Below are 57671 nucleotides of genomic sequence, written 5' to 3'. Positions count from 1 at the left end.
GCGACACCGGTCGCCGCATCGATTTGCCCCAGCAGATCTTGCCGGGACCGCATCATGTCGGCGAGTGGGGTACCGACGACGGAGGCGAGCCCAAGGCCCACGCTGACTACAGCGCCCGCGCCCGTCGCGGCTCCCCTGCCGGAGGCGAATTTAGGCGGACTTTGTGGACTTTGTGGCGTCCCCGCCTCCACATCATTGTCGGTCTTGTCGTCAACGAACTCTAAGCTACTCGTCTTTTCTGAAGTCATCGGCAGCGAGTGTAGGGGCAGAATTTAAGACGAAGATAAGCGACCGGAGTCGGCATTGCCTCACCGGTCGTGCAGAGAAACGGTTGCCGTCACGCGGAGTGTCTGGTGCATTTCTCAGGACGAGTGCGCGCATCGGCGCCGAAGCCTCGTCGTAGGCTGACCCCCACACGCGTCGGACGGAGGTTGAGGTGGCTCAGGTGATGGTGGCCGAGGTGATGGCGGAGTTGGCTGCGCTTGAGGACCCGAAGGTCCGCGCGGTGAACGAAAGGCACGGTGACGATCACGGCGTGAACCTCACCAAACTGCGCGCGCTCGCCAAGCGGCTCAAGACCCAGCAGGAACTTGCACAAGGACTTTGGGGAACCAGCGACACCGCGGCAAGACTGCTGGCGATCCTGATCTGCCGCCCCAAAGCATTCGACCGGGACGCGTTAGACACAATGCTTCGCCAAGCGCGGTCACCCAAGGTTCAGGACTGGCTCGTGAACTACGTCGTGAAGAAGAGCCCTCATGTCGAAGCCCTTCGCCAGACCTGGTGCGCTGACCCTGATCCGATCGTCGCAAGTGCGGGATGGGCGCTGACCACTGATCGTGTGGCGAAGAAACCCGAAGGCCTCGACCTTCCGGGGTTGCTCGACACCATCGAAGCCGAGATGAAAGACGCTCCGGATCGCTTGCAGTGGGCAATGAATCACTGCCTGGCCCAGATCGGCATCGACCACGCCGAGCACCGCGCCCGCGCAATCGGCATCGGGGAGCGCCTCGAAGTACTCAAGGACTATCCGACTCCCCCGAACTGCACGTCACCGTACGCGCCGATCTGGATCACTGAAATCGTGCGCCGCCAGCATGGCGAGCGACGAACCTAAGTGGGGCGGGCGGGGCTCGAACCCGCGACCAGCGGATTATGAGTCCGCGGCTCTAACCGACTGAGCTACCGCCCCTGGGCAGAACTACCATACACAGCTTTAAGGCCCTCCGCCGCAGGGTGGAGGGCCTATTTCTGGCTCCTCCGGCTGGACTCGAACCAGCAACCGTCCGATTAACAGTCGGATGCTCTGCCAATTGAGCTACGGAGGAATGCCCTGGCCCGCGAACGGGCCTTGCCGACTTTAGCGCATCCTCCCCCACTTTTGCCAAATCGAGAGGAAGCACCAAGTGCTGTGTCACTAGCGCGCTGCGCGGCGACCTGAGGCAAGATGGAACATGCATCAACCGTTGATCCCGAGGATTCGAGCCGGGGAGGCTTTCGCTCATGATTGGTCTGTTAGTCGGCGTCGCTGCCGGGTACGTCCTGGGTACCCGCGCGGGACGCGAGCGTTTCGAACAGATCAGCCGGACGGCCCGTACCGTAGCGACCAGTCCGGCCACGAAGAAAGCGATCGAAGTCGGTCGCCAGAAGCTCTCCGACGCGCTAAGCACCACACCGAAGCTGGAGCGGATCGCTGATATCGACGACAGTACGTCGGTTTATGCGCCGCAGGAGGCGGCACGTGGCCAGGCGAACCTCAACGGGTCGCGGCGCTGAGGTCGACTAGACGAGTCCACTCTCTGCCCCGTCGCCAACTGCCTTATGCAGCAGACTTCGCCTGTACTCTTCCAGCGCAACTAGATCTCCGAATAGTGCATGGTACTCACCGGGGTCCTCGCTCGGGGACATTCGCTGCAGCCTGGACTTGAGGTCTGCGACCTGGCGCCCCACCCAGACCTCCTGCAAACGCGCGAGCACACCACCGATATACCGCGGCACGCTGGCTTCCTCCACCGGCATGGATTCCACCGCGAGTTCTGACACGAGCGATCTCAGCGGATCGTCATCGTCGAGTTCCCTCATTACCAGCTCAAGCCAGGTGGCGCCGGCATGTCCACTGCCAGCACCTCCGGCGTCGGCCATGGCTCGACGGATGCGGAGATACGCCGGGTGCCGGAACGATTCGTCTGGCAGCGAATCGAACACCGTACCGGCGACGCCGGGGTACTGGAGCCCTGCCTTGAGCGCCTCGCGTTCCGGCCAGACCGAGGGGTCACGTGGATCTGGCCGGGATGCCGCGCCGCTCTTGCCGTTGCGCTTTGATTGCGTCGGCCCCTGCGCCGCACCACCGCTGTGTTGCTGCGCGTACTCCCGGACGCGCTGCCGTACCTGCGCTTCCTTCTCCCAGCCGACCCAATCGGCGAGCTGCTTTGCATAGTCATCCCGCAGGGCAGTGTCCTTGATCTTGGCAACGACAGGCACGGCCCGCCGCAGCGCCTCAACCCTTCCCTCCGAGGTCTCGAGGTCATGCTCCCCGAGTATCGAGCGCACCACGAAGGCGAAGAGCGGACTCCTGCGTGCAACCAGGTCTCGCACCGCCGCATCTCCGCGCTCCACCCGTAGATCGCACGGATCCATGCCTGCGGGCGCTACCGCTACGAACGTCTTTCCTGCGACTTTCTGATCACCCTCGAACGCTTTGAGAGCTGCCTTTTGCCCTGCCTCGTCCCCATCGAAAGTGAAGATCACTTCCCCGCGGAAGTAACTATCGTCCATCAGTAGCCGACGCAGCAGCCCGACGTGCTCGTCACCAAAGGCCGTACCGCACGCGGCCACCGCGGTCGTGACACCTGCGAGATGCATGGCCATGACGTCGGTGTAGCCCTCGACGATCACCACCTGATGCGACTTCGCTATTTCACGCTTGGCAAGATCGAGGCCGAACAGCACCTGCGATTTCTTGTAGAGCACGGTCTCGGGTGTGTTCAGGTACTTGGCCTGCTGTACGTCGTCGTCGAACAAACGCCTCGCACCGAAACCAATCACATCGCCAGACAGGTTCCGGATCGGCCATAGCAACCGCCGATGAAAGCGATCGATCGGGCCACGTTTGCCCTGCTTCGACAGCCCCGCTGCTTCGAGTTCTTTAAATTCGAAGCCCTGCGTCAAAAGGTGCTTGGTCAGGCTGTCCCATCCACTAGGTGCGTAGCCGCAACCGAACTGGACTGCGGCCGCACCATCGAAGTGACGTTCCTTGAGGTACTGGCGCGCCACCTCCGCTTCCGGGGTGGACAGCTGGCGCGCGTAGAACTGCTGGGCGGCCGCGTTGGCAGCCACAAGCCGTGTTCGAGTTCCGCGATCCCGCTGTACCGACGTCCCGCCACCTTCATAGGTGATGCGGTAGCCCGAGCGGTCGGCGAGCTGTTCCACCGCTTCGGCGAAACTGATGTGCTCGATTTTCTGCAGAAAACTGTAGATATCGCCACCCTCGCCACAGCCGAAACAGTGGAAGTGCCCGTGGCTCGGTCGCACGTGGAAGGAGGGAGTCTTCTCGTCGTGGAAGGGACATAACCCCTTCAACGACGTTCCGGCACGGCGGAGCGAAACATACTCACCGACGAGTTCATCGATGGGTACGCGATCGCGGATTGCCGCGATGTCTCGTTCAGGAATACGGCCAGCCACGCGACGAGTCTACGGCGTCATTGGAGCCTTCAGCCCCACGCTGCCTGCGCTCCCCTGCTTGCGCGGTCAAGTCGCTCGAGGCGACTCTCGGTGTATGACGCAATCTGATCGACCACGACGCGGGTGCGCTGGGCGTCTGACTGTGCCCGCTCCCAGAAAGGCACGAAGATCGGATCGAGCTCGCCAGGTGATGTGTGCAGCAGATATTGCGCCATTCGGTGGATTCGGTCCCGCTCCCGTTCCTGCTTCGCACGGTGCGCCGGATCCGAGAAGACAAATCTCAGCGCGATTGTTTTGAGGATCGCAACCTCGGATTCGACAACCTGCGGGATGTGCAGATCGCAGTCGTAACGCGCGACCCGCACCGCGCCGCATGAAGCGCGCGTAGCAGCGATCGCGGCGGAGGCGAATCGGCCCACCAGCTCACTGGTCAGTCGCTTGAGTGCGACAGAACTATCCAGCGTCCCGTCGTAAGTCCGCACCGCCTTGACCACCGGCAGCGCGGACAGACGCTGGGCCGCTTCGATCAGGATCGCGTCATCAATCTCTTTGAACTCCCGGTGCCCCACCGCAGCGAGTTCGCGCTGCTCCGCCGGGTCAGCGAGCGCTCTCAAGTCAAGTCGGCCTTCGATCACACCGTCCTCCACGTCATGGACCGAGTACGCGACATCGTCGGCCCAATCCATGATTTGCGCTTCAAGGCACTTCTGTTTGCCGGGCGCACCGCGCCGCAGCCACGCCAGAACGTGGTCATCATCGTCGTAGGCGCCGAACTTCGCGCCCGGAGCCGGGCGTGTCCAGGGATATTTGGTGGCCGCGTCAAGCGCCGCGCGCGTGAGATTGAGACCCACGCTCTCACCGGCCGGGTCGAGAAGCTTGGGCTCCAGCCTGGTTAGGATCCGCAGGTTCTGAGCGTTTCCCTCGAAACCGCCGCACTCGGCCGCAACCTCATTGAGGGCCCGTTCACCGTTGTGGCCGTAAGGTGGGTGCCCAATATCGTGTGCAAGTCCGGCGAGGTCCACCAGGTCGGGATCGCAGCCCAGCCCGTCGGCAATTCCGCGGCCGATCTGCGCGACCTCGAGCGAATGGGTGAGCCGGGTGCGCGGCGTATCACCTTCCTGCGGCCCGACAACCTGTGTTTTGTCGGCGAGACGGCGTAAGGCAGCAGAATGCAAGACGCGCGCACGGTCCCGGCTGTATGGCGTCCGGTGCTGCGAAGACGTCCCTTCCAACAGGGAGTTCTTACCCCCTTCGGGCACACGCCGCTCCGCGTCGTGGTCGGTGTAAAGAGAGCCGCGCTCAATCATGTGCGTTCGCTTCTATGAGTCAGAGGCCAGGTACGTTACGCAGTTCGTTAGATGAGTGGGTGAATTGGTAGTAAAGCAGAGCGGCGGTCTCGCGCGCGATTCCACGGAATTGTGATTCTCTCGTCAGCACCGCGGGCCCGGACCGCGAAGGGGCCGTAGTCGTCTCCAATCCCGCGTCGTTAGCCATTACGCGGGTACGCAGTGAATGCCACGGATCCGTGGTGATCACGACAGACGAAAGCCCAAGACCGCTGAGCTCGCGCGAAATGGCACGCACGCTCTCCAGCGTGTCCGCACCCTCTTCGACAGCAAGCACGTCAGCGGCGGGAATACCCGTGGACTCCAGATACGACTTGCCGGCGGCTGCCTCAGTGAACACGTCGCCCACCTGCTTGCCGCCGACAGTAACTATGAGTGGAGCGACGCCCTGCTCGTAGAGCGCAGCCGCCTGGTCTAACCGAGATCTGAACACATCGGACGGGACGCCGTTATATTGCGCCGCCCCGAGAACCGCGATTGCGTCAACGGGTGAGTAGTCGTTTACTCGCGCGACCTGCCACACCCGCGCGGCGGTACCAGCAACGAGCACGATAGCTATCAGGACCACACCGATGAGCAAACGGCTCACCCAGCGCCCGACCACCGCCACCACACATCCCCCATCTACCGGCTTTGCTCAGGCGCAATGCCTCGCGCCCCGGTACCAGTGTGCCAGCAGTTCGATCACTGCCCGTAATGCCGGGTCTCCATGACTCCGCTAGATTCAGAGCATGCACCTTGGGCGATCAGATGTGCGAGCAATAGGCAGGCGACCGGGTCGCAGCGCCTTCGCGGCAATCATGTTCATGCTTGCCACGCTGCTCTTGGGAGCTCCTGCTGCCTCAGTCGCAGAGCCACCTCTGCGCCTTGATGATCGCATCGTTGACAACGTCGGTGCGCTTTCAGCTGGCGACATCGAACGGATTCGCCCTGAGTTTGATGAGCTTTACGACGAGCAGCGGATCCGCCTCTGGGTGGTCTACACAGATACCTTCATGGATTTTGATGGCCAAACGTGGACCGACGCCACGTCCGCCATCAGCGGTTTCGGTGACAACGACGTACTTCTCGCTGTCGCAGTCACCGACCGGCAGTACTTTCTCAATCTGCCGAATTCGATGACTGCTGTTTCCAGCTCGGAGGAACGCGCCATCCTGCGCGACGATATTGAGCCCGCGCTTTCGGAGGACCTCTGGGCTGACGCGGCGATCGGTGCCGCCAATGGACTGGCACGCGCTGCCGCACCGTCCACGTCGAGCCCAGTGCCAGTGTTGATTGTTCTGGGCGGAATCGCGGGGTTTATCGCGTTCCTCGTGGTGCGTTCTAAGCGCCGCGCGGCACGTACTCATGCTCGCAATGTCGCATCGCTGGACAACATCGATCTCACGGACCGCACCGCCCTCGCGCAGGTCCCTGCATCAGCGCTGGACACAAAATCGAAGGCGATGCTGGTTGAGACTGATGATGCGATCCGTACCAGCGGAGAAGAACTCGCGCGCGCCCGGGATGAATTCGGAGACAGCTCGGTTTCCCAGTTCACACAGGCTCTGACCAATGCAAAACGAGCGCTTGGCCGTGCGTTCGAGATTCGTCAGCGTCTCGACGACGCGATCCCCGAGACGCCGCCGCAGCGCCATCAAATGCTTGTCGATCTCGTAGCGACCTGCGCTACGGCAGACAGGGAGTTGGATGCACAAGTTGAGGCATTCGACGCGAAGCGTGACCTGCTAATCTCCGCTCCCGAGCGCCTCGATTCACTCACTCAGGACGTCGTCGCCGTGACGGTCCGCATTCCGGAAGCGGAGGGCGCACTCGAGTCACTTCGCGCCCAGTTCGCACCGTCGGTGCTTGGCGCAATCGAAAAGAACCCCGCACTCGCTAAAGATCACGTCACTCTGGCTGAGGAATCGATATCCGAGGCGCGTCGCGCGCTCAACCGCGGTGACTCGGCGAATGTGATCGCCTCCCTTCGCGCTGCGGAGGCTGCGGTCAGCCAGGCGCGCGAGCTAGTCGAAGGTGTTGCACACGCAGAAATCGACATTCGGTCAGCTATCACGCGTCTCCCTGAGGCGATGACTGACCTTGAAAAGGACATTGAACGTGCCCGCCAACTCGCGAATGCGGGCGGTCCCGAACTTAACGCTGTGCGCGCTGCGGCCGAGGAGGCATTGATGAAGGCGCGTGACGCCCGGGAATCTAATCCTCTCGGGAGCCTCCATCACATTGTCGAAGCGGACGCCGCACTCGATGAACTACTGGCCAGAGCGCAGGAAGCGTCCGAGCGCGAACAGCACGCTCGGCGAACTCTGGCGAATGACCTTTCCGCCGCTGACGCGCACATCACGGCGGCACGCGACTTCATCTCGACTCGGCGCGGCGCCATCGGCGCGGAGCCGCGCACGAGGTTGTCGGAAGCGGAACGCCACGCTGGGTATGCGCGCCACATCGCTCACTCTGACCCGGTTACCGCACTCGAGCACGCTCGCGCGGCAGTGAAACTCGCGCAGCAAGCGCTCTCCTATGCGCGCAGTGAGGTGTCGTCCTGGGAATCGCAGCAGCGCACCAACTTTGCCAATGTGGGGCAGACGGGCGGTGGCCCTGGGTCGATGACCAACGTCGTGGTGGGCGGGATGCTCGGCGGAATTCTGATGGACGCAATGCGCAGCGGCAGTGGTTCGCGCCATCGAAGCAGCGGTTTTGGCACAACACGCAGCGGATCGACAGGCGGCTTCAGCACTGGCCGGTCGTCCAGCGCCCGCAGGTCATCGAACGTGCGGTCGCGTTCGTTTGGCGGCCCCCGGAGTTCGGGCCGGCGAGGCGGCGGCGGGCGTTTCTAAGGCGCCAAAACGGCCACACACCGCGAGTCCCGGCCACACACCCACTGCTGGCGGTGTGTGGTCCCTACTCGCGGTGCGCGGTGCGCCAGCGCTCCCGCTAAACGCCGATCAGGTGCTTTGCGAGGTATCCCTCGACCTGGTCGATGGCGATGCGTTCCTGGCTCATCGAATCACGTTCGCGGACCGTCACGGCGTGGTCATCGAGAGTGTCGAAGTCGACGGTAATGCAGAACGGGGTACCAATTTCGTCCTGGCGCCGATAGCGGCGGCCGATAGCGCCTGCGTCGTCGAACTCGACGTTCCAATGCTGCCGCAGACGCGCCGCGAGGTCTTTCGCCTTCGGTGTGAGGTCGGCATTCCGGCTCAGTGGCAGTACCGCCGCCTTGACGGGTGCGAGCCGCCGGTCGAGGCGCAGGACGACGCGCGTGTCGACACCGCCCTTCGCGTTCGGCGCCTCATCCTCTGAGTACGCGTCCACAAGGAACGCCATCAGTGATCTCGTGAGGCCAGCTGCGGGCTCAATAACGTACGGCGTATAGCGGCTGCCGGTCGTCTGGTCGTAGTAGGACAGCTCGACACCGGAGTGCTTGGCATGCGTAGAGAGGTCAAAGTCGGTCCGGTTCGCAACACCCTCGAGTTCACCCCAGCCGCTGCCGTGGAAGCCGAACATGTACTCGATGTCGACGGTGCGCTTCGAGTAGTGCGACAGCTTGTCCTTCGGGTGCTCGAACAACCGCAGGTTATCGGGGTTAATACCGAGTTCGGTGTACCAGGAGAAGCGGTAGTCAATCCAGTACTGGTGCCAATCTTCGTCGGTGCCCGGCTCGACGAAGAACTCCATTTCCATCTGCTCGAACTCGCGAGTCCGGAAGATGAAGTTGCCGGGAGTGATCTCGTTGCGGAAGCTCTTGCCGATCTGGCCGATGCCGAAGGGTGGCTTCTTGCGCGCGGTGGTCATGACGTTCGCGAAGTTCACGAAGATGCCCTGGGCCGTCTCAGGCCGCAGGTAGTGCAGACCCTCTTCGTCGTCGACCGGCCCAAGGAAGGTCTTCATCAGTCCGGAGAACGCGCGCGGTTCCGTCCAGTTGCCCGGCTGCCCGGTGTCGGGATCGGAGATGTCCGCGAGACCATTGGCGGGCGGCTTGCCGTGTTTCGCCTCGTACGCTTCGAGAAGGTGGTCGGCGCGATACCGCTTGTGGGTGTAGAGGGACTCAACGAGAGGGTCTGTGAACACTTCGACGTGGCCGGAGGCTTCCCAGACCTGACGTGGGAGGATGACTGACGAGTCCAGTCCTACGACGTCGTCGCGGCTGGTGACCATGTTGCGCCACCACTGCTTCTTGATGTTGTCTTTCAGCTCGACACCCAGCGGACCATAGTCCCAGGCGGAGCGCGTGCCACCGTAGATTTCACCGCACGGGAAAACTAGCCCGCGGCGCTTGCAGAGGTTGACGACCGTGTCGATGCGGTTGGACTTGCCTGCCACTGAAGGAGCACTCCATCTCGTCGATTAGGTAATTCTGGGTTCCCAGCCGAAGTCAGTGTAGGCGGACTATCGCGCGTACGGTAAACCGGCGCCCGGCCACCCCGGCTGAGCAACACGCCATCCTCGTCGTTGACATGCGCATCAATGCATACAACAATGGATGTTGTTTCCATTTTCGACAAGGTCCGACAAGGAGAGCGCCGTTCTGAACACCCCTGGCGTAACATCCGGTGACCCCACCGCTGAGCCGCTGCATGTGCAGTCAGCACGCCCCGACCACAGAGACCGGGCAATTCCGCCCGCACCGATGCCACCGCAGCGGTCCCTGATCGCGGCGGGCGAGTTGCTGCGCGCCCTCGCCGCACCAGTCCGGATCGCGATCGTGCTGCAACTGCGTGAGTCCGAGCGTTGCGTACATGAGCTCGTCGATGCCCTGGGGGTCACGCAGCCGCTGATTAGCCAGCACCTTCGCGTGCTGAAGTCCGCTGGTGTCGTCCACGGGGAAAGGTCGGGGCGCGAGGTGCTCTATAGCCTCGTGGACGATCATCTTGCCCACATCGTTGCCGACGCTGTCGCACACGCCGAGGAGGAATAGGTATGTCCGCGCCCGCAGGATCCCAACGCAAGCGCCCCTCACCAGCGATCGGAGTCCGCTCAACCCGCCAGCGCGCTGCCGTGACAGCGCTGCTCAACGATGTCGAGGAGTTCCGTTCCGCTCAAGATATTCACGATGAGCTGCGCCGCCGCGGCGAAGGCATCGGGCTGACAACGGTGTATCGCACGCTGCAGTCGCTGGCAGAGACCGGCGCTGTCGATGTGCTTCGCACTGATAACGGCGAAGCCGTATACCGCAGATGCTCGTCGGGCCACCACCACCACTTGGTGTGCCGGGACTGCGGATTCACCGTCGAGATCAAGGGCGACGAGGTTGAGCGCTGGTCGCATTCGATCGCTTCGGAGAACGGTTTCACTGACATCAGTCATATCGTCGAAGTCTTCGGCATCTGCCGGGAGTGTCAGCACTCAGGGAGCGTCTAGAGGCCGCACACCTCCGTACCGGCGGTCCCGCTTCGCGTACTCCACACACGCGTTCCACAGATCGCGCCGGTCGAAGTCAGGGAAAAGTTTCTCCTGAAAGACGAACTCCGCGTAGGCCGATTGCCATAGCAGGAAGTTCGACGTGCGCAGTTCGCCTGAGGGCCGGAGGAACAGATCGACATCAGGCATATCCGGCTCGTCGAGATGCCGCGCGAACGTCGCTTCGGTAATTCGCTCGGGGTTGATCTCCCCTGCCGCTGCCTTGCGTGCGATCTCCCGCGTGGCGTCGACGATCTCAGCGCGCCCCCCGTAATTCACGCACATCGTGAGGGTCATGACCGTGTTGTGTTTTGTCAATTCCTCGGCAACCTCGAGTTCGCGTATGACGCTGCGCCACAGCCTCGGACGCCGGCCTGCCCAGCGGACGCGTACGCCCATCTCGTTCATTTCGTCGCGGCGCCGACGGATCACATCGCGGTTGAATCCCATGAGGAAGCGGACTTCCTCTGGGCTGCGGCGCCAGTTCTCTGTGGAGAAGGCGTAGGCAGACAGCCAGGAAACCCCCATTTCGATGCACCCGCACACAGCGTCCATGAGGACTGCTTCACCTCGCTTATGGCCCTCGGTGCGCGGCAAGCCCCGCTCCTCGGCCCAGCGGCCGTTGCCGTCCATGACAAGGGCGACATGCTTCGGCACGAATTCTCGCGGCAGAGAGGGCGGCTTGGCGCCGGACGGGTGCGGGTCAGGCGGACGCACCGAATGCGCCGCTGCATCTGCGCTGCTAGATCCCGCTCGCCAGGGGCCCCGTCGGTAATGTCGCTGTGTCACACCCTTCATCTTGCACGACCCCGGCCTGGGCATGAGGGCGGGATCGCTCAATCAGCGGGAGTGTGCGAAGTTGCCGTTCCAGGTGCCATTGAAGGTGTGCAGCAGTGAGACCACTTGCCTGGCTACGAACCTGCGTGGCTGTCTGCTCGGCGTAACCCCACTCCCCTGTCACCAAGGCATCCATGAGGTCGAGAACCCCAGCTGAGGGTGTCGCCGCACCCGGCGGACGACAATGAACACACACGGACCCGCCCGCTGCCACGTGAAAAGCACGGTGCGGCCCGTGTACGCCACATCGTGCACAGTCCCGCAGCGCGGGAGCCCAGCCAGCAAGCCCCATCGCACGCAGCAGAAACGCATCCAGCACCAAGCCCGTCTCCCGCTGCCCCTGCCCTACGGCGCGCAGCGCACCGACCGTCAGCTGGTACAAACGCGGAACCGGTGCGTGTTCCTCCCCCGCGAGACGTTCTGCGGTCTCGAGAATCGCGCAGCCCGTGGTATAGCGCCCATAGTCGCAGGCGATATCGGACGCGAACGTATTCACTGCATGGACCTGAGTGACAATGTCGAGGTTACGGCCAGGATGAAGCAGCACGTCAACATGATTGAAAGGCTCGAGTCGCGCACCAAACTTCGACCTGGTGCGCCTGATTCCCTTCGCGACAGCACGGACGATGCCATGCTCTCGGGTCAAGAGCGTAAGGATACGGTCAGCCTCGCCCAGCTTGTGCTGGCGCAGCACCACCGCGCAATCCCGGTACAACCTCACCCGTACAGTCTCTCACTGAACTCTGACAGTTTGCGGACTCCGCGCGGGTGTTCCGTCACGCGCTGGGCGCGCGGAACTGGTACCCGAACCCGCGTATCGCTCGTATCCACTGAGGGTTGGCCTCGTCGTCCCCGAGCCGACGCCGCAACCTTGCGATATGAACCGTCAGGGTATTGCTGTGTGTGGCTGAGCCATGCCAGGCCGCGTCGATCAGCTCCTGCCTGCTGACAACCGCGCCTTCATGCTCGGCGAAATATCGGAGCAGTGCGAACTCCCGCGGTGGCAGGCGCGTGCATTCACCATCTAGCCACATCTGCGGGGTGACCGCATCGACCCGCAGCCGGCCGAGGCTCAGGGCTTGCGGCCGTGACTGCCATGGACTCCCCGCCCGGACGTAAGACTGCAACAGCGCAGGCAGCTCGCGCAGCCGGTACGGCCGCGGAATGACGATGTTTGCCTTCGCGGCCGCACGCGCCGCGAAAGCGCCCGAGTCCGCATCCGCTCCCGCGAACAGTGGCAGCTCAGGTTCAGAGGCGCGGACGATCGACAGAAACTCGATCGTGCCGATCCGTCCGCCCACGTTCGCGGCGATCACTACATCCGGCTGGAGGCGCCCGACCAGTAAGAGCGCCTCAGCAGGGTCAGGGCAGACGTGAACATCAAACCCGTAACTGCTGAGCCCAACGACGAGTTCGTCGACGAGTTGCCGGTCATCATCCACGACAAGGATGAAGGGGCGCGCACGGGCCGCCCCGCGGCTGTCCGCTGATCCCGCGTTCGCCACGTGCATGTCCATGTTCGCTACCACTGCCTGCCCACCGCCGATACCCCGATTTCCTGACTCTGCACGGAACTGTCTGCTCAGCCGAAGCGGCCGGAGATGTACGCTTCAGTACGCTCGTCGCCCGGGTTGCTGAACATCTTGGCGGTATCGTCGAACTCGACAAGTCTCCCGGTGCGATCGCCGTGCTCGTCGGCCTCCGCGGTGAAGAACGCGGTGCGCTGCGAAACACGCGCAGCTTGCTGCATGTTGTGTGTGACGATGATGATCGTGAATTCCTGCGCAAGGGAATCCATCAGATCTTCGATCTTGAGCGTCGCGATCGGGTCGAGCGCGGAACACGGCTCATCCATCAGAATCACTTCAGGCTTGGTCGCAATCGCGCGCGCGATGCAGAGCCGCTGCTGCTGACCGCCCGAAAGGGCGAGAGCACTGCCCTTCAGGTTGCTTTTCACCTCATCCCAGATTGCGGCTTTGCGCAGCGCCTCTTCGACGAGGTCATCCATGCTGTCGACCTGCATCTTGGTGACGCGCGGGCCGTATGCGACGTTGTCGTAGATCGACTTCGGGAACGGATTCGGCTTCTGGAAGACCATGCCGATCCGGCGACGCACTTCGTTGACGTCCACTCCGGCGCCGTAGATGTCTGTGCCTTCGAAACGAATCATGCCTTCGACCCGCGCACCGGGAACGAGATCGTTCATCCGGTTAAGGCAACGCAGGACGGTCGACTTACCGCAGCCCGACGGTCCGATCAGAGCGGACACCTCATTCCGGTTGAACGTCATGTTGACGTCCCGGACAGCGAGGAACTTCTTGTAGAACACCTTGACGTCATCGCAGGTGATTGCGGGTCCGCTGCGACTAACGGATCGCGCTGCCTTCGCGTGCTGCAAGTCGATCTGCACGCCAGGTGTCCGCGCCTGGGATACAGCACCGGCGTTGGTCATGCTGCCTGTCGGGACCGTGTGTGCCATTGGCGTTCCTCCTTGAGTGTCGGTAGGCAACTCGCCGGAGCGCGACGGGGACCCCGTCGCGCCCGGTGGCCTACGGTCAGCCGAATCGACCACTGATGTAGTCCTCGGTCCGCTTGTTCGTTGTTTTCGTGAAGATGTATTCGGTGTCCGCGAATTCGACGAGCTCACCGGGGCGACGGTCTGCGTCACCGTCTTCGACACTGAAGAAGGCGGTCTTGTCCGACACGCGCCCTGCTTGCTGCATGTTGTGGGTGACGATGACGATCGTCAGCGTGCCAGCGAGCTCACGGATGAGATCCTCGATCTTGAGCGTCGCAATGGGGTCGAGTGCAGAGCACGGCTCATCCATGAGCAGCACCTCGGGCTCGACCGCGATCGCGCGCGCGATGCACAAGCGTTGCTGCTGGCCGCCCGAGATCGCGGTGCCGCTGTCTTTCAGCTTCTTGTAGACCTCATCCCACAGTCCCGCTCGCTGCAGCGACCGCTCGACCAGATCGTCCATGTTGCCCTTGTAACCATTGAGCCGCGGGCCGAATGCAACGTTGTCGTAGATCGACATCTGGAACGGGTTTGGACGCTGGAAGACCATGCCGATCCGGCGGCGCACTTCGGCGGCATCGATATCGTCGTCGTACATGTTCTCGCCGTTGAAATTGATGGTTCCGCCGACCGTCGTGCCCGGGATCAGATCATTCATCCGGTTCAGGCAGCGCAGCAGCGTCGACTTGCCGCAGCCCGACGGACCGATCAGGGCGGTTACCCGGTTGCGCGGGATGTCGAAGCTGACGTTCCGCAGCGCCACGAAGCTCCCATATGTCACCGAGGCGTCGGCAATCTCGAACACGGGATCGTCAACAGCGCTCCGGTCTGCCGTGGTTTCAGTGAGGTGTGCAGTCACTTCGTCATCCCTTCCGCTTGTTGGCTCGAGCACCGATGAGGCGCGCGCCGACGACCATGATGAGGACGAGGCCGAAGAGGCTCAGCGCACCGCCGAATGCACGCTCGATTCCCGCCTCGAATGCTTGTCGTGCGCCGTCATAGATCTGCAGCGGCACAGCGCCCTGAGGGTCGCCCTGCAGCGACGTCACAATCCACGAGGCGCCGAGCGCCGTCAGGATCAGTGGGGCCGTTTCACCTATGCCGCGTGCAATGGCGAGCATGACTCCCGTGGTGATGCCTGGAGCGGCAGCCGGCAGCACCGTGCGCAGAATCGTTTGAGCTTTGCCAGCGCCGAGGCCGAAACTGGCGTTTCGCCACTCGTCGGGGACGAGCTTGAGCATCTCCTCGGCTGCTCGGGTAACGATCGGCAGCATGATGATCGCGATGGCAACCGCAGCGACGAATGTTCCGAAGCCCCAGGTCACCCAGCCAGATACCAGCAGACCGTAGACGAAAAGACCAACAAAGATCGATGGGATGCCGGTCATGACATCTGTGAAGAATCGAATGACGAGCGCGAAACGTCCCGTGCCGTATTCCACGAGATAGATTGCTGTGGCAATGCCGAGCGGCACGGCCATCGCGATGGAGAGCAGCATGATGTAGAGGGTGCCGAAGAAGCCGGCCGCGTAGCCACCGCCCTCGCGGCGATATGGGGGCTCGTTCTGGGTGAAGAAGTCCCACCCGATCACACCATAGCCGCGGTAGGCGACGTACCCGATGATCAGGAAGAGCGGCACCATCGCGATCGCCATCGCGATAGTAAGAACCCCAGTGCTGAACGTGTTGAAGCGGGTCCGGCGCGGGGCGTTGCCTTGGCGGTCGCGGAGACTGCGGTGCCCCGTCGGCGTGGAGCGAGTAGCTAACTGGGTGCTCATACTGCGGAATCTCCCGTCATACGGCCGAGGCGCCACACCAGCAGCCGCGCCAGAACATTGATGGTCATGGTCACGATGAAGAGCGCGACGCCGATCGCCATCAGGCCCTTCACTGTTTCCGGCGATGCGTCCTGGAAAGTGTTGGCGATGTGGGCGGCCATGGTGTTACCGGGCTGGGCAAGGCTGGTACTGAGCGTCTGTGCTCCGCCCACCAGGAAAAGAACAGCTACGGTTTCACCGAGAGCGCGGCCAAGGCCCAGCATTGTGCCACCCACGATGCCGGAGAAACTCGACGGCAGGATGACTTTACGCATCACCTCGAAACGCGTAGCCCCGAGACCGTACGCGGCGTACTGCTGGTCGATCGAGTTGACCGCGAAAACCTCGCGGAAAATCGCGGTCATGATCGGCAGGATCATGATGGCCAGGATGATGCCGGCGCTGAGGTAGCTGGTCCCGTACACGGGTCCCTCAAACAGGAAGAACCAGCCGAAGGCACGTTCGAGGGGCTCAAGTACGTAGGGCCGCAGAACGTTCGGCATCAGCCAGAAGAACCCCCACATGCCGAAGATGATGCTTGGCACAGCTGCGAGCATTTCCACGGTGTAGGAAAGCGGGTTGCGCAGCCTGGATGGCGCAAGCTGCGTCAAGTACAGGGCGACTGCGAGGGCAAGCGGAAGCGCGATGATGATGCCGACAACTGCGGTGACGATCGTGCCGTAGATAAACGGCCAAGCGCCGTACGTGCCGGTGATTTCGTTGCGCGAGTAGCCCGCTTGCCACTCGGTGCCAAAGAGGAAACCGAAGAATCCCTCGTGCTGCAGGATCGGCCAGGCCTCTTGCACTGTCCGCACGACCATGAGCGCAAGAACGATGAGGACGGTCGTTCCCGCGATCGTGACAAGCCAGCGGAACATGGGGTCAGCGAAACGCGACGAACTCCGGTTCTTCAGGTCAGGACCACTTTGTGGTGAAAGAACTGACATGTGATGTTGCTCCAGTTGATGTCGGGTTGTGGAGTGCTTTGGAGCGCGTCTGGCGCGGCCGGATAGGAACCCGGCCGCGCCGTTGCTAACTCCGCGTGCTCGTCACGTCAATCAGTTCTGCGAGTTGATGCGCTCGACCTGAGCTTGAACGCGTTCCTTCAGCTCGGCTCCCATGGGCGCGTAGCCCAGTTCAAGCGCGAGCTCGTCTGCCTCGTCAGAGGTAAGAACCCAGTTCCAGTAGGCCTTCAGCATCTCAGCGGTGTTGTCGTCGTAACCGCACTCGTAGACGAAGATCCAGTTGGTACCCGTGATCGGGTAGCCCTCGCCACCGATGTTGTCGATGTCGAACTGGAAGCTGTCCGGGATTTCGGCGAGCTCAGATGCCTCGGTCGTTGCCTCGAGCGTCGGGTAGATCGCTTCACCGTCTGCGTTCACGACGCTGGCCTGCGCCATTCCCGTCTCGATGGCGTAAGCCTGGTTGACGTATCCCAGTGCGCCACGGTTCTGGTTGATCTGCGCGGATACCCCCTCATTGCCCTGACCTCCGACGGTGCCGGAAGCCCACTGGACCTCGGTGCCTTCGCCGTACTTGTCGGCCCACTCGTCGTTCTCGGTGCTCAGGTAGTGCGAGAACACGTAGGTGGTGCCGGAGCCGTCGGACCGGTGTACCGGGATGATGTCCTGGTCGGGCAGGTCCATATCCGGGTTGAGTTCCTGCAGTTCAGGATCGTTGAAGTTGGTGATCTGGCGGTCGTAGATCTTCGCGATGGTATCGGCCGTCAGGACCATGCCGTCGAGTTCGGGATCATTGAAAGCGATGACCACCGAGCCGAAGATGACGGGGAACTGGACGCCTTCACAGCCGCGGGCAGATGCTGCTTCTTCGAGGTCCTCATCGCTCAGGTAACGCTCGGATGAGCCGAAGTCGACGGTGCTACGGATGAACTGCTCGATGCCGCCACCGGAACCGATGCTCTGGTAGTTGATCCGGACACCGGGCTCCACTGCGCCGAAATCTGCAGCCCATTCCTGGAAGACGGGGTTGGGGAAGGTCGCGCCCGCACCCGTCAGGTTCCCGCTGAGTGAGCCACCGTTTCCACCGGTTGCTCCCCCCTCTCCATTGCCGTTGTCGCCACCACATGCGGCAGCGAAAGCGACGACAGGCAATGTCGCGCCAACGGCAACCAGGGAACGCCAATTACGCATAGTGATCTCCTTCGGAGGTTCGACCTGGCAGAGCGGCACTGTCTGCCAATCGAGTCGAAACGTATCCGGGGAGGGTGAACAGAATGTGCGACTGGGCGAACGGAAGGTTAACAGACTGGGTGTCGTGAATGAATATGTGTGTCGTACACGTATGAACCCTTAATTTCGCGACAGTCGACAGGCTCTCAACAACACCGAACTACCTCAGGAGCTCCCGCGCGCCACTGGTTCCACCGACTCAAAAACCTAATTTGCCCAGCTGTTTTGGGTCGCGCTGCCAGTCCTTGGCTATCTTCACGTGCAAGTCGAGAAACACTTTGGTTCCGAAGATTCGCTCCAGTTGGGCGCGCGCCTTTATGCCCACTTCGCGAAGTCTCGCGCCGCCCTTTCCAATGATGATCGCCTTCTGAGATGAACGCTCGACATAGAGATTTGCGAAGATTGTCAGAACTGGTTCACCGCGACGAGTCTTGCTGTCGTTCACCTCTTCAATGACAACCGCTAGCGAGTGAGGGAGTTCGTCACGTACCCCCTCGAGCGCAGCTTCCCGGATGAGTTCGGCCATCAGAACGTTCTCTGGCTCATCGGTCAGCTCCCCGTCGGGATAGAACGCCGGTCCCGGGGGCATGAGCGAACGCAGCAATGCGACGACACGGTCGAGGTTTTCACCTGATGTTGCAGATACCGGGATGACCTCTCGTTCCGGCCCCAATAGCTGCGACACTGCCAGCAGTTGCTCGGCAACGGCGTTCTTCGACACCTTGTCGATCTTTGTGACAATGCCGAACAGCGTGGTTTTGGGCGCGACAGCGCCGATTTGCTCGTGAATCCAGCGGTCGCCCGGTCCGATCTTCTCATCTGCGGGGATGCAGATCCCTACTGCATCCACCTCGGTGTACGTATCTCGCACCAGATCATTCAGCCGCTGCCCTAGCAAGGTTCGCGGCCGGTGCAGGCCTGGTGTGTCAACGAGGATGATCTGTGCGTCATCGCGGTGGATGATCCCACGAATGGTGTGGCGGGTGGTCTGCGGTCGCGAGGACGTGATCGCGACCTTCGCCCCCACCAGCGCGTTGGTCAGTGTTGATTTCCCGGTATTCGGACGACCGACGAGGCACACAAAGCCCGACCTGAAGTCGTCTGAACCGCCCGAAACATCACTCACCACGTGTCCCCTTGCTTCCATGAGCTGAGTCAGCCCGAGATTCGCCCTCAGGCTCGGTGTTGGCGCTGTCTGATTCGCGGGCGATCACGGTGTGAACGCGCACCCGCCCGCGAACGTCCTCTCCACCTTCAGCGATGAGGTGAAGTCCTTGAACGTCCACTGTCGAACCTGGCAGTGGCACGCGGCCTAGCATGTGGGCAATCAGACCACCTACAGTCTCGACCTCATCGTCTTCGACGCGTGTGCCGAACAGTTCCCCGAGATCTTCGATGGGCAGCCGCGCCGAGACGCGGTATACACCGTCACCGAGCGGCTCGACCGGTGCCTGCTCATTCGTGTCGTACTCATCAGCGATTTCACCGACGATTTCTTCCAGAATGTCCTCGATCGTGACAATTCCCGCGATTCCGCCGTATTCGTCGACAAGCACAACGAGGTGGTTTCGGTCGCGTTGCATCTCGCGCAGCAGACTGTCGAGCGGCTTGGTGTCCGGCACGAACACGGCGGGACGCATGAGGTCGCGCACGATCACGCTCCGGCCCCCGTCGACCGCCGTGTAAGTCTGCCGGACGAGGTCTTTCAGATAGACGACGCCGCGGATGTCATCGATGTTTTCGCCTATGACGGGGATTCGCGAATGGCCACTGCGCACGGCGAGCGTTGTCGCCTGCCCGGCGTTCTTATCCTCTTCGATCCATACCATTTCAGTTCGGGGAACCATCACTTCTCGAGCAATCGTGTCACCAAGTTCGAACACCGACTGGATCATTCGGTGCTCGTCCGCTGCCACCACCCCGCGTTCCTGCGCGAGATCGACGAGTTCGCGCAATTCGATCTCCGACGCGAACGGCCCGTTCCGGAAGCCCTTACCAGGTGTCACCGCGTTGCCGAGCAGGATCATCACCCGCATCAGCGGGCCTAGCAGCGAGCCGAGCAGGCGCAGCGGCCAGGAAGTCGCGATAGCGATCGAGTAAGCGTGCTGACGCCCGAGCGTCCTGGGCCCCACCCCGATCAGCACGTAGCTGACAACAACCATGATGGCCGCGCACAGAAGCAGTGCCCACCGCGTCTCGAACTGGCTGAGCAGAAACGCGGCAAGCAGAACTGTGGCCGCTATCTCACATGCCACCCGGAGCAGCACCGTCAGATTGACGTACTGGGGCCGGTTCCGCACGAGCTGCGTCAACCCACTCGCACCAGCCTGCCGGGTTTGCACGAGCTCTTCGATGCGTGCCAGCGACAAGGTGTTGAGCGCGGCGTCCGTCGCCGCGAAAAGACCACCAAAAAGGACAAGAAGGATAACGCCGCCTAGCAGCATCACATCAGTAGTCACCTGTGATGCCTACCGGAGCTCGTCGGGGTCATTGAGCAGGCCGACTTTGCCAAGTAACCTGCGGTCACGCTCGATTTGCGCAACCTTGCGTGCCTCCGCTTGGCGCAGCTCAAACCAGTCGCTGAGGAGCGAGTTCTGCAGGTCGAACATCTCCTTCTCCTCATCGGGCTCAGCGTGGTCGTAGCCGAGGAGGTGCAGGACGCCGTGGATGGTCAGCAAGGCCAGTTCATGATCGACGGAGTGACCGGCCTGTTTAGCCTGCTTTGCCGCGAACTGAGGGCAGATCACGATGTCGCCCAGCATCGCCGGCCCCGGTGAGGACGCGTCGGGCCGTGCCCCGGGGATCATCTCGTCCATCGGGAAGGACATCACATCCGTCGGACCAGGCAGGTCCATCCACCGTTGATGAAGCTCGGACATCGCGTCGAGGTCGACGAAGACCATCGAGAGTTCCGCCGCTGCATGCACGTCGAGCTGATCAAGTACGTAGCGTGCGACAGCGCTGAGGTCCTCCGCGGGAACCGCGACTCCACTCTCGTTGTTCACCTCAATGCTCACTGCGAGAGCTCACCTTTCCCCGTCTCAGTTGTCCGCGAGCGATCACCTGCGAGGAAACCGATGCTCGGCACGCCGCTGAGCCCTGTTGGCGAAGCGCCGCGCGTCTTCCGAGTTGTCCTCTTCCTCGAACCGTTCGTAAGCGTCGACGATATCCGACACCAACCTATGCCGCACCACGTCCCCACTCGTGAGGCGTATCAGGTGAATTCCTTCGATGCCAGCGAGGATTTCTGTCGCGACGTGCAGGCCTGAACGCGTTCCAGTGGGGAGGTCCACCTGTGTCACGTCACCGGTCACCACGATCTTCGACCCGAACCCCAAGCGAGTGAGGAACATTTTCATCTGCTCGCGTGTCGTGTTTTGGGCCTCGTCGAGAATGATGAAGGCATCGTTAAGCGTGCGGCCGCGCATGTATGCCAGTGGCGCCACCTCGATGACACCCGCCTGCATGAGCTTGGGGATCGCCTCAGGGTCAATCATGTCGTGCAGCGCGTCGTACAGCGGACGCAGATACGGGTCGATCTTCTCGTTCAAGGTGCCTGGGAGGAAGCCGAGGCGCTCCCCGGCTTCCACTGCGGGCCGGGTGAGGATGATGCGATTGACCTGCTTGGCTTGCAGTGCTTGAACGGCCTTCGCCATCGCGAGGTAGGTCTTGCCTGTACCGGCAGGACCGATACCGAAAACGATCGTTGCCGCATCAATCGAGTCGACATACGTTTTCTGGTTCAGAGTCTTCGGGCGGATGGTCTTGCCGCGCCGGGAGATAATGTCGAGGCTCAGTACCTCAGCAGGTGACGTGGCAGTGCCGTCCGTGAGCATGGCCACTGATCTTTCGACGACATCCGTGGGGAGGTGCTGATCACGGCGCGCGATGGTCAAGAGCTCGCCAATCACACGCTCTGCGAGCGCGACATCTGACGCCAGCCCAGACAGCGTAACCTCGTTACCGCGAACGTGGATGTCTGCGTCGAGAAGATTCTCCAGCAACCTCAGATTTTCATCCGCCGACCCGAGCAGCGGTAGCACCGATTGCGGCGGCAACTGCATAGTCGAGCGAACCGACCGCTCTACGGGGCGAACCTGTTCTTCACCAGCGGGCCCGTCGGGCCCAGCACCGCCAATGTTGTCCTGAGGCGTCACGAGTGGAGTTAGACCTGCTTCCTCTGAATCCGGCAGCGCACCGCATGGCTGCTGACATTGTCTCTTGTCTCAGTCTAGGACGCTCACCGCGTTTCGTCGCCCCAGCGCATTTAGGCGGGGGCGAAGATCACGAACCAGCCGCGGCGCCGGACTCCAGCGAAGGCCAGGAAGGCAACTGAGCAGGAATGGGTTGACGGTTCCCGCGCGGGAACCGTCAACCCATGGTGGAGCCAGAAGGACTTCGAGCTTTTTCGGCCGCTACGTCGTCACGTGCGCTGGCACGTGTGTGCTCGACTCGATGTCTGAAGCCGTTTGCTCAATCAGCTGATGTGAAAGATCAGCGAGCGCACGCGCCGCGGCTAATTCGTCACCGATTAGAGGGACGTCCCGATCGTCCGGGTTCTTCCGGGCGACTCCGGTGCCGACAAGCTTTCGCGAGCCTTCATCGGCATGAAGCCGGGCTTCAGCGTGCGTCTGCCCATTTCTCTCATCGATAAGGATCTCTACCGACCAGTGCTTGTCCTGCATCACTTCTCCTTCCGCCGTATGTCCAGGTTCGTCCTGTTCCATTCCGTTGTCCAGAGGAGAAGGTGATCAATATCTCATCGGAGCGTTGTCCCAGCGCGCCGTCAGCACCCCCAGTGCACCGAGTGTCACCGCGGCAGCAGTGGAAGTGCGCAGAATTGTCGGGCCCAAACGCACAGGGTGCGCACCGGCTTGCGTGAATTGTTCCGCCTCGTCGGGGCTCACTCCGCCTTCGGGGCCCACGATGAGGAGGATCGATCGAACATCGCCGACCGCGTGCACGACAGGAGCAAGCGCCTCGGTCGCGTCTTCGTGGAGGACTACCGCTGCTCCGCTCGCTGCAACGGTCGCAGCGATCGCAGACGCGACCTCGCGGCTGGCCGCAAGCGGATGAACCAGCGGGACATGTGCGCGCCGCGACTGCTTCGCCGCGCTGGCAGCCACACGTTGCCAGCGTTCAACGTTCTTGTGGGCCTTCGGGCCCTGCCAGCGCGCGACGCACCGAGCTGCCTCCCAAGGGATAATCTCGTCCGCACCCGCCTCAGTCATCAACTCGACTGCAAGCTCGGACCGGTCCGACTTGGGAAGCGCCTGGACCACCACAACCCGTGGTACAGGCTTAGCGATGGATTCCCGGCGCTCAACTCGAACCTCAAGGGTGTCTTTGCCGACGGTCACCACGGTCCCCCACGCAACACCTCCCTGCCCGTCGGCCAAAACCACCTGCTCGCCAGTTCTGATTCGCCGAACCGTCGCAGCATGTCGGCCTTCTGGCCCGTCGAGGACGGCTAGGTCCCCGGCACTGGGCGGCAGTGGGTCGAGATAGAAGACCGTCGCCGCCACCGTCAGCGCCCGCTCACGAAGTCCCGGAGCTTAGAGAAAATTTTGCTGCCGTGGTGCGATGCGCTGGTGACCACTTCGGCTGCGTCGCGTCCACGTGCACTCCGGAACGACTCGAGAAGGTCCGCCTGCTTGCCGTCAAGTTTCGTCGGGATCACTACCTCGAGGTGCGCATACAAATCACCGCGTGTACCCGCCCGCAGCCGCGGCATGCCCTGGCCTGGAATCGTGGCGACTGCACCCGGCTGAGTGCCTGGCTCCACCGACAACTCGATCGGGCCGTCGATGAGGCTCTCGACAGTGACAGTGGTGCCCAGCGCCGCATCAACCATGGGAATTTTGACTGTGCAGTGCAGAGAGTCACCGTCACGCACGAAGACCTCGTGCGGCTGCTCGACAACCTCGACGTAGAGGTCTCCAGCGGGACCGCCGCCCGGACCCACTTCGCCTTGACTTGCGAGCCGGACACGCATCCCGTTTGCCACACCTGCCGGTATGCGCACAGCGATGTCGCGGCGGGCACGCACGCGACCTTCGCCAGCGCACTTCCGGCACGGGTCAGGGATGATCTGACCGAAACCGTTGCATGTCGGGCACTGCCTGGTCGTCATGACCTGTCCGAGGAAACTGCGCTGAACCGACTGGATTTCGCCCGCCCCGCGGCAGGTCTCGCACTGTACTGGCTTCGAGTTGCCATTCGCGCCGGACCCCTGACACGTATCGCACAAGATCGCGGTGTCCACGGTGACGTCCTTGGTGACACCCTGAGCACACTCAGCGAGGTCGAGCCGAACCTTCAGGAGGGCATCAGCGCCGGGCTGGACACGACTGCGAGGGCCGCGTGACCCCATTCCCCCGGCACCGCCGAAGAACGCCTCGAACACGTCACCGAGGCCACCGAACCCCTGCGCCCCAAAACCTGCTCCGGCGCCTCCGCCTGGACCGTCGAGTGGGTCACCGCCCATGTCGACGACCTTCCGCTTCTGCGGGTCGCTCAGAATCTCATACGCCGTCGTCGCGTCTTTGAACCGTTCCTGGGCCGCCGGGTCGGGATTCACATCAGGGTGAAATTCCCGTGCGAGCTTCCGGTACGCGCGCTTGATCTCCTGATCAGTCGCCGTCTTGGAAACGCCGAGCGTCCCGTAATAGTCACGTGCCACGTTTGTGTTCTGTCCTGTTCCTCATCATGCGGATCTCAGCTTGACCCGAAGAATGCCACCCAGAAATGTCACTAATGGGCGCGGCGGATAACCACCTTCTGACGGTACTCCCCTTGACGCCCGGCACCATACTGCATGGTTGCGGGGCCGGTGCGCACACCTCGTCTCATCTCGCGGAGAGGACCTCCCCCACGTAACGGGCGACCGCTGACACAGCGGCGATTGCCCACGGGTAGTCCATACGCGTCGGGCCGAGCACACCAACGCCGCCGAAGGTTGCACCCGCGGCGCCGTATCCTGTCGAAATGACAGATGTCGCCCGGATCTGCTCGTCTTCCATTTCCTCACCGATCCGGACCGTCACCATTCCCGGGTGCTGAGCCGCAGCGAGAAGTTTGAGGACGACAACTTGCTCCTCGAGCGCCTCGAGAATCTGCAGCATCGCCCCCGGGCTGCCGCCAAAGTCAGCAGCATTGGCTGTCAGATTCGAGGTCCCGCCGAGAACCAGCCGGTCCTCGCTGCGCTCAACGAGCGTCTCGACGAGGACTGTCGCTGACCGCACCACTGGGTCGCGCATGTCATGCTCGACCTGATTCGCTAGTTCAGCAACGGCGACCGAGGCTGCTGAAAGGTGTTTACCTTCGAGCGCTTGGCCAAGCAACACACGGAGGGTGCTCACTTGCTCTTCACTGATGACGTCACCAAGTTCCACCAGCCGCTGGTCCACCCGTCCGGTATCCATGATCACCACAAGCAGCAAGCGCGCTGGGTTCAGCGGCACGACCTCGATATGCCGCACTTTCGAGGACGTCAAAGTCGGGTACTGCAGAACGGCGACCTGGCGGGTGAGTTGGGCGAGCAGACGTACCGCGCGGCGCAAGACGTCATCGAGGTCGACACCGCCCTCAAGAAACTCCATGATCGCGCGCCGCTCGCCGTGCGAGAGTGGCTTGACTTCGGCTATCCGGTCAACGAATTGCCGATACCCCTTGTCCGTCGGCACCCGCCCTGACGACGTGTGTGGCTGCCGAATGTAGCCCTCAGCTTCGAGGACGGCCATGTCGTTACGAACCGTGGCGCTCGACACTCCTAGCCCGTGACGATCAACCAGAGCCTTGGATCCGACCGGCTCATGCGTCGAAACGTAGTCCGACACGATGGCTTGCAACACCGCGAAACGCCTGTCATCTGTGCTCGGCATCGTTCACCACCTCTCCGACATCGATATGCCGCAACGAAGACCCATTTTAGCCCGGTCTATAACCAGCAGTTATGCCATAGGAGAAGTGAAGATTGCCACGTCTTCATTCTGCGGTCACGATCTGTCTCACCACACCGTCCGCAAGCAGACGTCCCCGGCCAGTCAGCCGCAGCCTACCCTCGGCGATCTCAGCAAGCCCCTCATCGGCGCATCTCTCTGCTGCAGCACGCTCCGCGGAAGACAACCGGCGAAGCGCGAGGCCAGCCCGCATCCGCACCGCGAGCATCACGTACTCGAGGTGCTGATCTTCCGCGGACAGTGTCTCGACGCCTCCTACCGGCAAAAAACCGGAAGCGAGTTGATCCGCGTAGCGAGCTGGATGTTTGGCGTTCCACCAGCGCACACCCCCAACATGACTGTGCGCTCCGGGCCCTATTCCCCACCAGTTCGACTCGTTCCAGTAGCCGACGTTGTGGCGGCAGATAGCCTCCTCATTCGCGGCCCAGTTCGATACTTCGTACCACTGAAACCCAGCTCCGGCGAGACGCGAGTCGATCAGCTCATACCTCGCTGCAAGCACGTCATCATCGGGCGCGGGCATCTCGCCCTTCCTGATCCGGCGCGCCAGCGCCGTACCGTCTTCGACTATGAGTGCGTAGGCCGATACATGGTCAGCGCCAGCTGCGAGAACCGCGTCGAGCGACGCGTCGAGGTCGCTGTCACGTTCGCCAGGAGTGCCGTAGATGAGGTCGAGATTCACGTGTTTAAATCCCGCCTCGCGTGCTTCTTGAGCCGCGGAAATGGCGCGTCCCGGCGTGTGGGTCCGGTCAAGCGCTGCCAGCACGTGCTGTGCAGCCGACTGCATGCCCAGAGAGACCCTGGTAAAGCCTGCCTCGCGAATAGTCTGAAAGAACTGTGGCGATGTGGACTCCGGGTTCGCTTCCGTGGTGACCTCAGCGTTCGGCCGTATGCCGAACGTGTTCGAGATCGTGTCGATAACGTCAGCAAGAGCCGCGGCACCCAGTAGCGACGGCGTCCCGCCACCCACGAAGACGGAGTCAGCCTGCGGTACCCCTGCCGCACTCAGCATTTTCGCCGCGAGTTCCGTCTCTCGCTTGAACGCCTCGAGCCAGGATTCCGGCGATGCCGAACTGCCGAGTTCCCCGGCGGTGTAAGTGTTGAAATCGCAGTAGCCGCAGCGCGTCGCGCAGAACGGGACGTGCACGTAGATGCCGAAGCGCCTTTCAGGCACCGTGCTCATGGCCGACGCCGGGAGGACTAACTCGTGGGCGGGGAGTGACATTTGTTCCGTTCCTGGGCTGGACGTGTGCTTCCAGTGTGCCCGCTTCTCGCATCCGGCCCGAAACCCAACAGGATGAGACACGTTGCTGATACCTGATACTGGGCATCGATAACATGCCTTTCCCTGCGTCTACCTGCGCGTTCGGGACGCATCCCGATCCATGGCACAATGGACGGGTGAGTGGACCAGGGGTATGGCTGGCTGGCACGCGGCTTGTGCAGCGCCGCCATATTGATTTCAAGCGTGTCAATAGCTGCGGCTGTCGCCCGTAGCTGCCTGCGCATGCCCGGTTCAACGGGGAAGTCCGCTTGGCTGAAAGCGCCAGCCTCACACGTCCAGGTAGCTTGAACTCGCGCAAACCGGACAGTCCACGTCAGATCTTGTTTCAGGAGCATTTAATGTCGTCAGCCCACGACGCTGCCTCCCCAGCTGAGCCGACCGCGGCTCCCGTGCGCCGTGAGCGGCCTGCACGGACCGCCACGAAGGCTGGTGGAGCGAACGGCGCCGCAGCAGGGGGCCGTGCCCGGGCCGCACGGCCGAAGCGTCGCAAAGCCGAGGGCCAGTGGAAACTCGGGTATCGCGAACCGCTGAACCCGAATGAGCAGACGAAGAAGGATGACAATCCCCTCAACGTTCGCCAGCGTATCGAGAACATCTACGCGATCCGTGGTTTCGACAGCATCGACAAAGCCGATCTTCGCGGGCGTTTCCGCTGGTACGGTCTCTACACCCAGCGCAAGCAGGGGTATGACGGCAGCTGGACCGGCGATGAGAACATCGACATCATCGAAGACAGCTACTTCATGCTGCGCATCCGGGTTGACGGCGGGCAGCTGAACCTTGAACAGCTGCGGACCATCGGCCAGATCTCGAAAGAGTTCGGCCGCGACACGGCCGACCTGTCCGACCGCCAGAACGTCCAGTGCCACTGGATCCGGGTCGAGGACGTGCCGGAGATCTGGCGCCGCGTCGAAGGGTGCGGCCTCACCACCACGGAAGCGTGCGGCGACACACCTCGCATCGTTCTCGGTTCACCGCTAGCTGGCCTGGCTGAGGATGAGGTCCTGGACCCGACACCGGCCATCGAGGAGATCGTTCGCCGCTACGTCGGTGATCCGCGGTACTCGAACCTGCCCCGCAAGTTCAAGACAGCGATGTCGGGCCTTCAGGACGTCGCGCACGAGGTGAACGACTGCGCTTTCATTGGTGTGAACCATCCAGAGCATGGGCCCGGACTCGACGTGTGGGTCGGCGGTGGGCTCTCGACCAACCCCATGATCGGGCAGCGCCTCGGTGTCTGGGTGCCTCTGGAGGAAGCGCCCGATGTGTGGGAAGGCATCGTATCGATCTTCCGCGACTACGGGTACCGCAGGTTGCGGGCCCGGGCACGCATCAAATTCCTGGTGAAGGACTGGGGACCTGAAAAGTTCCGTGAAGTCCTGGAAACTGAGTACTTAGGCAGAAAGCTGATCGACGGCCCGGCACCTGAACCACTGACAAAGCCGCGTGACCATGTCGGCGTACAGAAACTTAAGAACGGCAACTATGCCGTCGGGGTCGCGCCCATCGCCGGTCGCGTGTCGGGAACCACACTTCTCGCTGTGGCCGACGCAGCCGAGCGGGCTGGCACGGACAAAGTCCGCCTCACTCCGTACCAGAAGCTGATCATTGTCGATGTTCCCGAGGATAAGGTCGAGCCGTTGATCGCTGAGCTCGACGGGCTCGGGCTCCCCGCCCGCCCGTCACTCTGGCGCCGGAACCTCATGGCCTGCACCGGCATCGAGTTCTGCAAGCTGTCCTTCGTCGAGACACGGAAGCGTTCGCAGGATCTTGTTCCTGAGCTTGAGCGGCGCCTCAAAGATCTCAACGAAAAACTCGACACCGCGGTGACGATCAACATCAACGGCTGCCCCAACTCCTGCGCCCGTGCACAGGTGGCAGACATTGGGTTCAAGGGCCAACTCGTCCCGGACGAGGACGGCAATCACGTCGAGGGCTTCCAAGTTCATCTTGGTGGTCACCTCGGCCTCGAACCAGCCTTCGGGCGCAAGCTCCGCGGCCATAAGGTCACCACCGAAGAACTCGGTGACTATGTAGAGCGTGTCGTACGCAATTTCGCTGACAGCCGCGTGAACGGCGAGCACTTCGCCGACTGGGCCGTGCGAGCCGGCGAAGAACTGCTTCGGTGAGGTGCAGGGACCAGCGATGACAGAACACAGCGCGGAAAATCATAGTGCCGGAGGGAACACTCCGGTGTCCCGCGCTGTTCCTTTCTATTGCCCCTATTGCGCGGATGAAGATTTGCGACCTGATCTGGCCGACGGCACACCCCTGCCGCACGGTCAATGGCGATGCGGCGGATGCAGGCGTGTTTTTGCGCTGAAGTTCCTGGGCGCATCGGCGGTAAAGCGAAAGGTTTCACGATGAGTATCGCGACGGAAACAGATCTCCGGCGGATCGCCGAACGCGGCGCCGCTGACCTTGACGGTGCATCCGCCGAGGACTTGCTCCGCTGGACGGAAGAGAACTTTGGCGGCCGCTACATTGTCGCATCGAACATGCAGGACGCGGTGCTGGTTCATCTCGCAGCGCAGGTCCGGCCCGGGGTGGAGATCTTGTTTCTCGACACCGGCTACCATTTCGCGGAAACGCTCGGTATGCGTGATGCCAGCGAAGCTGTCTACGGCGTGAACATCCGCAACGTCACGCCCGAGCAGACGGTGGCTGAGCAGGACGCTTCGGAGGGCAAAGACCTCTTCGCCCGCGAGCCGAACCGCTGCTGTGCGCTCCGCAAAGTCGCGCCGCTGAAGAAAACCCTCGCAGGTTACGACGCCTGGGTTACCGGAATCCGCCGGGTTGAGGCGCCCACACGAGCGAACGCACCGCTCATCTCCTATGACGAGGCGTTCGGTTTGGTGAAGATCAACCCGCTCGCAGCGTGGTCCGACGACGACATGCAGAATTACATCGACGAGCACTCGATTCTGGTTAATCCGCTTGTCGACGAGGGGTACCCCTCAATCGGGTGTGCGCCGTGCACCATGAAGCCAGCACCCGGCTCAGATCCGCGCAGCGGTCGCTGGGCGGGCAAAAACAAGATTGAATGTGGGTTGCACTCAACATGACAATCGAAACCGCCCCATGGGGCATGACCGGCCGAGATCAGAACGGAGTGATGCCTGCCGTGGGCGCACACACACCTCCCGATGAGGCACTGACCCCTGATGAGGTGTCACACCAGCCTGCTGAAAAGGCTCGCGTCGATATGGCGGCAAACTTCGATACGCTGACCGCGCTCGAAGCCGAGTCGATTCATATCTTCCGTGAGGTCGCAGGCGAGTTCGAGCGTCCGGTCATTCTGTTCTCGGGCGGCAAAGACTCCACCGTGCTTCTGCACCTCGCAGTCAAGGCCTTCTGGCCCGCTCCCCTTCCGTTCCCGGTCCTGCACGTCGACACCGGGCACAACTTCCAGGAGGTCCTCGACTTCCGCGATCGCATGGTCGAGAAGTACAGCCTGCGCCTGCACGTAGCGAGTGTTGAGGACTACATCGCCGACGGCCGTCTGGAAGAACGCCCCGACGGTATCCGCAACCCATTGCAGACGGTCCCACTCCTCGACGCGATCAGTGAACACCGGTTCGATGCGGTGTTCGGTGGCGGCCGTCGCGACGAAGAACGCTCGCGGGCGAAGGAACGAATTTTCAGCCTCCGCAACGCTTTTGGTCAGTGGGATCCGAAGAAGCAGCGTCCCGAACTGTGGAACCTGTACAACGGACGGCACTCTCCGGGTGAACATGTGCGCGTGTTCCCGCTCAGCAACTGGACTGAGCTGGACATCTGGCGCTACATCGCCCGCGACAACGTCGAACTCTGCCCGATCTATTACGCACACGACCGCGAGGTTTACCAGCGTGACGGCATGTGGCTTGCGCCCGGCCCCTGGGGTGGGCCGCGTTCGAACGAGACGCTCGAGAGCCGTTCGGTGCGTTACCGCACGGTGGGTGACGGTTCCACAACAGGTGCGGTGCTGTCCGACGCGAGCGACAACTTCGCAATCCTCGCCGAGGTCGCGGCGTCGCGTTTGACCGAACGCGGAGCTACCCGCGGCGACGACCGGGTTTCGGAGGCCGCTATGGAGGACCGCAAGCGAGAGGGATATTTCTGAGCATGAGCGACCTTTTACGCCTGGCTACCGCAGGCAGCGTGGATGACGGTAAATCCACCCTTGTTGGCCGTTTGCTCTACGACACGAAATCCGTTCTCGCCGATCAGATTGACGCGGTCACCCGTGCGTCAGTGGACCGCGGCCTCTCCACACCGGACCTGTCGCTGCTCGTTGATGGCTTGCGCGCTGAACGCGAGCAGGGCATCACCATCGACGTGGCGTACCGCTACTTCGCGACGCCCCAGCGCTCGTTCGTGCTGGCAGACACCCCCGGGCATGTGCAGTACACGCGGAACACGGTCTCGGGCGCCTCGACAGCCCAGCTCGTGATTCTCCTCGTCGACGCCCGCAAGGGCGTCATCGAGCAGACGCGGCGTCACGCCGCCGTGATGGCGCTGCTGGGAGTACCGAAGCTGGTCCTGGCAGTGAACAAGATTGATCTCGTTGAAGATCCGGCCGCCGTATTCGGCCAGATTTGTGACGAGTTCAACGCACTCACCGCTGCGCTCGGCTGGGGCCCCGACGATGTCCAGGAAATCCCGGTGTCCGCGCTGTTCGGTGACAACATCGCGAGCCGTTCAGAGCGCACGCCTTACTACACGGGACCGTCTCTCATCGAGCACCTCGAGGCGGTGCCTGTCGATGCGGAGCCGCACAACGTGGGATTGCGATTCCCGGTCCAGTACGTCATTCGTCCCCGTACCGCCGACTATCCTGATTATCGTGGCTATGCGGGACAGGTCGCTGCAGGTGAAGTGCGCACCGGAGACGAGATTGTCGTTCTTCCCGCTGGTATCCGCTCCACTGTCACGAAGATCGACACTGCTGATGGTGAACTCGACCATGCTGAGGCTGGGCGGAGCGTGACTCTGCTCCTTGCAGACGACATCGACATTTCTCGCGGTGACGTGATCGCGTCCCCTTCGGATGCACCCGACGCGATCGACGACTTCGAAGCGACCGTGTGTGTCCTAGCGGAGAAGCCGCTGCGTCCGGGTGCACGTTTGCTGCTGAAACAGGGCACGAAAACCACACAGGCGATCGTTGGCTCCATCATCGAGCGTTTCGATGAGCAGGAACTGACCGCAGACCCTGATCCGGGCACTCTGTCGCTCAATGAGATCGGGCGCATCCACATCCGGGTAGCCGAGCCGATTGTCGCGGACAACTACCGCGTCAACCGGCACACCGGCAGTTTCCTGCTGATTGATCCGTCGAGTGGCAACACCCTCGCTGCAGGTCTTGTGGGTGATGCACTGTCCGCCGTGGAGATCGGCGAACGCGGCGTGCCCACCTGAGGAACACGAACGACGGCGCACAAGTAATGGAGCGAAACCCACCTCCGAGGTGGGTTTCGCTCCATTACTTGTAGGGCTGGAGACTACTCGGCGGCCGGATCGATCTGCGGAACGACGTGCACAGGAACCCCGAGTTCGGAGTCCATGGTGACGATGATCCCGTCACCAAAATTTGCCACATCGCGCGTGATGCCGTCCGTCAGGGAGGGGATCCGCCACGGTGTCCACCGCACTCCATTCGATGAGAGCCATACGACCGGGCCGCTGCCGTTGTCTGACGTGAACCGGCCCGGCGCCGCGAATCCACCCGTTATGGAGACTGGCTTCGACATGCTCGACCCGTACTCGGTGCGGAATACGCCTTCGAACTGGACACCGTCCTCGGTGCGAAGGACGATGTTCCTGCCCCCGGTGCTAGCACCGATGACGGTTCCGTCACCCGTGGTCGCGCACCCAGTGAGTTCTCCCGTACCAGATGTGAGGATTTCGGCTGTGGCTCGTTCCCAGCCGTCCTCTGTGTCGCGCCACGCGGCAGGTACGCGTACCTCGCCGTCAAGAAGGTACCCAACTACCAGCAGCAGACCATCCGGAAGCGTACACACCCCAGTGGCCTCGCCTTCCGCCTCGTCAAGAGCAGTGGCGTCCTCCCAGCCCCGCCCGTCACCCGAGCGCCACAGTGACGCACGCCGGGCCGTGTCGTCTGGGTTCTCAGGGTTCTCGGGGTCTTCTGTAGCCGCTTGCCTGCTAGCTCCGACTGCAACCCACCCATCGGCGGCGCGCTGCACCGCGTTGAACTTCACATCGATGACATCCCCGAAGCCGCCCGCCGGTTCCCACGGCTGGTCAGGTCCGCCACGGAACCACCCGCGGGGTTCGACACGCTGGCGCGAAGGACTGAATCGGGACCCCAGCAGCACAGCGTCGCTGGGGTCACTTGTACCCACCACGGTGTCAGTAAGTTCGGCCACCTCGGGTGGATCGAAGGGAATTTCGTTGACTTGCCGCTCCGGGGTGAGTTCGAAGAGGGCGCGCTCCGGAATTGCAGAGAAGTTAGGGCCGTCCACCTCGTACCGCACGCGCAACGTCTTGATGAAGGCGCGCTCCGCATCGGCTGCACCCGCAACGGTGGCCAGGGATTCCACCTGAGCAACCTGTTCGATTGACCCCACGCGTTCAAGTTCACGCCATGCGTTCTCACGGCCATGCACGCCGACGACTGCTTGACCGGTACCGAACGGGCTCAGAATTGCTATCTGCTCATCTGGATTGACGGACAACGTCAGGCCACCGACACCGGGATAGTCCATCAAATCTGAGGTTCCGGTGAAAGCCCAATCCCCTTCCGCGTTGCGGTTGTAAAAGCCCGCTCGCAGCGAATCGTCGTTGCTAGCCACAACGAAGGCGATTCCGTCGCGAACCGCGGGCCGTCCCAACACAGTGTCGACGCCCTCTGCGACGTAGAAGACCGAATCTTCGGGAGGCGGCGGGACGACTTCCGCGTCCCAGCCGGCTCCGTCGTCTGACGACCAGGCAGCGGGAATGAGCCCACCGGTACTGGGGTCTCGGCTGCCGCCGGTCACCACATAGCGATCGCCGGTCCACGCCATCCCTGAAAGGAACGCAGCGGGGTCGTCCACTACTGCGGCAGGGCCGCTCCACGTCCCTCCCGCATCGTCTGAGGTGTATGTCTCGAAGGTGCCCCCGGCCCCTTCCTCACCGCGCTGGACGAGGATCACTGCAGAATCCTCATGCGCTGCCATATCGACGATGACTCGCTGTTCTCTGTCCGCGATGCCGGGCAGTCGCACATGTTCAGTGCGGTCCCCGTCGAGGATCGCCACCCCCAGCTCTTTCTCGACCGAGGTGCCTGCCACTAGCAGTCGTGACTCTGCGGCCGCGCCCGTCACCACACGGTACGTTCGGGCGAAGTCCTCGGGTAGTTCCACTTCGTGCCAGTCACGACGGTCGAACGCTCGCCATACGCGCGACACGAGCGCGCCGTCTTCGAAGGAAACGCCGATCAAGCCGCTCACGTCGGTGCTCCCGACGAGCCCTCCAGTGAAGGACGCGTTGTAGTCCCCTGCCACGTCGGCCCGGAACCAGCCAAATCCGTCGTCGGAAAGCCAAACCTGGGGCCGCGCCGCTTCTCGTGGCGCTGCGACATTCAGTGCAAACGCGAAGGGCACACCCTCGGCCGGCGGTAAGAAATCCATCCCCAGCCCGGCGTACTCGTCGCCGCGATACCATTCGCCCGGTACATCAACAGGCTCCGATGGAAGTTCGCGCAGAGACTCAACAACCTCTGGGTCTTCGCCAGCTTCAACTTCCGGGTCTTCCGTGGGGGTCGCGCATCCCGCGAGAGTGAGCACCGCAGCGATGAGCACGGCGCCTCCCCGACGGGCGGTTATCACCATAGATCTCGACCCTAGTCCGATTTGGGTCGTGCAGTAGGCGATATGACCGGATTACGTTCCCAGCGCTTCACACGCCATTGGTGACCGGAATAGGCGCGCCACCCGGCACGTGCGTCGCGCGCACATAAATTCCCTCTCCGCGAACAAGATTCAGATCGTCGGCGTCCCCCCTCGTGATCTGCGCGGACAACCGCGGATCACCATTCACCGGCACCAGTTCGACGCGCACTTCGAATCCAAGCCGCACAATGCGATCCACGACGGCTTCAATGGCACCCGGATGGTAAAGACGGTCGAGGTGGAGGTCGTGGGGCCGAACCATCGTTCCGTTGATTGTCGCCACCGGCCCGAGGAAAGACATCACAAACTCGTTGGCGGGCCGCTCATAAAGGTCGTCCGGTGACCCGACCTGCTCGATGCGACCTTTGTTCATCACAGCGATCCGGTCCGCCACATCGAGCGCTTCTTCCTGATCGTGAGTGACAAGCACTGTCGTCACGTGCACTTCGTCATGCAACCGGCGGAGCCATTCGCGCAAATCGGCACGCACCTTCGCGTCCAGCGCACCAAACGGTTCGTCGAGCAAGAGCACCTTCGGGTCGACTGCAAGCGCACGTGCAAGTGCCATGCGCTGCCGCTGCCCACCTGAAAGCTGTGACGGGTACCGGCGCTGAAAACCATCGAGCCCGACAATCCGGAGCAGATCGTCAACGCGGTCGGCAATCTCGTTTTTCGGACGGCGGCGAATCTTCAGGCCGAACGCGATGTTGTCGCGGACCGTCATGTGCTTGAACGCAGCATAGTGCTGGAAAACGAAGCCGATGCCTCGCTTCTGCGGTGGCACCCCAGTGACGTCGTTACCTCCGATGGTGATTGCACCACCGTCGGGATGCTCAAGGCCCGCGATTGATCGCAACAGAGTCGACTTCCCCGATCCGGACGGGCCTAGCAGTGCGGTCAACGACCCGGACGGAATGTCGAGGGTGACATTGTCCAGCGCCTTGAAGTCGCCGTAGTTCTTGCGAACCCCAGTCACAGTGATCATGTTGTGCTCCTCTTGCGGTCGAGGACAGTCATCAGAAGCAAAGTCAGGATGGCGAGCATCATGAGCAGCGTCGCTGCCGTGTAAGCACCGAACGTGTTGTGGTCATCGATGTAGCGCGCGTGCACGAGCAGTGTCAGCGTCTGCGAAACGCCCGCAAAGCCGGAAGAAACGAAGAGCACTGCACCGAACTCGCCGAGCGCACGAGCCACCGTGAGGACCACGCCGTAGGTCAGCCCCCACCGGATCGCGGGCAACGTGATGCGGGAGAACGTCTGCCACGAGTTCGCACCGAGCGTCGCGGCAGCCTGTTCTTGTTCCTCGCCGATCTCCCGCAGCACCGGCTCAACTTCACGGACCACGAAGGGCAATGTCACGAAGATAGTGGCGAGAACCATGCCCGGGATGCCGAAAATGACACGGAAACCGATGTTCTCCACAAACGTGCCAAACCAGCCGCCTGCGCCCCACAAGGTAATGAGCGCAACGCCGACGACCACCGGTGAGACGGCGAAAGGAATATCAACTACGGCCTCGAGCAGGCGGCGGCCAGGGAACCGCCCGCGGGCGAGCGCGAGCGCGGTGACAATGCCGAATACCACGTTCACCGGCACCACGATGACCACGATGAGCAGCGACAGATTCAGCGCCGAAATGGCCGCTGGCGTTGTGATCGACTCCCAGAAAGCCAGGATTCCGTTCTCGAATGTGCGATACAGAATCATTCCGATGGGGACGAGTACGAGCAGCGCCAGGTAACTGAGGGCGAGGGTGCGAAGCGAGAGCCGCCAGCCGCGAGTCACGATCATGCCGCACGCTCCTCACGCCGTACCGCACGGTGCGCAAGGACGCGCAACACGAGCAGGGTGAGGAACGCGATGATGAGTAGGACAACGGATACGGCTGCCGCGTTCTCGGGCCGATCCATTTCGAGTTGCTGCTGTATGTATTGCGAGGCGACCTGGGTTTCGCCGCGAATATTGCCGCCGATCAAGATGATCGAGCCGAACTCTCCGATAGCGCGTGCAAAAGCAAGCCCTGCGCCACCGAAGATCGCGGGAGACAAAACTGGCAGTACAACTCTCCAGAAAATGGTGAAGTTGCTCGCCCCTAGCGAGGCCGCCGCTTCCTCTACATCTTTGTCGAGTTCGATCAATACCGGCTGCACCGACCGGACGACGAAGGGAAGCGTGACAAACGCAAGCGCAACGATCAGGCCCGGCTGAGTTGCGTTGAGGTGCACGTTGATCGGACTGGCAGGGCCGTACAGGGAGAGGAGCACAATACTCGCGACGATCGTGGGCAGCGCGAACGGAAGATCGATCAGGGCATTGACGATTCGCTTGCCTGGAAAGTCATCGCGCACCAGCACCCAGGCGATCAGCGTGCCGAAAACCACATTGATCAAGGCAACCACCACCGACACGAAGGCGGTTATCCGAAGCGCAGCGACTGCGCCGGGAGCGGTGATCGCGTCCCAGAACCCGCCGAGTCCGTTCTCGAACGACGTCGCAGTGAGCGCGGCGAGCGGCAACAGAACGATGATGCTGAGCCACAACACCGCGACTCCGATACCGAGAGGCCCGACGGTGCCGGTGAAGCGGCTCATCCGCACCGGTGGGCTTGCTGTTTCCTGAATCGCCACGTCTGCTACCTCAGCGCCTCGTAGTACAGGGTGGAAATTGCACCATTGTCAGGATCGAACAGCTCTGTGTTGACGGCCTTCCAGCCGCCGAAATCGTCCACTCCCCAAACAGTTTCCGGTTGAGGAAAGACGTCATCGAACTCAGCGCGAATGGCGGGGTCTACCGGACGGAATCCCGCACGGGCCCATGTGCGCTGCCCCTCTGGCGAGAACTGGAAAGCGAGGAAGTCTTCTGCCATCTCGCGGTTCGGGCTGTTCTGAATGATTGCCATTGGGTTCTCGATACGAAGTGTCTCGTCAGGCGTGACAAATTCGACCGGATCCCCCATGCGTTCAAGGAAGATGGCCTCATTCTCATACGTCAGCAGCACATCGCCGCGGCCCTGCAGGAATGCCTCTGTGGCTTCCCTGCTCGAACCGGGCTGGATCTTGATGTGGTCCTGAATGAGGGTGCGCACATACTCCAGCCCGCGCTGGGGGTCCTCGCCACCCCGGCTCATTACCGCGTACGGCGCAAGGAGGTTCCACTTAGCTGATCCGGAACTGAACGGGTTCGGGGTGACGACTTCGATACCCGGACGGACGAGGTCCTCCCACGTTTCTATCCCCAGCGGGTTTCCCTCACGTACGACGAAGGTCACCATCGAACCAAAGGGGATGCCGCCGAACTCGCCCTCGTTCCAGTCGGGTGACACTAGACCTGCGTCGACAAGGCGAGTGACATCCGGTTCGACCGAGAAGTTAACGATGTCCGCAGGCGCTCCGTTCACAACTTTTCGGGACTGATCCGCGGAGGCACCGAAGGACTGCAGGAACGCGACGCCCTCCCCCTCGGGCGTCTCCGCGAATTCGGGGATTACCTCATCGAAACCGATTTTCGGCACCGCGTAGGCGAAGAGCCCTAATGTCCCGCGGGTTCCGTCTCCGCCGATCGTTCGCTGCCCCGGAATGTCGCTTGGGCCACCCGCGCAGCCAGCAGCAAGGAGAGCCAGTCCCAGCAGAGCCGCGACCGCACCTGCGGACTGTCTGCTAATGGAGGTGGCCCAGCGTATTCGCATGGATATTCGATGCCTTCCGTCTGCTGACTTGGACGCACGCCGCAACTGCGGCAGTCCCGTAAAGTTGTCGCCGCCAGAGATTCGGGGACGGCACCCGGCCAGCTCGGCGGGTACCCCACGCACCCGTCAGCAAGGCTTAACTAGCGACAACACATGATGTCAGCGACCGCGGGCAGACCGACAGCGATCAGCGCCAGCTGATGGCGCACTTCGTACTGTCCGGTCTTATCCACGGCGACAATCTTAGCAGCGATCTTTCGCGCCGCCACATCGTCAAAGCGGCGTTACGCAGTACGGTGATCTACCACACAGAGAGAGCCCAGGCGATGACGATGAGAATCAGGAGCGCGCAGAGCGCGAGCGTGACCCTAGACTTCGGCATCACCGCCCACCTCTCCTTCAGTTTCGGAACCGCGCACGCCAGAGGCTCGCCTAGGTCGATCGAGCCGTTCGAAAAGCGGCCCTAGGACTCGATCAAGCACCGTAGCGAATACGAAGCACAATGGCACCATTACCGCCACCACCAGGATCACCTGGGGTATGAAAGGCAGCCCGGCAATCCATAGCTCGACGCCATCCCACCAACGCGCGATCGCATCCACCACCCCACCATATCGGTGCCGGCCCGCGCGGATCTCCACACAGTCCACGGATTGCGTGTTTCCCTCAGCACACCGAAGCCCCACCCGTCACAATGAGGCAATGTCACTGTCTGAGGACGCACCGCCCCACGGAAGCCACGTGAATCCCGGCATGCCGACGCCACCTCGAGCGCATCACACGGGGTTCCCGCCGATCGGAGACTACGGCTTTCTCTCAGACTGTGAGACAACCTGCCTGATCGCCCCTAGCGGCGCGGTCGAATGGATGTGTCTCCCCCGCCCTGACTCGCCTAGCGTCTTCGGCGCAATACTGGATCGCAGTGCGGGCCATTTCCGGATCGGCCCCTACGGACAGAACCAGCCCGCAGCGCGCCGGTATCTGCCCGGTGGGCTCATTCTCGAAACAACTTGGCAAACCGAAACCGGCTGGCTGACGGTGCGCGACGCACTGGTCATGGGAAAGTGGCACAACACAGATCAGCGATCACGCACTCACCGCCGCACACCAACTGATTGGGATGCGGAGCACATGCTGCTTCGCACGGTGAAATGCGTCAGCGGCCGCGTCGAACTCGAACTGAGTTGTGAGCCAGCATTCGACTATCACCGGAAGGCCGCGACGTGGCAGTACAGCGGCAAGGTGTACGAGCAAGCCACCGCCTACTGCACTGATTCGCCGGAAGGCGAGCCAACTTTGACTCTGACAACTAATTTGCGTCTTGGCATCGAGGGCCGCGAAGCACGGGCACGCACCCGCCTCGTCGAGGGAGACCAGGTGTTTGTCGCGTTGTCCTGGAGCGATCTTCCCTCCCCGCAGTCCTACGAGGAAGCAGCCAAGAAGATGTGGGACACCGCCGAATGCTGGCGCCAGTGGATCACCATTGGACGGTTTCCAGATCATCCGTGGCGCGGTTACCTTCAGCGGAGCGCGTTGACGCTGAAAGGCCTCACCTATGCGCCGACGGGTGCTCTGCTCGCCGCGGCCACTACGTCGCTCCCGGAAACTCCTGGTGGCGAGCGCAATTGGGACTATCGTTACGCCTGGATACGCGACTCTACGTTCGCACTGTGGGGCCTCTATACGCTGGGGCTCGATCGGGAAGCCAACGATTTCTTCGCCTTCATCTCCGATATGGGTGTCAGCGAATCCGGCGACCCGCTCCCGTTGCAGGTGATGTACGGCGTCGGTGGTGAACGTGAATTGGTCGAGGAGGAACTGAACCATCTCAGCGGTTACGAAGGAGCGCGGCCAGTCCGGGTCGGAAACGGCGCGTACAACCAGAAACAGCACGACGTGTGGGGCATCATCCTCGACTCTGTGTATCTGCATGTGCGGTCACGCAACCAAGTGCCCGAATCGCTGTGGCCGCTGCTCAAGCGGCAGGTGGAAGAAGCAATCACCAACTGGCGCAAGCCCGACCGGGGCATTTGGGAGGTACGCGGTGAACCGCAGCATTTCACCTCATCGAAAGTGGTGTGCTGGGTCGCATTAGATCGCGGTGCGAAACTCGCGACGATGCACGGCGAAATCGCGTACGCAGAGGAATGGAACGCGATCGCCGACGAGATCAAGGAGGACATCCTGGAGAACGGCGTCGACGAGCGCGGTGTGTTCACGCAGCGCTACGGGGACCCCGCACTGGACGCCTCACTTTTGCTGGTTCCGCTGATGCGCTTCCTCCCCGCATCCGACGACCGTGTTCGCAACACTGTTCTCGCGGTTGCGGACGAACTCACCAAGGATGGGCTCGTCCTGCGATATCGCGTCGAGGAAACCGATGACGGCTTGAGTGGTGAGGAAGGAACCTTCACGATCTGCTCGTTCTGGCTGGTGTCCGCACTCGTCGAGATCGGTGAGGTCGAACGCGCAAAACGGCTACTCGAGAAACTCCTCAGCTACGCGAGTCCGCTGAAGCTCTATGCGGAGGAGATCGATCCTTCCAATGGACGGCACTTGGGGAACTTCCCTCAAGCGTTCACCCACCTCGCACTGATCAATGCCGTGGTCCACGTCATCAGAGCCGAGGAGGAGTTGGAGGCAGGGGCGTTCCACCCCGCCCATCATTCTCACCACTGATCACTCAGCATCGGCCTGAAACGCATTCGAGTTGCGGACGGAGCGAGTTCAGGACCCATTCAGTGGAGAGTGCGCTGGGCGTGTTCAAGGCGATCACGGTCTCGATATCGACGGCCGCGAATCCGCCGCCCTGGACTGAGGGCAATTCACTGAACCCTGGGATCTGCATAAGCTCCTCGGGGTCGCCGCCGTTGGGCCAGGTGATGAGAAGGTCACTGCGCAGAATGTCCACTCTCTCTGGGCTCACGATGAGCCGTCCTGTGCCGGCTGCTTCGGTGACGAGGTGATCGGGCAGGGACATGCCCAGAGCGTAGAAGAGCGTGCTGGCGCCGTCCTCAGGGTCCGCTACTGCGACGATCTGGTCGCTGTCGAACATGAACTGCGAGAGCACAGCAGTTTTCCCTGCCAACTCCGGTAGCTCTCTCGCGATGGCCGTAACCTCATTGTTCACACGATCGATGATCTCTTCGGCTTGCGCGGTTTTGCCGAGAATCTCACCGATGACCCGAATCTGCTTATACCAGGGGTCCACCTGCTCATCGCCGAGCATTCCGATCGTCGGGGCGATTGCATTGAGCTGGTCGTAGACCTGCTGCTCCCCCGCGCTGTAGTCGGCCAGAATCAGATCGGGTTCAGCGGCGGCGATTCGCTCGAGAGGCAAACCAGTGTCGGAGGCAGTGATGGGGTCCGCATCGCCGATGTGCGGATGCTGCCATATATACAGGCCATCGTCACCAGCGAGCGGGTCCTCGAGGTACGCGACGGGCTGGAGATCCAATGCCAGCAGGGCATCGAGCCACTGTGAGCTCAGCGCTACCACTCGCTGTGGCTGCCCGATGATCTCCGCTGCGCCGAAACGATGTTCGACCGACAGCGGTGCCGTTTCGGCGCCCGCGTCCCTGTCGCTGCTACCGCAGGAAACTGCGCCCGCAAGGGTGGCGATGGACAAAGTGACGTAGATGATGGCTCGCTGAGTTGCGCGCATTCTTCAGCCTCCGGAGGTTTGGTGAGGCTTACTTTGGCACAGCTCTGGCTGTAGTGGGGAACTTGCCTCGCACACAGACTGGGCCCCGCTACTGCGTAAGTAGCGGGGCCCAGGATGAGGCTGCGCGATCTATCAGACCACGCCCAGCCCTGCGAGTTCGTTAGGAAGCTCGACACCGGCTGGGAGCTCGACACCGGCCGGCAGTTCGATGGTGTCAGGCAGTTCGGGCACGTACTCGGCGAAGATCGCTTCAGGTGCGCCCTGCGCTGCAGCAAGGTCAGGAGCGGATGGATCCGCCGTTACAGCTCCCGGAGTGGGACGCTCAGTCGGGCCACTGCCGAGGCCGAGGCTCTGTGAGCACGCTGGCCATGCGCCCCAGCCCTGCCCTTCGAGCGTGCGCTCAGCAATGTAGATCTGCTGGTCACGTGTCGCGAGGTCGGCGCGCGGCGCAAACTCGGTGCCGCCATACCCTTCCCATGTGCTCTGCGAGAACTGAAGGCCACCGTAGTACCCGTTGCCAGTGTTGATGGACCAGTCTCCACCGGATTCGCACTGTGCGAGCGAATCCCATTCAGCATCTGTCGCAGCGTTCGCGGGAGCGGCAAGTGTGACTCCCGCAAGTGCGATCGCGGAGCTTGCAAGTGCGGCCTTGGTGACGGTGCGGAAACGCATAAAGTAGTTGGTGTCCTCTCAAATTTTGGCTGCAGGTTCATGCTGGCCTTGAAAGCAAATCATGGTGCATTTGCTTTTGCCGACCTTCACGCTACGAACGAGAGGCGCCGAAAAAAACCCCTAAGTGACGCCAGTAACAATTGACTTCATCGCAGCAAAGACCGCCTTGTGAGGTCATATCTACTGGTCAACAAGCTTTTTGCCCCCAAGATGTCGCATATGTTATTAGTCCGTGATGTGGCTTGCTTCATATCCTGAAAAGCTTCACTTCTCAAAATATGGGAAAATAAGCTTCTGGCCGCACCCGAATAGGTGCGGCCAGAATGTCCGGTGCTTCGCTTATTTACTTTTTCGTCTTCTTATCTGAACTGCTCTTTTCACTGCCAGACGCGGCCTCTGTTGTTTCAGCAGCATCGGCTCCCTCGGCCGCTTCCTTCGCCGCGATACTTTCCTTCGTGCTGCCGCGCGGCATCAGGCGCTTGAGTGGCTTCCGCAACGACTGTGCTGGGCTGAGCATCCAGTCCGCATTCTCAAGAACGTTGTCGAGACGTCCCAGTGAGCTGTCGAGGGAATCCAGCGATGAATTCAGCGTGGTCAGGCTGGTATCCAGCTTCGAGAGCGTCGTATCGAGCTTCTCCAGGACGAGCAAGAGGCGCTCAGTGATGACATCCAGGCGAGACAGCGTCTCGTCGAGATTGAGAACCGCATTGGTGAGCTGTTTGATCTTGCGCCCCGGGCGCCAACCCGTACTTTTCTCCTGGGCTGGAACGGTCATGAAATCTCCTTATGTCACGCGACTCCTACCGCCTGAAAAAGCCCGGCCTGCCGCAGTTCGGTCTGTGTGAATCCTAAGCCACTGCGACAAATCCGGCGCGGGGCCGCGGGGGTCATGCCGGTCACATGCCACACACGCGGCTCAACTGCTTTTCCGCATCACGGGCGATGTTTTTCACCACCTCGAACACGGGCCTGCTGACGGTGACGAGGCCAGCAGCCTGCCCCGCGTACACCACTCCGGAATCCGGGTCAGCCGGGTCATAGACGTCGGCAATCTCATCTTCTGAAGCCCCCGCACCGTGGAACTTGTCGCTCAAATTGTTCACGATCGCTCGCCCGAACCATTGCTCAGGCCATGGTTGATGGCGCGCCTTATCAAAAACGTCCGTGTAGACGGTGTCCGTGCTGCGCGCCGCGAGCAGCCTGCCGATCGCGTACTCGGGACCCGTCGTTTCGGGACTCGCGAGCAACGCCGTACCCACGAACGCGCCGTGTGCACCCGCCGCGAGCACAGCTGCTAGCCCGCGCCCCGTGGCGATTCCACCTGCGGCCAGCACCGGCAGTCTGGTGGCTTCCAGCACCTCTTGCAGCAACGTCAGCGTCGCGATGCGTCCAGTATGGCCACCCGCTTCAGTCCCCTGTGCGACGACCGCATCGACACCCGCAGCTTCAGCGACTGCCATGTCGTCCACAGTGCTGACTTGCGAAACGACGAGCGCGCCCGCATCCTTTGCGCGGTCGACGTACGGTGCGGGATCGCCGAACGAGAGGGATACCAACGCTGGCTTCTCGGCCAGCGCGGCAGTCAGCAGCGCATCATCATCGTCGAGAGCCCACGACATAAGCCCCACCCCGAAGCTGCCGCCAACTCTGCGGGCAATCGCAGCCTCGGCGGCAACCCATTCGGGCGTCGTGTATCTCGCGGCGCCCAGCATCCCCAAACCGCCGGCACGGCTTACTTCACCCGCCAGCAGGCCACCGGCCCGACCGCCCATGGGCGCGCCAATGATGGGGATCTCCAAGCCAAGTTGTTTGGTTAGCCATGTGTTCAGCACACCTAGTGCGTACCACATGGCCGAGGCACAACAACGAACGACTGGTAGCCCGTCGGTGCCTCTTCAGGCAATAGCATCAAACCCTGCAGGCTCACGGTTCACTTCACAAACGGTTGCGCCCGGAGTCTCCTCGTACATTCGGTCTATCTCGGCCTGATATTGGGTCTCGATAACCTTGCGACGAAGCTTCATCGTCAACGTAACCTCATCTCCCCCAGGCTCCCAGAATGTAGGGAGCAAGGTAAAGCGTCTGATCTGCTCGACGCGCGCCAGCTTCTGGTTCCCGGCTGCTACACCGGCTTTTATCTGCGCTACAAGCTCCGGATCGGCGGCTAGTCCCTTGGCGCTCGCGTCGGCTAGCCCGTGTTTCGCGGCGTATGCGGGTGCGGCCTCGGCGTCAAGAACGATCAGCGCGGTGTTGTACGGCCGTCCGTTCCCCACTGCAGCCATCGCACCGATCAGCGGCGTGGCTGCCTTTATCGTGTTTTCAATGTTTGCAGGAGACATGTTCTTGCCCGCCGCGTTGATGATCAATTCCTTCTTGCGGTCGATCACTCGAAGAAACCCATCCTCATCCTTGGTGATGATGTCCCCTGTGTGAAGCCATCCGTCAGGATCGATTGCTTCCGCTGTCTTCGCAACGTCTTTTCGATACCCTTTCATCACGAGCGGACCGCGCACGAGAAACTCGCCGTCAGCGGCGATCTTGGACTCCATGCCTGGCAGCAACCGTCCTACGGTGCCAAGCTTGGTCTCTTTCGGATGGGACGCGCTAGCGACACAGCTCAACTCTGACATGCCCCAAATCTCGGCAATGGGAATTCCCAAACCGGCGAAAAAGCCGAGTGTTTCAGGCGGGATGGGAGCCGCACCAGAAAGTGCCCATCGAAGCCTGTCAAGACCCAATTTTGCACGCAGCTTCGAGAGTACCAACTCGTCTGCGCGCGCCCATTCTGCCTGTTGCTCTGCCGCTAGCGGTTCGCCCGCGAGTTTTGCAGCAGATAGCTGAGCTGCGACTGACAGCGCCCACGTCAGAGCCTGCTTCTTTGCCGCATCTTGCTCCGAGGCAACACTAAATTCGATTGCAGCCTTCAGCTTTTCCCATACTCGCGGTACAGCCCCCCAGATCGTAGGACGAAGGTCCGACAAGGCCGGTGCGATTTGCTTCGGATCGGCGACGGAAGTGATCTGAGTACCGAATACTTCCTGCAAGTACAACGCGGTAAACCTGTCGGCGATATGCGCCGTCGGCATGAAGGAGGTTATCTTGTCGCCGAATTCGATATCGAACACAGATTCGAACGCGAAAGCCTCAGTTAACAGATTCGCGTGGGTCGATTCAACACCTTTGGGATTCCCGGTGGTCCCGGATGTATACACCAGTGTGGCGACGTCATCAGGCTGAACACTGCGCCACGTAGAATCGAAATCGAAGTCGGGGTTACCGCCTGCTACCAGTTCCTCGAGAGAGGTTGTGCCGTCGATACCGCCCTCAAGTACTACGATTTGCTCGAGTGCCACACCACTACTGTGTATCCGTTCAGCGAATTGGGCTTCACAAATGACCATGCAAATCCCCGCATTCGTGAAGACATAGCTCAATTGTTCCGGGGCTAGCGTGTTATACACCGAGAAGGACGTGGCTCCCACATGCTGTGCTCCGACTTCCACCGGATAGAATTCGACCCGGTTCGACATCATTATCGCGACAGTGTCACCACGACCGATACCCCGGGCGGACAAACCAGCCGCCACTTTCTCGACGTCAGTGGAGTAGTCCTTCCACGTGATTGACTGGCGATCTCCGGGGGTTCGCAGCGCTATCGCCTCAGGGGCAATGACGGCGGTGCGCTGAAACGCTTCGCACAAGGTCGTTGGTACGGGGCTGGTCATAGACACACTCCTAATGGCCGCTCGTGCGACCTCGCGTTAAAGGGAGAGAACAAACCTGCCGAGCAAGGCTCGGTTTACACTGCCGTCCGACGTCTGTTATTGATCGTCGAGTTCACGAAGGTGGCGGCTTCATCAATCGCCGCGCGACTCTCCGGCATGGAAACAGAGAGCGTCGTGAAGGCATGAACTTGGTCCTTCCAAAGATGGAAGGCACACGGGACGCCAGCTTCCGCTAAACGCGCGCTCATGAGTTCCGAATCCACTCGCAAAACTTCTGCATCGCTGGCTATAAGCAAGACGGGGGGCAGGCCCGCTAGGTCGCAATCCACTGGATTCGGCACTCCGAGTGCTCCCTTCTCTGTTACGGCATCGAGGAGTCTCACTGGTAGGTATGCATCAGTTGTGCGGCTCGGATGCGCAAGCTTTGCGCCGCAGTCGAGATCCAGCCACGGAGAGAATCCGATGAGGCCTGCGGGAACGGGCATTTTGCGGTCACGAGCCTCGATTGCTGTCGCAAAGACCAGTAATCCCCCCGCTGAGTCACCCGCGAAGATTACGGTCGCAGGATCAGCGCCGTTTGAGAGAAGCCATTTGTAAGCGACAAGGCAGTCCTGTACCGAGCCCTCGATTGTCGTGCCAGGCAGCTTGCGATACGCAACATTCAAGATGGGCACGCCAGCTCTTCGCGCCAGCGCCGCAACCACCGGTCGATGAGTGTTCAAGCCGCCCATCAGGAACGCACCTCCGTGGAAGTACAGTATGACGCCGTCGCTCAACCGCCGATTTTCGTTAGGCAGTTGAACGAGCTCAGCATCGAAGCCTGGCAGTACCACAATTTCGGACACGACTCCCTGCGGCCTGCGCTGCAGTCGTGCTGCTCCGTCTAGCGTTCCCGCAACGAAAACTGACCAGCGGTTGACGGGTACGTGCCGCAGCGTGGGCCGCACCGCTGAGCGCAGCAGACTCCGGAGTACTCGTGCATGTCGACTCGGTGAATCATGAACCGTCCTAACGGCCAGCGTGGACATCAGATCCCCTCACCTTTTCACCGTTCATGTGCCGAAGGCTATCGCGCGGAAGCTCGCTTGTCGAGACATGTGGACGGATTTGTCTTCTTGACACGCGGGCGGGTCGGTCATAGATTGACACGATGAAAATGATTAAAGATCCCCTCCGCTGCGAGGATGAAGGATTCTTCGGTCCAGACTCCATCTCTTGGCGCATCAGCGGTCCTACGATTGCCCCCGGCATCGTCGCGCTGGGTGCGTACTTCTTCCTGAATCCCTGGAACGCGACGATAGGGGTCGCCAACACGACGGCCTATGGAAAGCCGATGCAGCGCATCACACTGACGGCGGAGTACATGTACGCGATGTACTTTGGTGACCGCGCTACGGCTCGGCACGCAGCCGACGTTGTTAACCGGATACATGACCATGTGACCGGCACCTGGGGACCCACAGGCGACCGCGTGCATTCCGCTTCTGAGCCGCGTAACCTTATGTGGCTACTCATTCCGTACGGACAAACCGCGCTTGACGCATACGACGCCTACGGCCCTCGGCGTCTCACGCCAGAAGAGCGCGACCGATATTGGCGTGAAGAAAGCACGGTTGTAGGGGAACTTAATCGAATTCCGCGTGAGCTGATGCCCCAGAGCCAGGCCGAGGTCGACGCATACTTCGAGGCGGAACGACACAATCTCGCTTTTACTGAGGCGGCAATGCGTGTGACCGACGTGTTCTTCCCTAGGCCAATTGCGGGAATAATTCCTGCGCCTTCGGCGTTGCCGATGCGAATCGCGCTCGCTTCGGGCGTCGCGATAGCCCCTGACTATCTGATGCGCCTCCTGGGCCGCGAACCCTACCCCGGCCCCGTGAAGACAGCAATCAAAGCCGTCCACCGCCCACTATTCGCCGCAATGGCGTCTACGCCCACGCTCCGTGACGCCATCCCGCTCACCGTTAGCGATTCCGTGCGGACTTTAGTTCGGCGTGCGCGCACTGCCGCCCGTACAGGAGTCTACGATGCGCCACGAGCAACAGACAGTTCAGAAGCGCTGCAGCACCGACCCGAAAACAACGCTCTCGCAGGCGCTTAGAAGCCCCGCGCAGTAATGGGCAAACACTGGAAAAGCACTGCTCTACTGTATAGTCGCTCCACGGGTCCAGAGTTGACCCACTACGTAAATGTGCGACAGCGGAGAGGTGCAGGCCATGCCCGATACGACCGTGTCTGGCGCACAGTCCGCGAGTGACACTTCTGAGGAAGTGACATCGAAGATTCTCGCGGCGGCTCAGCACGAATTCGAACTGGTCGGCATCCAGCGGAGCAGCGTTGGGGTGATCGCCCGCCGCGCTGGGATAGCCCGGGCGACCGTTTACCGCAGATTCCCAGGTAAAGACACGCTGGTGCAGGCCGTCGCCGCACGTGAGGTACTTGCTGTCCTCGCACGGATCGCCGCATCCGTCGCGGAAGCGACCGATACCGGCGAGGCAATAGTTCACCTCACGGTCGCGGGTGCCCGCGAACTCCGGTCCAACGCCCTACTTAACCGCCTGCTTACAACGGAACCTGAAGCGCTCTACAATTACGCCGCCAACAACGGCGGGAGTGTCCTTGCAGTGACGCGCCGCTTTGTTGTCGAGTATCTCGAATCGCTGGGTAATCCCGAGCAACTGCGTCCATCAACCGAGCTGGCTATCGCAGCCGAGCTGATGATCCGGATAGCCACGACTCAGCTACTCATCCCCGACGGGGTAATCCCACTCCACGATGACGACGAAGTAGGCGAATTCGCTCGCCGATACTTTGTCCCACTCATTCTGCCAGAGACTACAGAGGCCAAATAGGCATGTCCCAGGGGCCCGGTTCGTCGCCCTACCGGCGAGCTCCGGCGCACCCTGCGCGTCCGTGCCCTGTGTGGTGCTGCAAGCCGAGACGGCTTGCAGACCTCTCGCCACACTGGTCCGGGCCGCGACCTAAGCAGTGAACTGACAGTTTAGATTTTGCGACGCATAGACATTTTTGTCTCAGTGTTGACTCAATAGCTTATTCAGCTTACATTGATGGTGTGGCCTCCACCACTGGCCCAACTCTCGTACCGGAAAGCTTCGCCGGGATGCCCTCGGAACATGGGACCTGAGCTGTTGTCATCGGCGCCTCCGAACCTGCCCTCTCCACACAACCGCCCTTCAAGTTGAGCGCTAAGGAGCACCAATGGTGCACATTGAAACAGATGGATATGTCGAACGGAGCGTGGCGCAGGTGTTCGCTTACGCCACCGACTACCGCCGAATGCCAGAGTGGGTCTTTGGCATCACCACAGTGGAGCCGGTGGGCGAGCCGGATCACGGGCCCGGCGCCAGCTTTCAGGGCGCGGTCGATCTAGGCCCGAAGACCCTGAGCTCAACTGCACAAATCACCGGATGGGAGCAGGACCGCCTGGTCACACTCGAATCGGTCAGTGGCTTCCCCTTCGCGGTCACGCTCACACTCACTCCCGTTGCCGCTGATAAGACTCATCTCAACTTTGAACTGACCTTCGCGACGTCTGGCGGCGTTGCGGGCAAAGCCTTCAGCCGAACGCTCGAACCACTTCTCGCGCTCGCAGCCCGAGCAACCACAACCAAACTCTGCAATGCATGCCAGCGCGCGACTATGCCGGGAACTGCCGCCCACGACATAACCGAAACGATCGGTTCTGAACGCAGCGATCCAACGGCGACCTAGCTATCAACTCCGAAAACGTGCCGAATCAACGCGCGGCGGGGCAATCACTTAGATCTAGACATGGCCACTCCCCCTTTTTGGCCTGTTTGCCGACTCTTCCGCATCGATCGCAGCGTCGACACCCGGATGTCGGCTAGAGAGAAAGGCCAGTCGGTGAGTGCCACCCCCGACCTGAACTGTGATAGCACAGAGAACTCGTATCTCGGAATTGCTCGCAAAAACTTCTCAGAGACGTTTCTCTCGAGCATTCGCACGTTGGGCCGTGCAGTCGACCTAGGAGCCCGGACTCTGAGCCGTGCGGCAATCGATATACTGCGGCTTCGCTTCAATTGGCGGGAAATGCTCGCTCAATGCTGGTATTTGATCACGGTAACCGCCCTGCCTGCAATTCTAATGGCTATTCCATTCGGAGTAATCGTTTCGTTGCAGGTCGGCAACCTTATACACCAACTGGGCGCAGACACTCTCCTCGGAGCAGCAGGCGGACTCGGTGTCATCAAACAAGGCGCCCCTATGGCAACTGGCTTGCTGCTAGGCGGAGCAGGCGCGTCCGCGATCGCGGCTGACCTTGGCGCTCGGACGATTCGCGAGGAAATAGACGCGATGAAGACGATGGGAATAGATCCTGTCGATAGACTTGTCGTTCCGAGAATGGCCGCGATGGTAATCGTCGCTCCCCTTTTGAACATTCTCATCATCTTTGTGGGCTGCGTCTCGGGCTACGCGGTTGCCGTCGGCGTTCAGGGTGTCACCCCAGGCAGCTACTGGCAAACGTTCGGATCGTTCACTGGCATGGGCGACGTGTGGATTTCGATCGCCAAATCAATGGTCTTCGGGTTCCTGGTAGTCATTGTTGCCTGCCAGCGCGGCATGGAGGCGAGAGGCGGACCGCGCGGCGTCGCTGACGGCGTGAACGCAGCGGTTGTGCTATCTGTCGTCGCGATTGTTCTCATGAACTTACTTTTCACCCAGGTGGCCACGATGTTCCTGCCGACGAGGATTGCGTAAAATGGTGATTCCAAGGCATGGCCGGACGCAGACCGCGCTGATCAGGGCGCGCAGCAAGGTGACCGGTCCACTGGACAGCACCGGATTCGCGATCGTATTTGTATGGCAAGCCCTATCTGCCATTCCCACGACCCTCAAAAAGTATCGCGCAGAGACAATGCGGACGATCACCGATATGACGTGGGGACGTGGATCTATCATCGTCGGTGGGGGCACTGTGCCGATGCTGATCATACTCGGTCTTATCATTGGAGGCTCAGTTGCTATTGAGTCCTTCGCAACTCTAAATATGATCGGGCTAGGACCCCTCACTGGTGTTGTGTCAGCCTTCGCGAACACGCGCGAGCTCGCACCAATTGCCGCGGGAATTGGTTTCGCCGCCCAAGCGGGCTGTCGCATGACCGCTCAAATTGGGTCGATGCGAATATCGGAGGAGATTGATGCGATAGAATCGCTTGGAATTCGATCGATCCCCTTCGTGGTGACGACGAGGGTTATCGCAGGGGCGGTCGCGATCGTACCTACCTTCTTAATTGCGCTGATTTTCAGTTATTTCGCCTGCAGATCGGTGATTGTAGTGTTCCATGAGCAGGCTGCAGGAGTCTATGACCACTATTTCTATCAATTCGTTAGCGGCTGGGATATCACGGCAGCAGTCATCAAGGTGCTGGTCTTCGGAGTCGCGGTGATCTTGATTCACTGTTACCACGGATTCCTTGCAACCGGAGGCCCGGAGGGTGTGGGAATCGCATCTGGCCGTGCGGTGCGCGCTAGCTTTGTTGCCATCATTGTGCTGGACATGCTCCTGAGCATCGCGCTTTGGGGGTTCCACTCTGAGATCAGTTTCACGGGATAGGCGATGGCAAAATTCGAAATGCCCGGTATAGCTATTGAGAGGCGTACCGTCAGAAAAGTCGGAAGTGCGTTCCTGGTGTTAGTACTGTCTTTCTTCGCTGCCTCAGTCGCTCTCAACTCAGTCCGCACCGATGATCGTATCCAAATTTTGGTCCAGACCGAGCACATTGGCGACGGAATTGCTCCTGGCACCCACGTGCGTCTCAAGGGTGTACAAATAGGTGCGATAGAAGAAATTTCGAGCGCAGGCGATGGAACTCAAGTGATAACGATGCGACTCGACGAGGCCCAACTGTTCGGTCTCACCAACACCTTGGACGTGAACTATGCACCATCAAATTTGTTTGGCATTAGCGAAGTCGAACTAACGGCACGGCCAGGCGGAATTCCCTTGCAGGATGCTGAACTGATCGACCTGACCGGAACGCATGCCGGGCGGGTGCAGGACGCAACGATGGGTAGTTTGATTCGTGCAGTAACGGTAACAGCCACCGAGGTTTTGACCCCTGAGTTTGCCGATACATTACAAATGGTTGCTGTCAGCCTGGACGCATTTGGCCCACTCATCGAGATCATCGTCATGACGGGCGAGGCGCTGGATGCCACGCAGATTTACCCTGCATCGTTCCTCATGGCAGAGTATGGCTCAGCGCTGCAGGGCGCGGCCCCGATGCTTACGGGCTCAATTCAACTGGTCGACACCTTCAAGAATCTCGAAATTCTCCAGACGCATCGGGAGCTTTTTGATGAGGTTATGGTAATCACAATCAACGATCTCTTCCCTGGTGTCGCGGACCTGCTCTTCACTGCGGAGGAATATACCGCGGAGCTTGTCGCCGTTCTTCCCCCGCTATTGGACTCGGCAGCACGAATGGTTCCTACGCCCCAGCGATCGAGCGAGGAGCTGAGGGAGATTCTCGACCGGCTTGATCGGTCGTTCTCCGACACACCGGACGGGCCGGCCGTCGACGTTTCTGTAGCACTCAGTGGCGTACCCGCCCTTTCCGTGCCATTGTTCGGCGGATTACCACTCACCACGGAGTCTGTCCGATGAGAGCATTTGTCCGGCTGGCCTGGAAACCGGTTGTTTTCGCGTCTGTCATGGCGATCCTGCTCGTCTTTATCGCGCAGGCGATCGTGCGGCCGGTTTCAGGAGAGACCCACGCGTACACCGCTGTTTTTACCGACGCGAACGGGCTAAGGCCCGGCGACGACGTCCGTATGTATGGCGTACAGGTCGGCAAGGTTCGGGAGATCCGCCTCGAGGGCTATCATGCGAGCGTAGGATTCACGTTGCAGCAAGATCGGCTTCTCTACGACACAAGCAATCTCGCGATCCGGTATCAGAATCTAACGGGCCAGCGCTACATCGACATTCAACAACCGTCAAAGCCTGGCACGCAAACAAGCCCTGGAACTTCGATACCCCCGACTCGCACTACACCTTCGTTCGATATCACTGCTTTGTTTAACGGTCTTGAACCCGTTCTGGCTGAATTCTCGCCGAACGCTTTCAACCATTTCGCAGAAAACCTGCTGGCGGTGATTGAGGGTAACGACTCCGGCATTGGGCCCGCACTTGAGGCGATCGAAACATTGAGTGCGTACGCGGTGGACCGCCAGACAGTAATTTCTGTTCTTGTATCGAATCTTAAGCACATATCGGACCAGATCGACGGACGGTCACCACAGTTACTTGTTCTGATTGATGGCATTAGGGACGTATTCATTACGTTGCAGGAGAACTTCGACGGAGTGGTCGATTTCGCTATGACTGCTCCCCCGGTCCTCGCACCTCTCAATAGCCTGCTCGCGACTCTGGGCCTGACTCCGGGAGCCAACCCGGACCTCGACGCCGTGATCCCTCTTCTCTTCCCCGAGCCTGGGAGCGCGGTTGAGGTCCTCGACCGCGTTCCCACGCTCGTGCAATCAATCAACGCGCTGTTGCCTGACCCGGGCACAGGCGTGGAACTCACCTGCTCGGCCGGTAGCGCCTCGGCGCCAGACCCCCTGCACGTGCTCATCTCCGGCCACAGGATCTCAATATGCAGAAACTGAAATCGGCGTTACGCAGGGCCTACTTCTTGGCTTTCACCCGGTCACTGACAGAAGCCGAGACCGCCCGTTCTCAGCTAAGATCCGGGATAGTTGGCGCCGCCGTGGTTGTGCTCGCACTCTCGGGAACCACGGCCCTCTACATGGCTCCTATCGGCAAATCGACATACACTGCCGAACTTGTTGAAGCTGGCCCTATTAAAGTGGGTGATGATGTCCGTATCGCAGGGATTCCGGTCGGAAACGTAGAATCATTACAACTTCAGGAAAACCGCGTTACCCTTCAGTTCACTGTTGACAAAAGCGTATTCGTCGGCGACCAATCCACCCTTAATATCCGAATGCTCACGATTGTCGGCGGAAACTACGTCGCGTTGTCGCCGGCCGGGGCGGAACCATTGGGCGACACCACCATTCCCTCCCATCGGGTTAAGCTTCCCTACAGCCTGGCACAAGTATTCCAGGACGCCGCAAAGCCGCTCCGTGAAGTCGACGGGGCGACCGTGCGGAAGAATTTCGCTTCACTTGAGGAATCGCTGGAAGTCGGTCCGGATGGCATACGGCGCTCCGTCGACGCAGTAGACTCACTTATTGAAATTCTTATCAAGCAGCGCGAAGACGTATCGCGGACACTATCCATCGCAGACGAATACTTGACGGCAATAAATACTTCGAAGTCCTCGGTCGGAGAACTCATGCGCCGTATTAGAATACTAGAAACAATTGTTCTGGATAAGCGTGCCGAGATCCAGGAATCACTGCGGGTTCTTGACGAGGCGTTGTCTAGGATTGCCGTTATCGGTCCGCACTGGGACGACACAATCAAACCACTGCTGGCTGCGAATCTCGGAGCTGCCAGGCCCGAACTTCTCCGCGTCGACGGTGAGCTCGAAGCTACGGTGCGAGAGTTGCACGTCCTGGTTGCGAGCTTGCAACAATTTGTCGGCCCCGACGGACTAGTCCTGGATCATTCGCGAGCAGAAGTTGGAAAACAAGAAGTCTGCATCCCGGTACCAGGAAAAGCGTGCTGACTATGAAAACATTTCTTGACTCGCGCGGCTTTATGTCGGTAGTGGGATTGCTTGTTTTGTGTGCGGCAATAATCGCAGGATATGTCGTCGCATTCAATCCGGGAAAGAAGGTGACTAGTTACTGTGCAATGATGCCTGACACTATCGGCCTTTATGTGGGAAATGACGTTACGATGCTCGGGATTCGAGTCGGCAAGGTTACGCAAATCGATCCGCATGGTGAATCGGTTCGCGTCGATTTCGATATCGATGCCGAGCATGCCCTGCGGGGTGAAGTATCGGCGACCACGGTATCAAACACACTGGTCGCGGATCGGCACTTGGCAGTATTGAGTAACGGTGAACAATCTGAGTGGGATCCAGGTGAATGCATTACACGCACGCTCACGCCGAAAAGTATGACTCAGACACTCAACGCAATCGGCAAGTTAGCCGACGAATTAAACGGTGGCGGTATTCCCCTCGACGCGCAGCGCGTGAACAGAGGTATCAGTGCTCTCGACGGCGCAACCGATGGCACAGGCCCGCAGATCAGCCACATGATCGCCCGATTGGGGGTGGCCCTGGACTCGCCAGAGGGCGCAGTGGATCATATTGGCTCGCTGATCGACGTTCTGAGCGAGCTATCGGCAAGCGTGGCAGACGGATGGGGCGGAATAAAAGACATGCTTATCCCCTTCCCTGACGTCCTAGAGTTTGTTAACGGGAAAGTATGGCTCCCCATCGCCGGCATTATCGACTCTTTGCGAATACTCATCCCTATTCTGAACGACATCACCACGACTTACGGCGATGGCGCGCTTCCGGATTTAGATCGATCCGTGCCGACAATGCAATTGATAGGCGCAAATGTTGAGTCGATTGGTGACATTGTCAATATGATCCCTCCAATCATCAGTGCATTTGAAAGTTCCTCCGATCCTGTGACGGGCGCCACCGTGCTGCGCTACGCGGCGCCGAATAGTCTGATGAATCCCGTCGATGATGAGGTTTGCGAAGCACTGAATGCACTAGTGCCAAACGGTTGTCCTGGTGGCGCCCACGGTCCACCAAGTGCTGATCTACTGCCAGCGATACTCGGACGGGCAGGTGAACGATGACCCTGTGCACGAAGGTTGCTCTTCGCCCAGTCCTATTGGCGGGGGCCTTAGTTATGGGGGGTTGCGCGCTAGATCCTTCAGCGGTACCGATGCCCGGGACGAGCGTTCAGGGAGAAACGTATCCGCTCCGTGTGGAGTTCGCGAATACTCTCAATCTGCCGGCCCGCGCCAAAGTAACCTATGGAGGGATACAAATTGGAACACTGCGACAGTTAACTCTCATTGATCCCTCCGATTCGCGCGAAGGTTATGTCGTAGCTGATCTGGAGATCAGTGAGTCTGTGATGTTGCCGGTGACGACGTCGGCACAGCTGCGACAAGCCACCATCCTCGGGGACATTTACATAGCTCTGGTTGCCCCTCCACATGACGCTACCGATCTGCTTGCGCCGGGCGGCACGATTCCGGTCGAGCAGTCCGTACCTGCGGTGCAAATCGAAGACGTGATGGCCGGGATTTCAACTTTCGTCGGAGGCGGCGCGTTCAAACATGGACAAGACATAGTGTTCAAAACGAACGCCGTCCTGCCCGCGGACCCGGCACACACCGCAGTGGTGTCGGACGTCCTCGGAGCGAACCTAATTGACCTTTCTACCAGCCTGGAGGCCGTTGATGCCTTCCTCGACGGCACGACGGCAACCACGGGAGCTGTGTTAGAGAACGACGCTGCACTCAAAGCCTTACTGACAGAGGAGGGCGCCACCCAAGCTGTTCGCTCAATGGAATCGCTGGTCGCGACGCTCGGTTTGTTCGGCTCGCTGGGTATGGTCGCGCACTCACTCGAGTGGCTCACGCCGTTTTTCGCGTCTGCCGACGGTGCCGCTAAGGCTTTCATGCCGCTTGCGTTCACTGCCCGACCGTTGGATCTGACGGCTCCGTCGAACCTCAATATGCTTGTAGATCTACTTCGGAACAAGATCATCCCGTTCGTCGAATTCGGTCCCACGGTTAATGTGGTCGATGTCACGATCGAATCCAACTCCACTGATCTGTCGCGTATGCCGGTAGATGCACAAGTCGATCGGATTGTAGAGACTTTGCGAATGATCGGAGTGGTCCGCTGAATTTCAAACCGAGTTCTCTAGTGTCTCTATCCGCGATCCTTGCAGTGCTCATCGTGGGGATCACTTATCTGACCGTCAGCGTTGTGCGCCTCGACGGGTTCAGAGAACATTCCACAGCGACCATGGTGCTAACCAATTCGGGAAGCCTTGGGCCGCGTTCGCC

The 57671-nt window shown here is 61.0% G+C and carries 56 protein-coding genes and 2 tRNA genes (2 of these 58 running past the window's edge); 21 read left to right on the top strand and 37 right to left on the bottom strand.

Features of this window, described 5'->3' with window-relative positions:
• Positions 1 to 248: the 5' portion of a hypothetical protein gene (locus AS9A_RS05915; RefSeq protein ID WP_148262408.1), read on the bottom strand. It extends 271 nt beyond the left edge of the window; 248 of the gene's 519 nt are visible here — the first part of the coding sequence; its start codon is at positions 246 to 248; its stop codon lies off the left edge, out of view.
• A gap of 200 nt (positions 249 to 448) precedes the next feature.
• Between AS9A_RS05915 and AS9A_RS05910 the strand changes: the two genes are divergently transcribed.
• Positions 449 to 1117, top strand: a complete 669-nt coding sequence (locus AS9A_RS05910) for a DNA alkylation repair protein (protein ID WP_202798203.1) — start codon at positions 449 to 451, stop codon at positions 1115 to 1117.
• 1 nt (position 1118) lies between these two features.
• Here the strand turns inward: AS9A_RS05910 and AS9A_RS05905 are convergent.
• Together AS9A_RS05905 and AS9A_RS05900 are read right to left on the bottom strand one after the other, a co-directional pair.
• Positions 1119 to 1192, bottom strand: a tRNA-Ile gene (locus AS9A_RS05905).
• Positions 1193 to 1252: 60 nt separating this feature from the next.
• Positions 1253 to 1328: transfer RNA gene (locus AS9A_RS05900), tRNA-Asn, on the bottom strand.
• Between the two features lie 175 nt (positions 1329 to 1503).
• On the opposite strand from AS9A_RS05900, the gene AS9A_RS05895 reads away from it, so the two are divergent.
• The gene (locus tag AS9A_RS05895; RefSeq protein WP_013806018.1) at positions 1504 to 1776 is read left to right on the top strand and encodes a hypothetical protein; all 273 of its coding nucleotides are present in this window, start codon (positions 1504 to 1506) and stop codon (positions 1774 to 1776) included.
• A gap of 6 nt (positions 1777 to 1782) precedes the next feature.
• Here AS9A_RS05895 and dnaG read toward each other — a convergent pair whose 3' ends face one another.
• The 3 genes from dnaG to AS9A_RS05880 are packed head-to-tail and all read right to left on the bottom strand — an operon-like array spanning position 1783 to position 5640.
• A complete protein-coding gene (gene dnaG, locus AS9A_RS05890; protein WP_013806017.1) occupies positions 1783 to 3684 on the bottom strand; it encodes a DNA primase in 1902 nt (633 codons plus the stop codon).
• A gap of 29 nt (positions 3685 to 3713) precedes the next feature.
• Positions 3714 to 4991, bottom strand: a complete 1278-nt coding sequence (locus tag AS9A_RS05885; RefSeq protein WP_013806016.1) for a deoxyguanosinetriphosphate triphosphohydrolase — start codon at positions 4989 to 4991, stop codon at positions 3714 to 3716.
• A 19-nt stretch (positions 4992 to 5010) separates the two neighbouring features.
• On the bottom strand, positions 5011 to 5640 hold the full coding sequence (locus tag AS9A_RS05880; RefSeq protein ID WP_013806015.1) for a YdcF family protein: 630 nt from the start codon (positions 5638 to 5640) through the stop codon (positions 5011 to 5013).
• A gap of 121 nt (positions 5641 to 5761) precedes the next feature.
• Between AS9A_RS05880 and AS9A_RS05875 the strand changes: the two genes are divergently transcribed.
• Positions 5762 to 7867 carry a TPM domain-containing protein gene (locus AS9A_RS05875; protein WP_083826467.1) on the top strand — a complete coding sequence of 702 codons (2106 nt, stop codon included), beginning with the start codon at positions 5762 to 5764 and terminating at the stop codon, positions 7865 to 7867.
• A 97-nt stretch (positions 7868 to 7964) separates the two neighbouring features.
• On the opposite strand, the gene AS9A_RS05870 is transcribed toward AS9A_RS05875, so the two are convergent.
• A complete protein-coding gene (locus AS9A_RS05870; RefSeq protein WP_013806013.1) occupies positions 7965 to 9353 on the bottom strand; it encodes a glycine--tRNA ligase in 1389 nt (462 codons plus the stop codon).
• A gap of 160 nt (positions 9354 to 9513) precedes the next feature.
• On the opposite strand from AS9A_RS05870, the gene AS9A_RS05865 reads away from it, so the two are divergent.
• Together AS9A_RS05865 and AS9A_RS05860 are read left to right on the top strand one after the other, a co-directional pair.
• Positions 9514 to 9948, top strand: coding sequence for an ArsR/SmtB family transcription factor (locus AS9A_RS05865; protein ID WP_013806012.1), 435 nt, complete (start codon positions 9514 to 9516; stop codon positions 9946 to 9948).
• A gap of 2 nt (positions 9949 to 9950) precedes the next feature.
• On the top strand, positions 9951 to 10391 hold the full coding sequence (locus tag AS9A_RS05860) for a Fur family transcriptional regulator (RefSeq protein ID WP_013806011.1): 441 nt from the start codon (positions 9951 to 9953) through the stop codon (positions 10389 to 10391).
• Here the strand turns inward: AS9A_RS05860 and AS9A_RS05855 are convergent.
• From AS9A_RS05855 to hemW, 17 genes are all read right to left on the bottom strand, one after another.
• Positions 10377 to 11228 carry an isoprenyl transferase gene (locus AS9A_RS05855; RefSeq protein WP_049793668.1) on the bottom strand — a complete coding sequence of 284 codons (852 nt, stop codon included), beginning with the start codon at positions 11226 to 11228 and terminating at the stop codon, positions 10377 to 10379. The genes AS9A_RS05860 and AS9A_RS05855 overlap by 15 nt on opposite strands.
• Complete coding sequence (gene recO / locus AS9A_RS05850) at positions 11173 to 11988, bottom strand: DNA repair protein RecO (protein WP_083826466.1); 816 nt, start codon at positions 11986 to 11988, stop codon at positions 11173 to 11175. The genes AS9A_RS05855 and recO overlap by 56 nt, the downstream gene beginning before the upstream one ends.
• 55 nt (positions 11989 to 12043) lie before the next feature.
• Positions 12044 to 12784 carry a response regulator transcription factor gene (locus AS9A_RS05845; protein WP_148262407.1) on the bottom strand — a complete coding sequence of 247 codons (741 nt, stop codon included), beginning with the start codon at positions 12782 to 12784 and terminating at the stop codon, positions 12044 to 12046.
• 65 nt (positions 12785 to 12849) lie between these two features.
• Positions 12850 to 13746 carry a phosphate ABC transporter ATP-binding protein PstB gene (pstB, locus tag AS9A_RS05840; protein ID WP_013806007.1) on the bottom strand — a complete coding sequence of 299 codons (897 nt, stop codon included), beginning with the start codon at positions 13744 to 13746 and terminating at the stop codon, positions 12850 to 12852.
• 76 nt (positions 13747 to 13822) lie between these two features.
• The gene (pstB, locus tag AS9A_RS05835) at positions 13823 to 14590 is read right to left on the bottom strand and encodes a phosphate ABC transporter ATP-binding protein PstB (protein WP_198156515.1); all 768 of its coding nucleotides are present in this window, start codon (positions 14588 to 14590) and stop codon (positions 13823 to 13825) included.
• A gap of 58 nt (positions 14591 to 14648) precedes the next feature.
• Complete coding sequence (pstA, locus tag AS9A_RS05830) at positions 14649 to 15563, bottom strand: phosphate ABC transporter permease PstA (RefSeq protein WP_041450896.1); 915 nt, start codon at positions 15561 to 15563, stop codon at positions 14649 to 14651.
• Positions 15560 to 16549 carry a phosphate ABC transporter permease subunit PstC gene (pstC, locus tag AS9A_RS05825; protein WP_013806004.1) on the bottom strand — a complete coding sequence of 330 codons (990 nt, stop codon included), beginning with the start codon at positions 16547 to 16549 and terminating at the stop codon, positions 15560 to 15562. The genes pstA and pstC overlap by 4 nt, the downstream gene beginning before the upstream one ends.
• A 111-nt stretch (positions 16550 to 16660) precedes the next feature.
• Positions 16661 to 17755 carry a phosphate ABC transporter substrate-binding protein PstS gene (gene pstS / locus AS9A_RS05820; protein WP_013806003.1) on the bottom strand — a complete coding sequence of 365 codons (1095 nt, stop codon included), beginning with the start codon at positions 17753 to 17755 and terminating at the stop codon, positions 16661 to 16663.
• 238 nt (positions 17756 to 17993) lie between these two features.
• Positions 17994 to 18941, bottom strand: a complete 948-nt coding sequence (era, locus tag AS9A_RS05815) for a GTPase Era (RefSeq protein ID WP_049793666.1) — start codon at positions 18939 to 18941, stop codon at positions 17994 to 17996.
• Positions 18913 to 20238: a hemolysin family protein gene (locus AS9A_RS05810; RefSeq protein ID WP_407636568.1), complete on the bottom strand. Its 1326-nt coding sequence runs from the start codon at positions 20236 to 20238 to the stop codon at positions 18913 to 18915. The genes era and AS9A_RS05810 overlap by 29 nt, the downstream gene beginning before the upstream one ends.
• A gap of 24 nt (positions 20239 to 20262) precedes the next feature.
• On the bottom strand, positions 20263 to 20811 hold the full coding sequence (gene ybeY, locus AS9A_RS05805) for an rRNA maturation RNase YbeY (RefSeq protein WP_013806000.1): 549 nt from the start codon (positions 20809 to 20811) through the stop codon (positions 20263 to 20265).
• A 42-nt stretch (positions 20812 to 20853) separates the two neighbouring features.
• Positions 20854 to 21858, bottom strand: a complete 1005-nt coding sequence (locus tag AS9A_RS05800) for a PhoH family protein (RefSeq protein ID WP_083826654.1) — start codon at positions 21856 to 21858, stop codon at positions 20854 to 20856.
• Between the two features lie 351 nt (positions 21859 to 22209).
• Entirely contained in the window at positions 22210 to 22479 is a 270-nt protein-coding gene (locus AS9A_RS05795) for a DUF1876 domain-containing protein (RefSeq protein ID WP_013805997.1), read from the bottom strand.
• Between the two features lie 66 nt (positions 22480 to 22545).
• The gene (locus AS9A_RS05790; protein ID WP_013805996.1) at positions 22546 to 23319 is read right to left on the bottom strand and encodes a 16S rRNA (uracil(1498)-N(3))-methyltransferase; all 774 of its coding nucleotides are present in this window, start codon (positions 23317 to 23319) and stop codon (positions 22546 to 22548) included.
• A 2-nt stretch (positions 23320 to 23321) separates the two neighbouring features.
• On the bottom strand, positions 23322 to 24476 hold the full coding sequence (dnaJ, locus tag AS9A_RS05785; RefSeq protein WP_013805995.1) for a molecular chaperone DnaJ: 1155 nt from the start codon (positions 24474 to 24476) through the stop codon (positions 23322 to 23324).
• Positions 24477 to 24642: 166 nt separating this feature from the next.
• Complete coding sequence (gene hrcA / locus AS9A_RS05780) at positions 24643 to 25677, bottom strand: heat-inducible transcriptional repressor HrcA (RefSeq protein ID WP_013805994.1); 1035 nt, start codon at positions 25675 to 25677, stop codon at positions 24643 to 24645.
• Between the two features lie 103 nt (positions 25678 to 25780).
• A complete protein-coding gene (gene hemW / locus AS9A_RS05775) occupies positions 25781 to 26980 on the bottom strand; it encodes a radical SAM family heme chaperone HemW (protein WP_013805993.1) in 1200 nt (399 codons plus the stop codon).
• Positions 26981 to 27378: 398 nt separating this feature from the next.
• Here hemW and AS9A_RS05770 point away from each other — a divergent pair, with 398 nt between their 5' ends.
• The 4 genes from AS9A_RS05770 (at position 27379) to AS9A_RS05755 (ending at position 32443) form a co-directional block, all read left to right on the top strand.
• Positions 27379 to 29169 (top strand): nitrite/sulfite reductase, encoded by a 1791-nt coding sequence (locus AS9A_RS05770; RefSeq protein WP_013805992.1) that lies wholly within the window; start codon positions 27379 to 27381, stop codon positions 29167 to 29169.
• Between the two features lie 234 nt (positions 29170 to 29403).
• Positions 29404 to 30105: a phosphoadenylyl-sulfate reductase gene (locus tag AS9A_RS05765; RefSeq protein ID WP_041451575.1), complete on the top strand. Its 702-nt coding sequence runs from the start codon at positions 29404 to 29406 to the stop codon at positions 30103 to 30105.
• Between the two features lie 140 nt (positions 30106 to 30245).
• Complete coding sequence (gene cysD / locus AS9A_RS05760; protein ID WP_049793848.1) at positions 30246 to 31145, top strand: sulfate adenylyltransferase subunit CysD; 900 nt, start codon at positions 30246 to 30248, stop codon at positions 31143 to 31145.
• 2 nt (positions 31146 to 31147) lie between these two features.
• On the top strand, positions 31148 to 32443 hold the full coding sequence (locus AS9A_RS05755; RefSeq protein ID WP_013805988.1) for a sulfate adenylyltransferase subunit 1: 1296 nt from the start codon (positions 31148 to 31150) through the stop codon (positions 32441 to 32443).
• 83 nt (positions 32444 to 32526) lie between these two features.
• Here the strand turns inward: AS9A_RS05755 and AS9A_RS05750 are convergent, their stop codons facing one another.
• From AS9A_RS05750 to AS9A_RS05725, 7 genes are all read right to left on the bottom strand, one after another.
• Entirely contained in the window at positions 32527 to 34857 is a 2331-nt protein-coding gene (locus AS9A_RS05750; protein WP_158307347.1) for a hypothetical protein, read from the bottom strand.
• 67 nt (positions 34858 to 34924) lie between these two features.
• Positions 34925 to 35902 carry a sulfate/molybdate ABC transporter ATP-binding protein gene (locus AS9A_RS05745; protein WP_013805986.1) on the bottom strand — a complete coding sequence of 326 codons (978 nt, stop codon included), beginning with the start codon at positions 35900 to 35902 and terminating at the stop codon, positions 34925 to 34927.
• A complete protein-coding gene (cysW, locus tag AS9A_RS05740) occupies positions 35899 to 36708 on the bottom strand; it encodes a sulfate ABC transporter permease subunit CysW (RefSeq protein WP_013805985.1) in 810 nt (269 codons plus the stop codon). Before cysW ends, AS9A_RS05745 begins: the two co-directional genes overlap by 4 nt.
• The gene (gene cysT / locus AS9A_RS05735) at positions 36705 to 37508 is read right to left on the bottom strand and encodes a sulfate ABC transporter permease subunit CysT (protein ID WP_083826652.1); all 804 of its coding nucleotides are present in this window, start codon (positions 37506 to 37508) and stop codon (positions 36705 to 36707) included. Before cysT ends, cysW begins: the two co-directional genes overlap by 4 nt.
• Positions 37509 to 37549: 41 nt before the next feature.
• The gene (locus AS9A_RS05730; protein ID WP_041451572.1) at positions 37550 to 38578 is read right to left on the bottom strand and encodes an extracellular solute-binding protein; all 1029 of its coding nucleotides are present in this window, start codon (positions 38576 to 38578) and stop codon (positions 37550 to 37552) included.
• A 164-nt stretch (positions 38579 to 38742) separates the two neighbouring features.
• Positions 38743 to 38835, bottom strand: a complete 93-nt coding sequence (locus AS9A_RS24865; protein ID WP_322786527.1) for an Ms4533A family Cys-rich leader peptide — start codon at positions 38833 to 38835, stop codon at positions 38743 to 38745.
• Between the two features lie 135 nt (positions 38836 to 38970).
• Entirely contained in the window at positions 38971 to 39204 is a 234-nt protein-coding gene (locus tag AS9A_RS05725) for a hypothetical protein (protein ID WP_013805982.1), read from the bottom strand.
• A gap of 151 nt (positions 39205 to 39355) precedes the next feature.
• On the opposite strand from AS9A_RS05725, the gene AS9A_RS05720 reads away from it, so the two are divergent.
• Entirely contained in the window at positions 39356 to 41281 is a 1926-nt protein-coding gene (locus AS9A_RS05720; protein WP_041451571.1) for a glycoside hydrolase family 15 protein, read from the top strand.
• 4 nt (positions 41282 to 41285) lie between these two features.
• On the opposite strand, the gene AS9A_RS05715 is transcribed toward AS9A_RS05720, so the two are convergent.
• From AS9A_RS05715 to AS9A_RS05690, 6 genes are all read right to left on the bottom strand, one after another.
• Positions 41286 to 42266: an ABC transporter substrate-binding protein gene (locus tag AS9A_RS05715; protein WP_013805980.1), complete on the bottom strand. Its 981-nt coding sequence runs from the start codon at positions 42264 to 42266 to the stop codon at positions 41286 to 41288.
• A gap of 132 nt (positions 42267 to 42398) precedes the next feature.
• Positions 42399 to 42938, bottom strand: coding sequence for a transglycosylase family protein (locus AS9A_RS05710; protein WP_013805979.1), 540 nt, complete (start codon positions 42936 to 42938; stop codon positions 42399 to 42401).
• Between the two features lie 343 nt (positions 42939 to 43281).
• Positions 43282 to 43713 carry a hypothetical protein gene (locus tag AS9A_RS05705; protein ID WP_013805978.1) on the bottom strand — a complete coding sequence of 144 codons (432 nt, stop codon included), beginning with the start codon at positions 43711 to 43713 and terminating at the stop codon, positions 43282 to 43284.
• A 121-nt stretch (positions 43714 to 43834) separates the two neighbouring features.
• Positions 43835 to 44770, bottom strand: a complete 936-nt coding sequence (locus tag AS9A_RS05700; protein WP_041451569.1) for an NAD(P)H-dependent flavin oxidoreductase — start codon at positions 44768 to 44770, stop codon at positions 43835 to 43837.
• 63 nt (positions 44771 to 44833) lie between these two features.
• Positions 44834 to 46663 (bottom strand): fatty acid--CoA ligase FadD11, encoded by a 1830-nt coding sequence (fadD11, locus tag AS9A_RS05695; RefSeq protein ID WP_013805976.1) that lies wholly within the window; start codon positions 46661 to 46663, stop codon positions 44834 to 44836.
• 74 nt (positions 46664 to 46737) lie between these two features.
• The gene (locus tag AS9A_RS05690; protein ID WP_013805975.1) at positions 46738 to 47691 is read right to left on the bottom strand and encodes an alpha/beta hydrolase; all 954 of its coding nucleotides are present in this window, start codon (positions 47689 to 47691) and stop codon (positions 46738 to 46740) included.
• Between the two features lie 122 nt (positions 47692 to 47813).
• On the opposite strand from AS9A_RS05690, the gene AS9A_RS05685 reads away from it, so the two are divergent.
• The 11 genes from AS9A_RS05685 to AS9A_RS05635 form a co-directional block, all read left to right on the top strand.
• Complete coding sequence (locus AS9A_RS05685) at positions 47814 to 48764, top strand: oxygenase MpaB family protein (protein ID WP_013805974.1); 951 nt, start codon at positions 47814 to 47816, stop codon at positions 48762 to 48764.
• 115 nt (positions 48765 to 48879) lie between these two features.
• Positions 48880 to 49515: a TetR/AcrR family transcriptional regulator gene (locus AS9A_RS05680; protein WP_013805973.1), complete on the top strand. Its 636-nt coding sequence runs from the start codon at positions 48880 to 48882 to the stop codon at positions 49513 to 49515.
• Positions 49516 to 49882: 367 nt separating this feature from the next.
• Positions 49883 to 50395, top strand: coding sequence for an SRPBCC family protein (locus AS9A_RS05675; protein ID WP_013805972.1), 513 nt, complete (start codon positions 49883 to 49885; stop codon positions 50393 to 50395).
• A 153-nt stretch (positions 50396 to 50548) separates the two neighbouring features.
• Positions 50549 to 51403 (top strand): MlaE family ABC transporter permease, encoded by an 855-nt coding sequence (locus AS9A_RS05670; RefSeq protein ID WP_013805971.1) that lies wholly within the window; start codon positions 50549 to 50551, stop codon positions 51401 to 51403.
• 1 nt (position 51404) lies between these two features.
• Positions 51405 to 52259, top strand: a complete 855-nt coding sequence (locus tag AS9A_RS05665) for an ABC transporter permease (RefSeq protein WP_013805970.1) — start codon at positions 51405 to 51407, stop codon at positions 52257 to 52259.
• 3 nt (positions 52260 to 52262) lie between these two features.
• Positions 52263 to 53312 (top strand): MlaD family protein, encoded by a 1050-nt coding sequence (locus tag AS9A_RS05660; protein WP_041450894.1) that lies wholly within the window; start codon positions 52263 to 52265, stop codon positions 53310 to 53312.
• Positions 53309 to 54316, top strand: coding sequence for an MlaD family protein (locus AS9A_RS05655; RefSeq protein ID WP_013805968.1), 1008 nt, complete (start codon positions 53309 to 53311; stop codon positions 54314 to 54316). The genes AS9A_RS05660 and AS9A_RS05655 overlap by 4 nt, the downstream gene beginning before the upstream one ends.
• Entirely contained in the window at positions 54304 to 55344 is a 1041-nt protein-coding gene (locus AS9A_RS05650) for an MlaD family protein (RefSeq protein ID WP_013805967.1), read from the top strand. The genes AS9A_RS05655 and AS9A_RS05650 overlap by 13 nt, the downstream gene beginning before the upstream one ends.
• A 2-nt stretch (positions 55345 to 55346) precedes the next feature.
• Positions 55347 to 56444: an MlaD family protein gene (locus tag AS9A_RS05645; protein WP_013805966.1), complete on the top strand. Its 1098-nt coding sequence runs from the start codon at positions 55347 to 55349 to the stop codon at positions 56442 to 56444.
• Positions 56441 to 57508, top strand: coding sequence for an MlaD family protein (locus tag AS9A_RS05640; RefSeq protein ID WP_083826462.1), 1068 nt, complete (start codon positions 56441 to 56443; stop codon positions 57506 to 57508). Before AS9A_RS05645 ends, AS9A_RS05640 begins: the two co-directional genes overlap by 4 nt.
• 53 nt (positions 57509 to 57561) lie before the next feature.
• Positions 57562 to 57671 carry the start of an MlaD family protein gene (locus AS9A_RS05635; protein ID WP_158307346.1) on the top strand. It continues 796 nt past the right edge of the window, so 110 of the gene's 906 nt are visible here — the first part of the coding sequence; the start codon lies at positions 57562 to 57564; its stop codon lies off the right edge, out of view.

It is taken from the genome of Hoyosella subflava DQS3-9A1 (assembly GCF_000214175.1).
Classification (GTDB): Bacteria; Actinomycetota; Actinomycetes; order Mycobacteriales; family Mycobacteriaceae; genus Hoyosella; species Hoyosella subflava.
The sequence above is the reverse complement of the archived record's forward strand: the minus strand, read 5'-3'. Positions and strand labels throughout refer to the sequence as shown.

Coding starts and splice junctions, on each gene's coding strand:
- AS9A_RS05765 (WP_041451575.1), top strand. CDS start 29,404: ATGAGTATCGCGACGGAAACAGATCTCCGGCGGATCGCCGAACGCGGC.
- AS9A_RS05710 (WP_013805979.1), bottom strand. CDS start 42,938: ATGCGTTTCCGCACCGTCACCAAGGCCGCACTTGCAAGCTCCGCGATC.
- AS9A_RS05645 (WP_013805966.1), top strand. CDS start 55,347: ATGAAAACATTTCTTGACTCGCGCGGCTTTATGTCGGTAGTGGGATTG.
- AS9A_RS05640 (WP_083826462.1), top strand. CDS start 56,441: ATGACCCTGTGCACGAAGGTTGCTCTTCGCCCAGTCCTATTGGCGGGG.
- hrcA (WP_013805994.1), bottom strand. CDS start 25,677: ATGCCGAGCACAGATGACAGGCGTTTCGCGGTGTTGCAAGCCATCGTG.
- hemW (WP_013805993.1), bottom strand. CDS start 26,980: ATGTCACTCCCCGCCCACGAGTTAGTCCTCCCGGCGTCGGCCATGAGC.
- AS9A_RS05795 (WP_013805997.1), bottom strand. CDS start 22,479: ATGCAGGACAAGCACTGGTCGGTAGAGATCCTTATCGATGAGAGAAAT.
- era (WP_049793666.1), bottom strand. CDS start 18,941: ATGGAAGCAAGGGGACACGTGGTGAGTGATGTTTCGGGCGGTTCAGAC.
- AS9A_RS05755 (WP_013805988.1), top strand. CDS start 31,148: ATGAGCGACCTTTTACGCCTGGCTACCGCAGGCAGCGTGGATGACGGT.
- AS9A_RS05655 (WP_013805968.1), top strand. CDS start 53,309: ATGAGAGCATTTGTCCGGCTGGCCTGGAAACCGGTTGTTTTCGCGTCT.
- AS9A_RS05810 (WP_407636568.1), bottom strand. CDS start 20,238: ATGCTGCTAGGCGGCGTTATCCTTCTTGTCCTTTTTGGTGGTCTTTTC.
- AS9A_RS05650 (WP_013805967.1), top strand. CDS start 54,304: ATGCAGAAACTGAAATCGGCGTTACGCAGGGCCTACTTCTTGGCTTTC.
- AS9A_RS05895 (WP_013806018.1), top strand. CDS start 1,504: ATGATTGGTCTGTTAGTCGGCGTCGCTGCCGGGTACGTCCTGGGTACC.
- AS9A_RS05770 (WP_013805992.1), top strand. CDS start 27,379: ATGTCGTCAGCCCACGACGCTGCCTCCCCAGCTGAGCCGACCGCGGCT.
- AS9A_RS05720 (WP_041451571.1), top strand. CDS start 39,356: ATGCCGACGCCACCTCGAGCGCATCACACGGGGTTCCCGCCGATCGGA.
- AS9A_RS05745 (WP_013805986.1), bottom strand. CDS start 35,902: ATGATCACTGTGACTGGGGTTCGCAAGAACTACGGCGACTTCAAGGCG.
- AS9A_RS05660 (WP_041450894.1), top strand. CDS start 52,263: ATGGCAAAATTCGAAATGCCCGGTATAGCTATTGAGAGGCGTACCGTC.
- pstS (WP_013806003.1), bottom strand. CDS start 17,755: ATGCGTAATTGGCGTTCCCTGGTTGCCGTTGGCGCGACATTGCCTGTC.
- AS9A_RS05860 (WP_013806011.1), top strand. CDS start 9,951: ATGTCCGCGCCCGCAGGATCCCAACGCAAGCGCCCCTCACCAGCGATC.
- fadD11 (WP_013805976.1), bottom strand. CDS start 46,663: ATGACCAGCCCCGTACCAACGACCTTGTGCGAAGCGTTTCAGCGCACC.
- pstC (WP_013806004.1), bottom strand. CDS start 16,549: ATGTCAGTTCTTTCACCACAAAGTGGTCCTGACCTGAAGAACCGGAGT.
- AS9A_RS05865 (WP_013806012.1), top strand. CDS start 9,514: ATGTTGTTTCCATTTTCGACAAGGTCCGACAAGGAGAGCGCCGTTCTG.
- AS9A_RS05910 (WP_202798203.1), top strand. CDS start 449: ATGGTGGCCGAGGTGATGGCGGAGTTGGCTGCGCTTGAGGACCCGAAG.
- pstA (WP_041450896.1), bottom strand. CDS start 15,563: ATGAGCACCCAGTTAGCTACTCGCTCCACGCCGACGGGGCACCGCAGT.
- AS9A_RS05685 (WP_013805974.1), top strand. CDS start 47,814: ATGAAAATGATTAAAGATCCCCTCCGCTGCGAGGATGAAGGATTCTTC.
- AS9A_RS05675 (WP_013805972.1), top strand. CDS start 49,883: ATGGTGCACATTGAAACAGATGGATATGTCGAACGGAGCGTGGCGCAG.
- AS9A_RS05690 (WP_013805975.1), bottom strand. CDS start 47,691: ATGTCCACGCTGGCCGTTAGGACGGTTCATGATTCACCGAGTCGACAT.
- AS9A_RS05665 (WP_013805970.1), top strand. CDS start 51,405: ATGGTGATTCCAAGGCATGGCCGGACGCAGACCGCGCTGATCAGGGCG.
- AS9A_RS05875 (WP_083826467.1), top strand. CDS start 5,762: ATGCACCTTGGGCGATCAGATGTGCGAGCAATAGGCAGGCGACCGGGT.
- AS9A_RS05845 (WP_148262407.1), bottom strand. CDS start 12,784: ATGGACATGCACGTGGCGAACGCGGGATCAGCGGACAGCCGCGGGGCG.
- AS9A_RS05680 (WP_013805973.1), top strand. CDS start 48,880: ATGCCCGATACGACCGTGTCTGGCGCACAGTCCGCGAGTGACACTTCT.
- cysW (WP_013805985.1), bottom strand. CDS start 36,708: ATGATCGTGACTCGCGGCTGGCGGCTCTCGCTTCGCACCCTCGCCCTC.
- AS9A_RS05705 (WP_013805978.1), bottom strand. CDS start 43,713: ATGACCGTTCCAGCCCAGGAGAAAAGTACGGGTTGGCGCCCGGGGCGC.
- AS9A_RS05750 (WP_158307347.1), bottom strand. CDS start 34,857: ATGGTGATAACCGCCCGTCGGGGAGGCGCCGTGCTCATCGCTGCGGTG.
- AS9A_RS05885 (WP_013806016.1), bottom strand. CDS start 4,991: ATGATTGAGCGCGGCTCTCTTTACACCGACCACGACGCGGAGCGGCGT.
- pstB (WP_013806007.1), bottom strand. CDS start 13,746: ATGGCACACACGGTCCCGACAGGCAGCATGACCAACGCCGGTGCTGTA.
- cysT (WP_083826652.1), bottom strand. CDS start 37,508: ATGAGCCGCTTCACCGGCACCGTCGGGCCTCTCGGTATCGGAGTCGCG.
- AS9A_RS05800 (WP_083826654.1), bottom strand. CDS start 21,858: ATGCAGTTGCCGCCGCAATCGGTGCTACCGCTGCTCGGGTCGGCGGAT.
- AS9A_RS05855 (WP_049793668.1), bottom strand. CDS start 11,228: ATGAAGGGTGTGACACAGCGACATTACCGACGGGGCCCCTGGCGAGCG.
- AS9A_RS05715 (WP_013805980.1), bottom strand. CDS start 42,266: ATGCGCGCAACTCAGCGAGCCATCATCTACGTCACTTTGTCCATCGCC.
- cysD (WP_049793848.1), top strand. CDS start 30,246: ATGGCGGCAAACTTCGATACGCTGACCGCGCTCGAAGCCGAGTCGATT.